General features: G+C 65.5%; 52 protein-coding genes, 1 pseudogene and 2 riboswitches (1 of these 55 running past the window's edge). Of the genes and pseudogenes, 26 read left to right on the top strand and 27 right to left on the bottom strand.

Annotated elements, in window-relative coordinates; genetic code table 11:
• A protein-coding gene (locus ACFTOW_RS10520) for a Rossmann-fold NAD(P)-binding domain-containing protein (protein ID WP_379915404.1) crosses the window boundary here: on the top strand, positions 1–235 show its 3' portion. 671 nt of this gene lie to the left of the window's left edge; only the last 235 of its 906 coding nucleotides appear in the window; the start codon falls outside the window, past its left edge; it ends in the stop codon at positions 233–235.
• Here ACFTOW_RS10520 and ACFTOW_RS10515 read toward each other — a convergent pair.
• The 4 genes from ACFTOW_RS10515 to leuC form a co-directional block, all read right to left on the bottom strand.
• The gene (locus ACFTOW_RS10515) at positions 190–1,083 is read right to left on the bottom strand and encodes an endonuclease/exonuclease/phosphatase family protein (RefSeq protein WP_379915402.1); all 894 of its coding nucleotides are present in this window, start codon (positions 1,081–1,083) and stop codon (positions 190–192) included. The two genes, ACFTOW_RS10520 and ACFTOW_RS10515, sit on opposite strands and share 46 nt — an antisense overlap.
• A gap of 143 nt (positions 1,084–1,226) precedes the next feature.
• Positions 1,227–2,105, bottom strand: coding sequence for a hypothetical protein (locus ACFTOW_RS10510; RefSeq protein ID WP_379915400.1), 879 nt, complete (start codon positions 2,103–2,105; stop codon positions 1,227–1,229).
• A 317-nt stretch (positions 2,106–2,422) separates the two neighbouring features.
• On the bottom strand, positions 2,423–3,028 hold the full coding sequence (gene leuD / locus ACFTOW_RS10505; RefSeq protein ID WP_379915398.1) for a 3-isopropylmalate dehydratase small subunit: 606 nt from the start codon (positions 3,026–3,028) through the stop codon (positions 2,423–2,425).
• Between the two features lie 137 nt (positions 3,029–3,165).
• The gene (gene leuC / locus ACFTOW_RS10500; protein WP_379915396.1) at positions 3,166–4,599 is read right to left on the bottom strand and encodes a 3-isopropylmalate dehydratase large subunit; all 1,434 of its coding nucleotides are present in this window, start codon (positions 4,597–4,599) and stop codon (positions 3,166–3,168) included.
• 277 nt (positions 4,600–4,876) lie between these two features.
• Between leuC and ACFTOW_RS10495 the strand changes: the two genes are divergently transcribed.
• The 3 genes from ACFTOW_RS10495 (at position 4,877) to rlmH (ending at position 7,208) form a co-directional block, all read left to right on the top strand.
• Positions 4,877–6,214 (top strand): mechanosensitive ion channel family protein, encoded by a 1,338-nt coding sequence (locus tag ACFTOW_RS10495; RefSeq protein ID WP_379915394.1) that lies wholly within the window; start codon positions 4,877–4,879, stop codon positions 6,212–6,214.
• Between the two features lie 127 nt (positions 6,215–6,341).
• Positions 6,342–6,737, top strand: a complete 396-nt coding sequence (gene rsfS, locus ACFTOW_RS10490) for a ribosome silencing factor (protein WP_379915392.1) — start codon at positions 6,342–6,344, stop codon at positions 6,735–6,737.
• Entirely contained in the window at positions 6,738–7,208 is a 471-nt protein-coding gene (gene rlmH, locus ACFTOW_RS10485) for a 23S rRNA (pseudouridine(1915)-N(3))-methyltransferase RlmH (protein WP_379915390.1), read from the top strand.
• An 82-nt stretch (positions 7,209–7,290) separates the two neighbouring features.
• On the opposite strand, the gene ACFTOW_RS10480 is transcribed toward rlmH, so the two are convergent.
• The 6 genes from ACFTOW_RS10480 to ACFTOW_RS10455 form a co-directional block, all read right to left on the bottom strand.
• Positions 7,291–10,680: an efflux RND transporter permease subunit gene (locus ACFTOW_RS10480; RefSeq protein ID WP_379915388.1), complete on the bottom strand. Its 3,390-nt coding sequence runs from the start codon at positions 10,678–10,680 to the stop codon at positions 7,291–7,293.
• A 2-nt stretch (positions 10,681–10,682) separates the two neighbouring features.
• Positions 10,683–12,149, bottom strand: coding sequence for an efflux RND transporter periplasmic adaptor subunit (locus ACFTOW_RS10475; RefSeq protein ID WP_379915386.1), 1,467 nt, complete (start codon positions 12,147–12,149; stop codon positions 10,683–10,685).
• Positions 12,150–12,246: 97 nt separating this feature from the next.
• Positions 12,247–12,789 (bottom strand): molybdenum cofactor biosynthesis protein B, encoded by a 543-nt coding sequence (gene moaB / locus ACFTOW_RS10470; protein WP_379915384.1) that lies wholly within the window; start codon positions 12,787–12,789, stop codon positions 12,247–12,249.
• Between the two features lie 8 nt (positions 12,790–12,797).
• A complete protein-coding gene (locus tag ACFTOW_RS10465; protein ID WP_379915382.1) occupies positions 12,798–13,391 on the bottom strand; it encodes a metallophosphoesterase family protein in 594 nt (197 codons plus the stop codon).
• Positions 13,391–14,179 (bottom strand): uracil-DNA glycosylase, encoded by a 789-nt coding sequence (locus tag ACFTOW_RS10460; protein ID WP_379915380.1) that lies wholly within the window; start codon positions 14,177–14,179, stop codon positions 13,391–13,393. The genes ACFTOW_RS10465 and ACFTOW_RS10460 overlap by 1 nt, the downstream gene beginning before the upstream one ends.
• A 38-nt stretch (positions 14,180–14,217) precedes the next feature.
• Entirely contained in the window at positions 14,218–15,165 is a 948-nt protein-coding gene (locus tag ACFTOW_RS10455; protein ID WP_379915378.1) for an L-threonylcarbamoyladenylate synthase, read from the bottom strand.
• Between the two features lie 115 nt (positions 15,166–15,280).
• On the opposite strand from ACFTOW_RS10455, the gene ACFTOW_RS10450 reads away from it, so the two are divergent.
• The 5 genes from ACFTOW_RS10450 to ACFTOW_RS10430 all read left to right on the top strand — a co-directional run bounded on the left by ACFTOW_RS10450 (position 15,281) and on the right by ACFTOW_RS10430 (position 19,382).
• Positions 15,281–16,975 carry an acyl-CoA dehydrogenase gene (locus ACFTOW_RS10450; protein WP_379915376.1) on the top strand — a complete coding sequence of 565 codons (1,695 nt, stop codon included), beginning with the start codon at positions 15,281–15,283 and terminating at the stop codon, positions 16,973–16,975.
• On the top strand, positions 16,972–18,027 hold the full coding sequence (locus ACFTOW_RS10445; protein ID WP_379915374.1) for an MBL fold metallo-hydrolase: 1,056 nt from the start codon (positions 16,972–16,974) through the stop codon (positions 18,025–18,027). Before ACFTOW_RS10450 ends, ACFTOW_RS10445 begins: the two co-directional genes overlap by 4 nt.
• Complete coding sequence (locus ACFTOW_RS10440; RefSeq protein ID WP_379915372.1) at positions 18,024–18,479, top strand: DUF6173 family protein; 456 nt, start codon at positions 18,024–18,026, stop codon at positions 18,477–18,479. The genes ACFTOW_RS10445 and ACFTOW_RS10440 overlap by 4 nt, the downstream gene beginning before the upstream one ends.
• An 89-nt stretch (positions 18,480–18,568) precedes the next feature.
• Complete coding sequence (locus tag ACFTOW_RS10435) at positions 18,569–18,703, top strand: aa3-type cytochrome c oxidase subunit IV (protein ID WP_379915370.1); 135 nt, start codon at positions 18,569–18,571, stop codon at positions 18,701–18,703.
• Between the two features lie 46 nt (positions 18,704–18,749).
• Positions 18,750–19,382, top strand: a complete 633-nt coding sequence (locus ACFTOW_RS10430; protein ID WP_379915368.1) for a hypothetical protein — start codon at positions 18,750–18,752, stop codon at positions 19,380–19,382.
• On the opposite strand, the gene ACFTOW_RS10425 is transcribed toward ACFTOW_RS10430, so the two are convergent.
• Together ACFTOW_RS10425 and ACFTOW_RS10420 are read right to left on the bottom strand one after the other, a co-directional pair.
• Positions 19,365–19,691 carry an AzlD domain-containing protein gene (locus ACFTOW_RS10425; protein WP_379915366.1) on the bottom strand — a complete coding sequence of 109 codons (327 nt, stop codon included), beginning with the start codon at positions 19,689–19,691 and terminating at the stop codon, positions 19,365–19,367. The two genes, ACFTOW_RS10430 and ACFTOW_RS10425, sit on opposite strands and share 18 nt — an antisense overlap.
• Positions 19,688–20,407 (bottom strand): AzlC family ABC transporter permease, encoded by a 720-nt coding sequence (locus ACFTOW_RS10420; protein WP_379915364.1) that lies wholly within the window; start codon positions 20,405–20,407, stop codon positions 19,688–19,690. The genes ACFTOW_RS10425 and ACFTOW_RS10420 overlap by 4 nt, the downstream gene beginning before the upstream one ends.
• A 55-nt stretch (positions 20,408–20,462) precedes the next feature.
• Between ACFTOW_RS10420 and ACFTOW_RS10415 the strand changes: the two genes are divergently transcribed.
• Positions 20,463–21,086, top strand: coding sequence for a GNAT family N-acetyltransferase (locus ACFTOW_RS10415; RefSeq protein WP_379915362.1), 624 nt, complete (start codon positions 20,463–20,465; stop codon positions 21,084–21,086).
• Here the strand turns inward: ACFTOW_RS10415 and ACFTOW_RS10410 are convergent.
• Entirely contained in the window at positions 21,049–22,065 is a 1,017-nt protein-coding gene (locus tag ACFTOW_RS10410) for a hypothetical protein (RefSeq protein ID WP_379915360.1), read from the bottom strand. The two genes, ACFTOW_RS10415 and ACFTOW_RS10410, sit on opposite strands and share 38 nt — an antisense overlap.
• Positions 22,066–22,093: 28 nt before the next feature.
• On the bottom strand, positions 22,094–22,564 hold the full coding sequence (gene greA / locus ACFTOW_RS10405) for a transcription elongation factor GreA (protein WP_379915358.1): 471 nt from the start codon (positions 22,562–22,564) through the stop codon (positions 22,094–22,096).
• A gap of 230 nt (positions 22,565–22,794) precedes the next feature.
• Between greA and ACFTOW_RS10400 the strand changes: the two genes are divergently transcribed.
• The 3 genes from ACFTOW_RS10400 to ACFTOW_RS10390 all read left to right on the top strand — a co-directional run bounded on the left by ACFTOW_RS10400 (position 22,795) and on the right by ACFTOW_RS10390 (position 27,137).
• Positions 22,795–24,441: an electron transfer flavoprotein-ubiquinone oxidoreductase gene (locus ACFTOW_RS10400; RefSeq protein WP_379915356.1), complete on the top strand. Its 1,647-nt coding sequence runs from the start codon at positions 22,795–22,797 to the stop codon at positions 24,439–24,441.
• 202 nt (positions 24,442–24,643) lie between these two features.
• The gene (locus tag ACFTOW_RS10395; protein WP_379915414.1) at positions 24,644–26,317 is read left to right on the top strand and encodes a tetratricopeptide repeat protein; all 1,674 of its coding nucleotides are present in this window, start codon (positions 24,644–24,646) and stop codon (positions 26,315–26,317) included.
• Positions 26,307–27,137 carry a 4-(cytidine 5'-diphospho)-2-C-methyl-D-erythritol kinase gene (locus ACFTOW_RS10390; RefSeq protein ID WP_379915354.1) on the top strand — a complete coding sequence of 277 codons (831 nt, stop codon included), beginning with the start codon at positions 26,307–26,309 and terminating at the stop codon, positions 27,135–27,137. The genes ACFTOW_RS10395 and ACFTOW_RS10390 overlap by 11 nt, the downstream gene beginning before the upstream one ends.
• On the opposite strand, the gene ACFTOW_RS10385 is transcribed toward ACFTOW_RS10390, so the two are convergent.
• On the bottom strand, positions 27,113–28,114 hold the full coding sequence (locus ACFTOW_RS10385; RefSeq protein WP_379915352.1) for a polyprenyl synthetase family protein: 1,002 nt from the start codon (positions 28,112–28,114) through the stop codon (positions 27,113–27,115). The two genes, ACFTOW_RS10390 and ACFTOW_RS10385, sit on opposite strands and share 25 nt — an antisense overlap.
• Before the next feature lie 57 nt (positions 28,115–28,171).
• Between ACFTOW_RS10385 and ACFTOW_RS10380 the strand changes: the two genes are divergently transcribed.
• The 3 genes and pseudogenes from ACFTOW_RS10380 to ACFTOW_RS10370 form a co-directional block, all read left to right on the top strand.
• On the top strand, positions 28,172–28,390 hold the full coding sequence (locus tag ACFTOW_RS10380) for a putative signal transducing protein (protein ID WP_379915350.1): 219 nt from the start codon (positions 28,172–28,174) through the stop codon (positions 28,388–28,390).
• Positions 28,383–29,126: a tRNA1(Val) (adenine(37)-N6)-methyltransferase gene (locus ACFTOW_RS10375; RefSeq protein ID WP_379915348.1), complete on the top strand. Its 744-nt coding sequence runs from the start codon at positions 28,383–28,385 to the stop codon at positions 29,124–29,126. Before ACFTOW_RS10380 ends, ACFTOW_RS10375 begins: the two co-directional genes overlap by 8 nt.
• Positions 29,127–29,233: 107 nt before the next feature.
• Positions 29,234–29,362: pseudogene (locus tag ACFTOW_RS10370) on the top strand (YdcH family protein); the annotation flags it as partial.
• Positions 29,363–29,414: 52 nt separating this feature from the next.
• On the opposite strand, the gene ACFTOW_RS10365 reads toward ACFTOW_RS10370, so the two are convergent.
• The 4 genes from ACFTOW_RS10365 to ACFTOW_RS10350 all read right to left on the bottom strand — a co-directional run bounded on the left by ACFTOW_RS10365 (position 29,415) and on the right by ACFTOW_RS10350 (position 33,505).
• Entirely contained in the window at positions 29,415–30,347 is a 933-nt protein-coding gene (locus ACFTOW_RS10365; RefSeq protein WP_379915346.1) for a VOC family protein, read from the bottom strand.
• Between the two features lie 144 nt (positions 30,348–30,491).
• Entirely contained in the window at positions 30,492–31,214 is a 723-nt protein-coding gene (gene phbB / locus ACFTOW_RS10360) for an acetoacetyl-CoA reductase (protein WP_379915344.1), read from the bottom strand.
• Positions 31,215–31,375: 161 nt separating this feature from the next.
• Complete coding sequence (locus ACFTOW_RS10355) at positions 31,376–32,551, bottom strand: acetyl-CoA C-acetyltransferase (protein WP_379915342.1); 1,176 nt, start codon at positions 32,549–32,551, stop codon at positions 31,376–31,378.
• A 117-nt stretch (positions 32,552–32,668) separates the two neighbouring features.
• Positions 32,669–33,505 (bottom strand): EAL domain-containing protein, encoded by an 837-nt coding sequence (locus ACFTOW_RS10350; protein WP_379915340.1) that lies wholly within the window; start codon positions 33,503–33,505, stop codon positions 32,669–32,671.
• Between the two features lie 122 nt (positions 33,506–33,627).
• Here ACFTOW_RS10350 and ACFTOW_RS10345 point away from each other — a divergent pair, with 122 nt between their 5' ends.
• Positions 33,628–34,191: a DNA-3-methyladenine glycosylase I gene (locus tag ACFTOW_RS10345; RefSeq protein WP_379915338.1), complete on the top strand. Its 564-nt coding sequence runs from the start codon at positions 33,628–33,630 to the stop codon at positions 34,189–34,191.
• A gap of 48 nt (positions 34,192–34,239) precedes the next feature.
• Here ACFTOW_RS10345 and ACFTOW_RS10340 read toward each other — a convergent pair whose 3' ends face one another.
• The gene (locus ACFTOW_RS10340; RefSeq protein WP_379915336.1) at positions 34,240–35,172 is read right to left on the bottom strand and encodes an MBL fold metallo-hydrolase; all 933 of its coding nucleotides are present in this window, start codon (positions 35,170–35,172) and stop codon (positions 34,240–34,242) included.
• A gap of 177 nt (positions 35,173–35,349) precedes the next feature.
• On the opposite strand from ACFTOW_RS10340, the gene gltX reads away from it, so the two are divergent.
• Positions 35,350–36,675, top strand: a complete 1,326-nt coding sequence (gene gltX, locus ACFTOW_RS10335) for a glutamate--tRNA ligase (RefSeq protein WP_379915334.1) — start codon at positions 35,350–35,352, stop codon at positions 36,673–36,675.
• A gap of 20 nt (positions 36,676–36,695) precedes the next feature.
• Here gltX and ACFTOW_RS10330 read toward each other — a convergent pair whose 3' ends face one another.
• Together ACFTOW_RS10330 and ACFTOW_RS10325 are read right to left on the bottom strand one after the other, a co-directional pair.
• Positions 36,696–37,955 (bottom strand): DUF2254 domain-containing protein, encoded by a 1,260-nt coding sequence (locus ACFTOW_RS10330; RefSeq protein WP_379915332.1) that lies wholly within the window; start codon positions 37,953–37,955, stop codon positions 36,696–36,698.
• Positions 37,948–38,547, bottom strand: a complete 600-nt coding sequence (locus ACFTOW_RS10325; protein ID WP_379915330.1) for a gamma-glutamylcyclotransferase family protein — start codon at positions 38,545–38,547, stop codon at positions 37,948–37,950. Before ACFTOW_RS10325 ends, ACFTOW_RS10330 begins: the two co-directional genes overlap by 8 nt.
• Positions 38,548–38,640: 93 nt before the next feature.
• Between ACFTOW_RS10325 and ACFTOW_RS10320 the strand changes: the two genes are divergently transcribed.
• The 4 genes from ACFTOW_RS10320 (at position 38,641) to gcvP (ending at position 43,867) form a co-directional block, all read left to right on the top strand.
• Positions 38,641–39,099 carry an RrF2 family transcriptional regulator gene (locus ACFTOW_RS10320; RefSeq protein WP_379915328.1) on the top strand — a complete coding sequence of 153 codons (459 nt, stop codon included), beginning with the start codon at positions 38,641–38,643 and terminating at the stop codon, positions 39,097–39,099.
• Positions 39,100–39,149: 50 nt separating this feature from the next.
• Positions 39,150–39,236, top strand: a riboswitch (glycine riboswitch).
• A riboswitch (glycine riboswitch) is annotated at positions 39,237–39,313 on the top strand. It begins immediately after the preceding riboswitch.
• Positions 39,314–39,392: 79 nt separating this feature from the next.
• The gene (gcvT, locus tag ACFTOW_RS10315; RefSeq protein WP_379915326.1) at positions 39,393–40,520 is read left to right on the top strand and encodes a glycine cleavage system aminomethyltransferase GcvT; all 1,128 of its coding nucleotides are present in this window, start codon (positions 39,393–39,395) and stop codon (positions 40,518–40,520) included.
• 21 nt (positions 40,521–40,541) lie between these two features.
• Positions 40,542–40,901, top strand: coding sequence for a glycine cleavage system protein GcvH (gcvH, locus tag ACFTOW_RS10310; RefSeq protein ID WP_379915324.1), 360 nt, complete (start codon positions 40,542–40,544; stop codon positions 40,899–40,901).
• Between the two features lie 113 nt (positions 40,902–41,014).
• Entirely contained in the window at positions 41,015–43,867 is a 2,853-nt protein-coding gene (gcvP, locus tag ACFTOW_RS10305) for an aminomethyl-transferring glycine dehydrogenase (RefSeq protein WP_379915322.1), read from the top strand.
• Between the two features lie 131 nt (positions 43,868–43,998).
• On the opposite strand, the gene ACFTOW_RS10300 is transcribed toward gcvP, so the two are convergent.
• A complete protein-coding gene (locus ACFTOW_RS10300) occupies positions 43,999–44,874 on the bottom strand; it encodes an inositol monophosphatase family protein (RefSeq protein WP_379915320.1) in 876 nt (291 codons plus the stop codon).
• A gap of 124 nt (positions 44,875–44,998) precedes the next feature.
• Here ACFTOW_RS10300 and ACFTOW_RS10295 point away from each other — a divergent pair, with 124 nt between their 5' ends.
• Complete coding sequence (locus ACFTOW_RS10295) at positions 44,999–47,968, top strand: error-prone DNA polymerase (RefSeq protein ID WP_379915318.1); 2,970 nt, start codon at positions 44,999–45,001, stop codon at positions 47,966–47,968.
• A gap of 6 nt (positions 47,969–47,974) precedes the next feature.
• Here ACFTOW_RS10295 and ACFTOW_RS10290 read toward each other — a convergent pair whose 3' ends face one another.
• Entirely contained in the window at positions 47,975–48,565 is a 591-nt protein-coding gene (locus ACFTOW_RS10290; RefSeq protein WP_379915316.1) for a transglycosylase SLT domain-containing protein, read from the bottom strand.
• Positions 48,566–48,754: 189 nt separating this feature from the next.
• Here ACFTOW_RS10290 and hspQ point away from each other — a divergent pair, with 189 nt between their 5' ends.
• Complete coding sequence (hspQ, locus tag ACFTOW_RS10285; RefSeq protein ID WP_379915412.1) at positions 48,755–49,081, top strand: heat shock protein HspQ; 327 nt, start codon at positions 48,755–48,757, stop codon at positions 49,079–49,081.
• A gap of 103 nt (positions 49,082–49,184) precedes the next feature.
• Here hspQ and lepA read toward each other — a convergent pair whose 3' ends face one another.
• From lepA to rimO, 3 genes are all read right to left on the bottom strand, one after another.
• The gene (gene lepA / locus ACFTOW_RS10280; protein ID WP_379915314.1) at positions 49,185–50,987 is read right to left on the bottom strand and encodes a translation elongation factor 4; all 1,803 of its coding nucleotides are present in this window, start codon (positions 50,985–50,987) and stop codon (positions 49,185–49,187) included.
• An 82-nt stretch (positions 50,988–51,069) separates the two neighbouring features.
• Positions 51,070–51,432, bottom strand: a complete 363-nt coding sequence (locus ACFTOW_RS10275) for a thiol-disulfide oxidoreductase DCC family protein (protein ID WP_379915312.1) — start codon at positions 51,430–51,432, stop codon at positions 51,070–51,072.
• An 86-nt stretch (positions 51,433–51,518) separates the two neighbouring features.
• Positions 51,519–52,901, bottom strand: a complete 1,383-nt coding sequence (gene rimO / locus ACFTOW_RS10270; protein WP_379915310.1) for a 30S ribosomal protein S12 methylthiotransferase RimO — start codon at positions 52,899–52,901, stop codon at positions 51,519–51,521.
• A 194-nt stretch (positions 52,902–53,095) separates the two neighbouring features.
• Here rimO and ACFTOW_RS10265 point away from each other — a divergent pair, with 194 nt between their 5' ends.
• Positions 53,096–53,554 (top strand): NUDIX hydrolase, encoded by a 459-nt coding sequence (locus ACFTOW_RS10265; RefSeq protein ID WP_379915308.1) that lies wholly within the window; start codon positions 53,096–53,098, stop codon positions 53,552–53,554.
• A 148-nt stretch (positions 53,555–53,702) separates the two neighbouring features.
• Positions 53,703–55,673 (top strand): AsmA family protein (locus ACFTOW_RS10260; RefSeq protein ID WP_379915306.1); only part of this gene is annotated, 1,971 nt, incomplete at its 3' end.

The following is a 55,673-nucleotide window of genomic DNA, read 5'->3' as shown; positions in this document are numbered from 1 at the left end:
GCGGCCGCTGCCGTGGTGGCAACTGCGGCTGGCGCAGGTGGTCATGCCGTCGATCAAGGGCAACTTTGAAATGCGCTATCTGTGGTCGCTGCCGCAGCGTCTGGATGGAACGCTGTTGGACACGCTGTTGCCGGGGTTTCAGCACACGCCGCTGGACGATGCGCTGGCGCAGGCGATCGCGCCGCTGCATCAATCCGGGGTGGCCACGCGGATGTCGGCCCAGACGGCGCGGTGACGGCTGGCACTGGCGACGGTGTCGGCCAACGGATCATCGTCGTCGGGCCAGAACACGCCGCTGTCCGTCACGGTCAGATCGGGCGAGGGCAACAGGTAGCTGACCCGCATCGCGCCGAGCCCGATGCCGGACCAGTCCACCGTAGCCGCGCCCCATGCGCCCTGCGGGGTCAGCGGGGTCAGGCGCGGATCGGCCAGCAGGGCGCGGATCGCGGCGCGTCGGCCGCTGCTGCGATCCGGGTCAAGATTGGCATCGCCCAGCACCACAAAGCCCGCACCGGGGGCAGGGCCAAGCGCGCCGTCAAGATAGACCTGCCAGAACCGGATCTCGTCGGCGTTGCGCAAACCGTTGCGATCCTCGGGGCCGTCGAACACCGGGGGGGTGGCGTGAAAGCTCAGCAGCCACAGCCGCCCGCCCGACGTGTCCACGGGCACGGCCCAATGGGCGGTGGTGGACAGGCGCTGCACCTCTTGCGCGGCTTGCGACGGAAAGGGCTGGCCCTCTAGCACCGGCAACCGTGCGCCCGGCAGATCGCGCCACAAAAGGGCAGAATGATCCTGCGCGGCGTCATCGTCAAAAGCAAAGCGCGACAGGATCAGCATGCCGCCCTGACCGCGAAACAGGCCATAGCCCTGCGCATCGCGTGCGCGCCCGGTGCGCCCGTCGCCATCCATGTCCAGCCCGGTCGGCACACCGGTATTGGGGGGGCGGGCAAAGGCGTGATCCAGAACCAGCCCGGCATCGGCCAGCGCCGACTGCAGCGCGCGGGCGGTGGTCAGCCCGGCGTCGTGATCGACCCCTTGCAGAACAAGGATATCGGGGCGCAGCGCGGCCATGACAGCGATCACCGCCCCGACCTGCGGGTCACTGCCCTTTAAGATATCGCGCAGCAGCAGTCCGGGGCCCTTGCGGTGGAGTTCGGAGTTGAAGGTGGCGACGCGGATCGTTTCGGCCTGTGCCGACGCAGCGGCCAGCCACGCGATCAGAGCGATCAGATGAACTGCCAGTCTTCCGCGCGACGCGCGGTTTCGGTGTGGGCATCGCCCTCTTCCGCCTCGGCGGCGGCATAGGCGCGCTGCCGCTTTTGCAGGATCAACTGCGCGATGCGGTTCATCGCCATTCCGCGGATCATCAGGCTGGCCGGAAAAATGGCCCATAGGCACACCACCCAGATCAAGGTTTGCGGGTCGCTCAGCACCAGCGGGTCGAAAAAGCCCGACACCAGTTTGCTGACCGCCGGGATGCAGAATGGCAGCAGGAACCCTAATACAAGGTTAACCAGACCGTGCCGCTGCAACCGGGTGACCACATCGCGCCCCGCCGTGGGGTCAAACAGGGGCAGGTTCACCCAGACATTGAAGGCGCCGGTGCGCGCGGGCCAGCCGGTGACGCGCACCAGCAGGAAGAACACGCCTATGATGATCATCCCCATGAGATAGGCAAAGCCGGCGGCGTCGCGCAGGGTCGCCACCAGATCGGGCGGCGCGTCGGGCGGCAGCATCATCACCATCAGGCGCACGGGCGAGAACGGCACATCCAGCACATCCGCGCTGAGCCCGGCAAAAGAGGCGGCAATCTCGGCCAGCGTGCCGGTGGCGGCGGTATCGGCGCAGACAGCACAGAGCACGGCGATTGTCAGAAACGCCGCTCCAAAGCGCAGGCGGTTGATCGGCGGGGCATACCGGAACTCGACAAAGCTGGGATAGGCGCTGTTGTATTCCAGAAACACCAGCAGGGCGATTACGAGGGCGATCAACACGACGATCTGCGTGCCATCCTGACTTGCGCTGGGCAGCGCAAGTGCGGGCAATGCCACAAGCACAGCCGCAAGAATGGCGCGCACAAGCGCGTTGATCAGTTGAGCAATCACTGCCCGTTCCCCTCAATCTGGCCGGGCGCGATGCATTGCCGCCCCCTGTGTCCAACTTGATGCCGCCGGTTGTGGCGGTCTGCCTCAATAATGCCCAATTTCTGCCTACTTTCGCCCAAATCCTCAAGACGCCCTTGATAATGGCACGATCATTGGGGCGGTTTCATGGAGAAACTGGTGCGGGAATGCATCATTTATGCGCGGCAATTATGTAAAACCGCGTGAAATCCCAATATCTTGTGGGGCAGAGTTAAACGCACACAAGCGCCACAGAGGTTAACGCGTCCGGGGATTTGTGCCCGGACACGCAACAATGCTCAGACCCAGGGGCGGGCCTGGGTGGCTGCGGCCTCGAAGGTGTCGATGGCGGCGGCCTTTTCCATGGTCAGGCCGATGTCGTCCAGACCGTTCACAAGGCAGTGTTTCTTGAAACTGTCCACCTCGAAGCTGAACACCTCGCCGTCCGAGCTGGTGACGGTCTGGGCTTCGAGGTCGATGGTCATCCGCGCGTTCGAGCCTTTTTCGGCGTCCTTCATCAGCACATCCACCGCCTCTTGCGGCAGGATGATGGGCAGGATGCCGTTCTTGAAGCAGTTGTTGTAGAAGATGTCGGCAAAAGACGTTGAGATCACTGTCTTTATTCCGAAATCCTTGAGCGCCCAGGGCGCGTGTTCGCGCGAACTGCCGCAGCCGAAATTGTCGCCGGCCACCAGGATTTCGGCCTCACGGTACTGCGGCTTGTTCAGCACAAAGTCAGCGTTTTCATTGCCTTGGCGATCATATCGCATCTCGTCGAACAGGTTCACGCCAAGGCCCGAACGCTTGATCGTTTTCAGGAACTGCTTGGGGATGATCATGTCGGTGTCGATATTGACCAGCGGCAGGGGTGCCGCGATCCCGGTGAGTTTTTCGAATTTTTCCATGTTACCCTCCTTGGGGCAGATCGGACCGAAACCGCGATGCACGGGCCATGCACAATCGATGCACATGCCATGCAGACGCGACCCGGCCCGCAAACTGTGGGCTGACCCCCGCGCAGGACGCGCGGGGGCGGGGCAGATCACGCCGGTTGCGGCGCAGGCGCGGGGTGCATCAGGTCGCGCACATCGGTCAGGCGGCCGGTGATGGCCGCCGCCGCCGCCATGCCGGGCGACACCAGATGGGTGCGGCCCTTGTAGCCCTGACGCCCTTCGAAGTTGCGGTTGGAGGTCGAGGCACAACGCTCGCCCTCGGCCAACTGATCGGGGTTCATCGCCAGACACATGGAACAGCCCGCCAGACGCCATTCGAACCCGGCGTCGCGGAAGATGTCGGCCAAGCCTTCCTCTTCGGCCTGGGCGCGCACGAGGCCCGAGCCGGGGACGATCATGGCGCGCATGCCGTCCTTGACCTTCTTGCCCTTGAGGATGGCCGCAGCAGCGCGCAGGTCCTCGATCCGGCCATTGGTGCACGAGCCGATGAACACCGTGTCGATCTCGATGTCGGTCAGTTTCTGGCCCGGAGTCAGCCCCATGTACTCCAGCGCGCGGCGCACGCCTTCGACCTTGCCGCCGGCGAAGTCCTCGGGCGCGGGCACGCTGGCGGTGATCGGCAGCACGTCCTCGGGGCTGGTGCCCCAGGTGACAACCGGCGCGATATCATCGCCCTTGATCGTCACGACCTTGTCCCAATGGGCGTCGTCATCGGAATAGAGTGTTTTCCACCACGCCAGTGCGGCCTCCCATTGCGCGGCCTTGGGGGCGTGGGGGCGGCCCATGACATACTCATAGGTCTTTTCGTCGGGCGCGATCAGGCCAGCGCGTGCGCCGCCCTCGATCGCCATGTTGCAGACGGTCATGCGGCCTTCCATCGACAGGTCGCGGATCGCCTCGCCGCAGTATTCGATCACATAGCCGGTGCCGCCGGCGGTGCCGGTCAGGCCGATCACCGACAGGGTGATGTCCTTGGCGGTCACGCCAGGGCTCAGCTTGCCGGTGATTTCCACCTTCATGTTCTTGGATTTCTTCTGGATCAGCGTCTGGGTGGCCAGCACGTGCTCGACCTCCGATGTCCCGATGCCATGGGCCAGCGCGCCGAACGCGCCATGAGTGGCGGTGTGGCTGTCGCCGCACACAACGGTCATCCCCGGCAGGGTCCAGCCCTGTTCGGGGCCGACGATATGCACGATGCCCTGACGCACATCGGAGACCGGGTAGTAATGGATGCCGAATTCCTTGGCGTTGGTGTCCAGTGCGGCGACCTGGATGCGGCTGTCCTCGGGCATCTGGTCGGGGTTGTTGCGGCCCGGGGTGGTGGGCACGTTGTGATCGGGCACGGCAATCGTCTTGTCGGGCGCGCGCACGGTGCGGCCGGTCATCCGCAGCCCTTCAAAGGCCTGCGGGCTTGTCACCTCGTGTACGAGGTGGCGGTCGATATACAAAAGGCAGGTGCCATCGGCGTCTTCGTGGACGACATGGGCGTCCCAGATCTTGTCATACAGCGTTTTGGGGGACATCGGACCTCTCCGGTTTGTCGTGTGGGGTCATGGCGGTGAACACGGTGAAATCGGGCGCACGGGAACATGCGGCCGGGGATTGGGGCGCGCAGGCGCACCCGGGCCGCGTCATCGACGGGCCAGCACCGAAAGCGATGCGCCGAAAAACCGCCATGGCAGCCGGGCGCGATCATCCATGTCAAATATCCGTGTCATGCAAGCGCAGATATACCTCTGCCGGTGGACTCGCAAGCCTTTGTGCCTTGCCGATGGCCTCTGGCACCGCCAAACTGTGCCCATGAACCCTGACGAGACGCCAGCCGCCCCAGTCGCAGCCTCGGACCTGCTGGAAATCGGTGAAAGCCTGCTGATCCGGGGCGAGGCGTTTCTGAACACCTTTGCGCGGCCCTGGAACGGATACCAGTTGCTGATCGCACTGGCGGTGTTGCTGGTGGCGCATCTGCTGGCCAAACCGCTGGCGGCGCGCTGGGACGCCTGGCTGCGCAGCCGCGAGAACTGGCCGATGTGGCGCAGGCGGTTCGGGCTGATGGTGCGCAACCGGATGCGGCTGATCGTGTACGTGATCCTGATCTGGGTCGTGATCTGGACCATGCGCGAGATGACATGGCCCTCGCGCAGCTATCTGCTGGGGATCATCGGGCAGCTGGCCTTTGCCTGGTTGCTGATCACGGTGGTGTCGCGGCTGATCATCAACTCGTTCCTGCGCAGCGTGGTGCGCTATGCCGGCTGGGCCTGGGTCACCCTGTCGATCGTGGGGCTGACCGATGATGCGCGCGCCGTGCTGGACAGCATCGCGGTCACGCTGGGCGAGACGCGGCTGTCGCTGTGGATGGTGCTGCAGGCGGTGGCGATCATCGCGGTGCTGTTCGTGGTGGCGCGGTTCGTGTCCGTCACCTCGGCCAGCCGGATCCGGCGCAACGAGGATATCAGCCCCTCGATGCAGGTACTGGCGGTCAAGTTCCTGCAACTGATGCTGTATGGCGCGGCGTTCTTTACCGGGCTGCGCATGGTGGGCGTGGACCTGACAGGGTTGGCGGTGCTGTCGGGGGCGATCGGTGTCGGGCTGGGTTTCGGCCTGCAAAAGGTGGTGTCGAACCTGGTGTCGGGGGTGATCATCCTGCTGGACAAGTCGATCAAGCCGGGGGACGTGATCTCGTTGGGCGAGACCTTTGGCTGGATCAACACGCTGGGCGCGCGCTATACCTCGGTCGTCACGCGGGACGGGCGCGAATACCTGATCCCGAACGAGGATCTGATCACCGGGCAGGTGGTCAACTGGTCGCATTCCAACGATTTTGTGCGGCTGGATATCCATTTCGGCACCGCTTATGGCGACGATCCGCACAAGGTGCGCAAGGTCGCGATCGAGGCCGCGATGAGCGTGGACCGCGTGCTGGTGTCGAAACCGGCGGTCTGCCACATCGTGGGCTTTGGCGACAGCAGCGTGGACTACATCCTGCGGTTCTGGATCACCGACCCCACCGGGGGGCTGACCAACATCCGCGGCAACGTCTATCTGGCGCTGTGGGATGCGTTTCAGGCGCATGGCATCTCGATCCCGTTCCCGCAGCGCGAGGTGCGGGTGCTTGAGGAGGGCAGGGAGTTGCCGCAATGACACGCGCGGCGCATTGACATTGTTTTTTCGCGGCGCCGTTGCTATTTTAGCCCCAAGCTCAGCACCGGGGCACTGACGGTGCGCAGTATAGGAGGACGATGTCCTGTCACTTATCGCAGATGCGGCCATGTCCGCGCCAAGCGGGGCACCGATGACCGGCGCCCGGAAAATTGCCACCAGCGACCTGCTGCTGGACCGTATCCTGACATCACTGGATGAAGACAAGGCCGAGGATGTTGTGCAGATCGATCTGCGCGGCAAGACCTCCATCGGCGATCACATGGTGATCTGCTCGGGGCGGTCGTCGCGGCAGGTGTCGTCGATCGCCGAGAAACTGGTGGAACGGCTGAAGTCCGAGTTCGGCATCGCGGTGCGGACCGAGGGCAAGGAAACCGGCGATTGGGTGCTGATCGACACCGGCGACGTAGTGGTGCATGTGTTCCGCCCCGAAGTGCGCGAGTTCTATCAGCTTGAGAAGATGTGGCTGCCGACGGGGCAATCGGCCGGACCCGCCCCGGTCTGAATGCGCGTCTGTATCTGCGCGGTGGGCCGCCTGCGGGCGGGCCCCGAACGCGCGCTGATCGACGATTATCTGAAACGGTTCGACCGCACGGGGCGGGGCCTTGGCCTTGGCCCTGCGCAGGTCATCGAGGTCGAGGATCGCAAGGGCGGCGGCATGTCGGCCGAGGCGGCGCTGCTGGCCCGCGCGGTGCCGGGCGGTGCCACGATCTGCGCGCTGGATGAACGCGGCGCGGTGATGACCTCGCCCGTCTTCGCGCAGATGCTGGCGGGCTGGCGCGATCAGGGGCGGGGCGACGTGGCCTTTGTCATCGGCGGGGCCGATGGGATCGCGCCCGACCTGCGCGCCCGCGCCGATGCCGCGCTGAGCTTTGGGCAGATGGTCTGGCCGCACATGCTGGCGCGGGTGATGCTGGCCGAGCAACTGTACCGCGCCGCGTCGATCCTGGCGGGCAGCCCGTATCACCGGGCCTGACGATCACCTGACCGGAGCGGACACCGGAAAATCAAGGATTCTCCGGCCCGGTTTCTTTTGAAGAAATCGGCGGGCGCAAGTGTCACACCGCTCGGCGGCGCAGCCGGTGGCGCAGGCCAAGCCCGGCAAACAGCAGCGCCGCCAGCACCAGGGCGCCCAGCAGGAACAGCGCCAGCGCGGCGATCATGGCAGGCAGCGCCGCCAGCCCGGGCAAGGCCCCGGCCAGCACCGGGTGCAGCGCGCCGGTCACGGCCACCCAGCCCATCGTCAGCCCCAGCCAGCCCAGCACCAGCGCCAGCGCGGGCAGCAGCGCGCCGCGCAGCGCAGGCGCGCGCAGGGCGCGGCGCAGGGCGGTGACCTGTCGGCCGACATCGGCCTGCATCGCCATCAGCGCGGGCACCACGATCAGCACAAGCACCATGCCGAAGCCCAGGCCATAGACCAGCGTGATCACCGTGGGTTTGAGGAACTGCGCCTGTTGCGAGCCTTCGTAGAGCAGCGGTGACAGGCCCAGAACCGTGGTCAGCGTGGTCAGCATCACCGGGCGCAGCCGGTCCGCCGCCCCGTCGATGATCGACGGGATCAGCCCGCGATCCTCGGCATACTGGTCGATGGTGGTGACCAGCACGATGGAATCGTTGATGATGATCCCGGTCATCCCCAGCAGGCCCACCACGGTGAACATCGACATCGGCACATCCCAGACGTAATGCCCCCAGATCGTGCCCACCAGGCCGAAGGGGATGATTGCCATCACCACGATGGGCCGGGTCCAGCTGGAAAATACCCAGGCCAGCACGATGTAGATTCCGGTCAGGCACAGGATCAGGCCGGTTCTGGCGTCGGAGAGAAAGTCATCCTCCTGTTCCGACAGGCCAGACATGCGCCATTCGACCTGCAGGCTGGCGGCGATGTCGGGCAGGATATCGGTCTCCAGCGCCTGCATCACCTCGGCGGCGCGGGCGGGGTCATCCTCGGAGATGTCGCCGGTCACGGAAATCAGCCGGATGCCGTTTTCGCGCCGTACGGTGGAAAAGCCGGTGCGGCGGTCGACGCTGACGATCTCGGCCAGCGGCACGTAGATGCCCGAGGGCGTTCGCATCTGCATCCGGTCGAGGAAATCGGCGGTCAGCTCGTCCTCGGGCAGCTGCACGCGGATCTCGGCGCTGCGCGGGCCGTCGGGAAAGGTGGCGGCCTCGCGCCCGTTCAGCCGGTCGCGCAGAACCCGGCCCACCGCGTCGATGGTAAAGCCCAGCGACTGGCCCTGCGGGGTCAGGTCAAGGATCAGCTCCTCCTTGTCATAGGCCAGGTTGTCCTCGACCGCCGAGACCTCGGGAAAGCGGCCAAGCGCCTCTTTCAACGCTTCGCTGGCGTTCTTGAGCACATCGGCGCTGGCCCCATAGAACTGCACGTCCAGCGCGTCGCCACCGGGGCCCGAGCGTCCGCCGCGAAAGCTGACGACCTCGGCCATCGGGGTCTGGCGCACCGCGTCCTGCAATTCGCCCACGAACTGAAAGCTGGAATAGGGGCGCAGATCGGCGTCGATCAGCTCGATCGAGATGCCGCCCAGCAGGTCGGCATCCTTGGTGTCTGTGCCGGGCAGGCCGCGCCCGGCGTTGCCGCCGATCTCGGCCAGCACGAAATCCAGCGGATTGCGGCCATAGCGGTCTTCGTAGTCGCGGCCCAGATCCTCGGCGGCGCGCTGCATCTCGCGCATCATCTCGAGCGTGTCGGCGCGGGTGGCCCCGGGCAGCATGGCGAAATTGCCGGTCACGCTGCCCTGTTCGGGGGCGTTGAAAAAGCGCCACTGCACATCGCCGCGCGCGAACATGGCGATCTGGCTGGCCAGGATCAGGATCGTTGCGGCCATCACCGGATAGCGTGCCCAGATCACGACCCTCATCAGCGGGCGGAACAGGCGGTCGCGCACCCATTCAAAGCCCCGGTTCACGGTGCGCGATGGCACGTCGTACCAGTGCTCGCGGACCGAGTGTTTCAGCGCGCCCGCCATGTGATGCGGCAGGATCAGGAAGCATTCGATCAGCGACGCGGCCAGCACCACGATCACGGTGAACGGGATGTCCGAGATCAGGTTGCCGAACCGCCCGCCGATGGCGACAAGCGCGAAAAAGGCGATCACCGTGGTCAGCGTGGCGGAAAACACCGGCATTGCCATGCGGCGCGCGGCATTCTCGGCGGCGACGACGGGGGATTCGCCCAGTTGCCGGTGGCGCGCATCGGCATGTTCGCCCACCACGATGGCATCGTCCACAACGATGCCCAGCGTGATGATCAGCGCAAACAGCGAGATCATGTTGATGGTCAGCCCGGCGGCATACATCAGCGCGATGGCGGTCAGCATGGCCACCGGGATGCCCGCCGCCACCCAGAAGGCGGTGCGCGCGTTCAGGAACAGAAACAGCAGCGCCAGCACAAGGCCCAGCCCCATCAGCGCGTTGTCGATCAGGATGTCCAGACGGCCGCTGATCTGTTCGGCGCGGGTGCGGATCAGGTCGATGCTGACGCCTTGCGGGACGGTTCCGGCCATGTCGCGGGCCACGTCCTCGACCTGTCGCTGGATCGCGATGGCGTCGCCATTGGCCGAGCGGTCGACACGGACCGTCATGGCCGGGTTGGGGCCGACGAAATAGCTGCGCAGGCGGGTCGTGCCCTCGACCCGGATGTCGGCCACGTCGCCCACGGTCAGGGTCGATCCGTCGGGGTTCGACCGCAGCACGATGCCTGCGATCTGGTCGGGGTTGCGTTTTTCGATGCCGGTGCGCACGCGGGCGTTGGCCCCGGCCACGTCGCCTGCGGGGTTGGCATCGACCTCGGCGGCGATGGCGGCGGCGATCTGCTGGATCGTCACGTCATGGGCCATCAGGTTGACCGACGGCACCTCGATCATGGTGCGCGGGGCGGCGATGCCACGGATGCTGGTGCGGGTGACGCCCGCGGCGAACAGCCGGTTCACCAGCTCGTCGGTGAACAGGGCCAGCTGTTCGGTGCCGACCGGGCCGGTGATGACGATGTCGGTGACCTGATCGAACCAGACGCCGCGCCGGATCTCGGGGTCTTCGGCCTCGGCGGGCAGGGTGGTGACGCTGTCGATGGCCTGTTGCACATCGTCGCTGGCGCGGCCCATGTCATAGCCGGGTTCGAACTCCAGCCGGATCGAGGCGCGGCCTTCGAAGGACGAGCTGGAACTGCTTTCGACGCCCTCGACGGTCAGCAGCGCGGGTTCGAGCAGTTGCACGATGGCGCGGTCCACGTCCTCGGCCCCGGCGCCCTGCCAGATCACGGAAATCGAGATGTCATCGACCACCACATCGGGAAAGAACTGCGCACGCATCCGCGGCACGGCGGCGATGCCGATGACCAGCAGCACGACCAGCAGCAGGTTGGCGGCGGTGCGGTGGCGGGTGAAATACGACAGGATGCCGCCCGCGCTATCGGGGATCTGGCGGGCCACGATCAGCCCCCCATCCGGGATTCAAGCCGCTCGACCATCTGCGCGGGCACCTGCGGTTCCTGCAGGCGGGCGAGGATCGAGGATTTGATCTCGGCGGGCATGGCGGAATTGGCCTCGACATAGGCCATCAGGCGGGCGCGGCGGTCTTCGGTGAGTTCCAGCATCGTCTGGGAGTCGGGCGGGGCCTGCGCGCCGCGATCGTCGCTGCGCAGGGGGCGGACCTTGATACCTTCGCCCAGCAGGGGCGAGCGTTCGCGCACCACCTCGGACCCGGCCAGACCGTCGCCGCGCAGCAGCACGTCGTCGCCCTGACGGCGCACCAGCGCGACGGGCAGGGGGGTCAGCCGGTCATCTTCGACCAGCACCAGCACGGTGCCATCGGCGGCAAGCGACGTGGCGGGCAGGCGGACGACATCCCCGATCTCGGGCTCGGTCACGCGGACGGTGACGAAATCGCCGGGCTTGAAGCCGCGGGCCTGATCCAGCCGGGCAAAGATCAGCCGCCCGGTCTGGCCCTCGCCCACGGCGGCGCTGTCGCGGGTCAGAACACCGGTCGCGTCCAGCCCGATGCCCATGACGTTCAGGGTGACGGTGACCGGCAGGGGCGCCAGCCGGCCGTCATCATCCAGCAGCCGGGCGTATTGCGGGGTCGAGATGCGCAAGGCGACCTCGAGCGCCGTGTCATCCACCAGTTGCGCCAGTTTCTCGTTGGTCGAGACCAGACCACCCTGCACCGCCGTCACATCGGCAAGGCTGCCGTCGAATTGCGCGCGCATCTCGGTGTCGTTCAGGCGGCGCTGCGCCTCGGCCATGGCGATGCGGGCGCGGTCCAGTCGGGTTGCCGCCTGATCCACCCGCGCCTGCGCGGTGCTGAGCGCCTGACGACGGGTCAGCACGGCCTGCCGCGCAGAGGATGCCGCCAGTTCGGCGGTTTCCACCGCCGCCGCGGTGCCGACGCCGCGCTGCTCCAGATCGACCTGACGCTGGAACGCACGTTCGCGCAGATCGGCCTGTTCGCGGGCGGCGGCCAGTTCATCCTCGGCCAGTCCCAGCGCGCGGGTGGCTTCGCGCCCGTCGGCCTCGGCGTCCTGCACGTCGGATTGGGCGCGATCAAACGCCGATTGGGCGTCCGCCGGGTCGATCCGCAGCAGCAGGTCACCCGCCTGCACCTGCGCGCCTTCCTCGAAATCCGGGGAGAGTTCGATCACCGTGCCGCTGGCCGCGGCCCGGATGTCGAGTGTGCGGCGGCTTTGAATCTGCCCGAAGGCGGTCAGCACCGGGGCCACGGTTTCGGCCCGCGCCAGATCGACGTTGACGGCAAAGACCCGCTCGCGCTGCGGCGGCATGCGCGGTTCGGCGTTCATGCGGTCCTGCACGGCGTCGCGCACCAGCGAGCCGGCAAAGACCAGCAGGGCCAGAGTGACGGAAACCAGAAACAGCCCGGTCAGGCTTTGCCGCAGAAAACGCATGTTGTGTCAGACCCTTGCAAGGCGGGAAACCCACGATGAGACAGTTTAGCCGTTGGCGTGGTAAAGCCAAGGCACAAGGGTGTTACGCATGGTCGCGCTATTTCCGTCGCTTGTGTTCGTCCAGCCGGGGCATGATTTCCACGAAATTGCAGGGACGGTGGCGGTAATCCAGTTGATAGTGCAGGATTTCGTCCCACGCATCCTTGCAGGCCCCGGTGCTGCCGGGCAGGGCGAACAGGTAGGTGCCGCCCGCCACGCCGCCCGTGGCGCGTGACTGCACCGCAGATGTGCCGATCTTCTGCATCGACACGAGGGTGAACACGGTGCCGAAAGCGTCAATTTCCTTTTCATAGACGTCGCGATGCGCCTCGACCGTGACATCGCGCCCGGTCAGGCCGGTGCCGCCGGTGGAAATCACCACGTCCACATCCGGGCTGTCGATCCATGCGCGCAGTTGGGCGGCGATGGCATCGCGTTCATCGCGCACGATCCTGCGGTCGGCCAGGAAGTGACCGGCGCTTTCCAGCCGCTGCACCAGCGTGTCGCCGGATCGGTCATCCGCGATCCCGCGCGTGTCGCTGACGGTCAGGATGGCGATGCGGACGGGGATGAATTCCCGAGACTCGTCGATGCGCGACATGGGATTCCTTACAGTTCGAACCAGTTGGGCGTCGGGCCAAGGTTGTGGGCATGGGTGTCGCCGATGCGCCCCGACTGGCCCCAGCTGTCGTGGATGTGACCGAACAGGGCCAGATCGGGCTGCACGCGTTCGATGGCGGCGCGGATCGCGGTGGACCCCACCGATTGCCCGCCCGAGGTGACATCGCCCACGCCCTTGGGCGGGGAATGGGTGATCAGCAGGCGGCAGCCGTCGGCGGGCTTGAGCATCTCTGCCGCCTCGTCCTCGGACAGGTCGCAGGACCAGTCGCCAAAGGGTGTCGTGGGCACGCCATAGCCAAGGCCAAAGATGCGCAGCCCGTTCACCTCGGTCGCCTCGCCATGCAGCACGGTCATGTTGAGGTCGGCCGCCTTGCGCAGCTCTTCGATGCTCTCGGCGTTGCCGGGCACGATGACCATCGGGGCCATGATGCCGTGCAGCATCTCCATCGCGTCCTCCAGCCCCTCGCGCATGGTGCAGAAATCGCCCGCCCCGATGACCAGATCGGCCTCGGTGCTGGATTCGACCAGCGTTGCGGCGTGGCGGGCGGAAAGGTGCAGATCGGAAAAGGCAAGGATGTGCATTACGACGCGTCCAATCGGGATTTGAGGGAAAGCAGGTCCGCCCATGCCTCGCGCTTGGCCAATGGCGTGCGCAGCAGGTAGGCGGGGTGGGTCATCGGCAGGGCGGGGCGGTCAAAGGCGCTGTCCCATTGCCCGCGCAGGCGCAGGATGCCGCGTTTGCCAAGGGCGGCCTGACAACTGATGTTGCCCATCAGGATCACGAAATCTGGCGCGGCCAGCGCGACATGGCGCTGCACGAAGGGCAGCATCATCGCGATTTCCTCGGGCTTGGGGTCGCGGTTCTGCGGCGGACGCCAGGGCAGGACGTTGGTGATATAGGCGGCGCGGGCGGGGTCGTCGCTGTGCCGGTCCAGCCCGATGGCGGCCAGCATCCGGTCCAGCAACTGCCCGGCGCGGCCCACGAATGGCTTGCCCTCGCGGTCCTCGTCGCGACCCGGGGCCTCGCCCAGGATCAGCACGCGGGCACCGGGGGTGCCATCGGCAAACACGAGGTTGCGCGCGCCGCGTTTCAGATCGCAATGGTCATAGGCGGCAAGGGCGGCGCGCAGGGCGGGCAGGTCGGGGGCGGCCTGCGCCAGATGCTGCGCCTCGGCCACGGGATCGGACGGTTGGGCGATGTGCGGGGCGGCCGTTTCGACGGGCGGGGCGGCGGTTTTCGGCCGGGCCGGGGCCTCGGACGGCAGGTCATAGCGGTTGACGGGGGCATCACAGATGGCATCGACCGCGCCAAGCTCGATCTGCCAGTGCAGGGCGGCCAGCGCCGCGCGGGTGTCTGTTGCCGATTCCATGCCGTCAATCTAGGCGGCGGCGGGCATGGCGGAAAGGGCTAGCCGTCATCGCGTGGTGCTGCGGCCCGGCGCAGCCGGTCGTTGATCGCCGCGCCCAGCCCGGTGTCGGGGATCGGGGCCACGGCGATGCCGGTGATGCCGGGGCGGTCCAGCGCATGCAGATGGGCAAAGAGGTTGGCGGCCGCCTGCACCAGATCGCCGCTTTCCGACAGGTTCAGGTCGCAGGCCATGGGGCCGAAGCCCAGCATCACCTCGCCCGCACGGGTCTGCGTGGCGTTCAGCCGCACCCGGGCACCCGGCGCGTAATGCGAGGTCATCTGGCCGGGCGCGGTGATCTGGCCATCGGTCGCGTCGGCCAGCGGGCAGCCTGTTGCGATTTCCAACGCCTCGCGCGGGATGCCGCCGGGGCGCAGCAGGGTGGGCGGGCCTGCCAGCCCCAGAATCGTGCTTTCCAGCCCGACATCGCAGGGCCCGCCGTCGATCACCGCGTCGATCCGCCCCGACAGACCGGCCAGCACATGCGCCGCACTGGTCGGGCTGATCCGGCCCGAAGGGTTGGCCGAGGGCGCGGCCACCGGCCCGCCAAAGGCGCGCAGCACCGCGCGGGCCAGCGGATGGGCCGGTACGCGCAGCGCCACGGTGTCCAGCCCGGCGGTGACCAGCGGCGACAGCCCGTGACCGGCGCGCAGCGGCAGGACCAGCGTCAGCGGACCGGGCCAGAACGCATCGGCCAGCCGCTGTGCGGCGTCGGACCACAGCACATAGGCTTTGGCATCAGCAGTATCGGCCAGATGCACGATCAGCGGGTTGAAGCTGGGCCGCCCCTTGGCCTGATAGATTCGCGCCACCGCGGCGTCGCTGCGCGCGTCGCCAGCCAGACCGTAAACCGTCTCGGTCGGCAGGGCGATAAGCCGCCCCTCGGAAAGCAATTCCGCGGCGCGGACAATGCCCGCCCTATCCCCTTGCAAGACTTCGGTTTCTGCCATGTTCTGACGCCGCGTTTCGATTGATGACTGCCTGCTGCCCCCTACTCTGGGACGCAAACCAACCGCATACAGGCCGCCCGGCCCCTTGCCAAGCGGCCGCCGCAGGAGAGACCCCATGCCCTATCGCGCCCCGGTCACGGATTTTCGTTTTATCTTTGAAAACGTGTCGGATTTCGCCGCCGTGCAGGCGACAGACCGCTTTGCCGATGCCAGTCCCGACATGATCGAGGCCATTCTGGAAGGCGCGGGCCGCATCGCCGAGGACGTGCTGGACCCGCTGCGCCGCGTCGGGGACATGCAGGGCGCGCGGCTGGAGAACGGCGTGGTGCGCACGCCCGATGGCTTCAAGCAGGCGTTTGCCCAACTGGCCGAGGGCGGCTGGATCGCCCTGTCGGCGGGGCAGGAACATGGCGGCATGGGCCTGCCGATCAGCATCACCACGGCGTTCAACGAAATGGCGGCGGCCACGGCGATGTCTCTGGGCCTGTGCCCGCTGTTGACCCAGGGCCAGGTCGAGGCGCTGGAGCATCACGCGAGTGACGAGATCAAGCAGATGTACCTGCCGCGGCTGATCAGCGGCGAATGGACCGGCACGATGAACCTGACCGAACCGCAGGCGGGGTCGGACGTGGGCGCGCTGACCACCAAGGCCGCACCGAACGGCGATGGCACCTATGCGATCACCGGGCAGAAGATCTATATCACCTATGGCGATCACGACATGGCGGAGAACGTCTGCCATCTGGTGCTGGCGCGTTTGCCCGATGCGCCGGGCGGCACCAAGGGCATCAGCCTGTTTCTGGTGCCCAAGCTGATCCCCGACGATCAGGGGCGGCCCGGCGTGGCCAACGCGCTGAAGGTGGTCAGCCTTGAACACAAGATGGGCATTCACGGCAGCCCCACGGCGGTGATGCAGTATGACGGCGCTGTCGGCTGGCTGATCGGCGAGCAGAACAAGGGCATGGCGGCGATGTTCACGATGATGAACAACGCCCGGCTGGCGGTGGGCGCGCAGGGGGTGGGCTGTGCCGAAGGGGCCTATCAGCACGCGCTGGCCTATGCGCAGGACCGCAGCCAGATGGGCCGGATCATCGATCATGCCGATGTGCGCCGGATGCTGCTGACGATGAAGGCCGATACCTTTGCCGCCCGCGCCATCGCGGTCAATTGCGCGGTGGCCATCGACATGGAAACCGCCACCCACCACGAAAGCTGGCGCACGCGGGCGGCGCTGCTGACGCCCATCGCCAAGGCGTTCGGCACCGATGTGGGCTGTGACGTGGCCAGCATCGGCATCCAGATCCACGGCGGTATGGGGTTCATCGAGGAAACCGGCGCGGCGCAGTTCCTGCGCGATGCGCGGATCACCCCGATCTACGAGGGCACCAACGGGATTCAGGCGATGGACCTTGTGGGCCGCAAGATGATGGATGGCGGCGAGGCCGCGTTCCGCCTGCTGGACGAGATCGAGGCCGACGCCGAGCGCGCCCGCGCAGACCTGCCCGATCTGGCCGAGCCGGTCTGGCAGGCGACCGAGTCGCTGCGCGAGGCGGTGGAATGGCTGGTGGCGCAATCGGACATGCGCACGCGGTTTGCCGGGTCGGTGCCGTTCCTGCGCGCCTTTGCCCGGGTGCTGGGCGGGTATTACCACATGCGCGCGGCCATGGCCGAAAAGGGCCAGGGCCCGCGCACCAAGCTGGCGCGGTTCTATGTTGCCCGGCTGCTGCCGGAACATGCCGGGCTGCTGACCCATGCGATGGCAGGGGCCGAGGATCTGTACGCGCTCAGCGTTGACGAGCTGGCGGCATGATGGATGGCGCGGGCCACGGTGTCCGCTATCCTTGGGCCTCGGCGCCGGATGCGGGGCAGACGATCGAGGTGGCCGAGGGCGTGCTGTGGATCCGGCTGCCGCTGCCGATGAAGCTGGATCACGTCAACGTCTATGCGCTGGACGAGGGTGATCGCTGGACCATCGTGGACACCGGCGTGAAAACGCGGATGACCGTCGATCTGTGGGAGGATGTGCTGCGCGGGCCGTTGTGGGGCAAACCGGTGGGCCGCGTGATCCTGACCCATTATCACCCCGATCACGTCGGCATGGTCGGCTGGCTGATGGAGCGGTTCGGGGCCGAGCACTGGACCACGCGCACCGCCTATCTGACCGCGCGGATGCTGATCCTGGATGTCGAGGATGCGCCCAGCCCGCAGGCGGTGCAGTTCTGGCGCGATGCCGGGATGGATGCCGCGATACTGGACAAGCGGCTGTCGGAGCGTCCGTTCAACTTTGCCGATCTGGCGCATCCGCTGCCCACGGGGTTTACCCGCGTGCAACAGGGCGACGTGATCCGCGCGGCGGGGCGCGACTGGGATGTGCATATCGGTGGCGGCCACGCGCCCGACCACCTGACGCTCTGGAGCCGCGACGACTCCCTTGTGATCGCGGGCGATCAGATCCTGCCCTCGATCAGCCCCAACATCGGCGTGCACCCGGCAGAGCCGCTGGCCGATCCGCTGGCCGACTGGCTGGAAAGCTGCGCGCGGCTGGCCCTGCTGGCGCGCGAGGATCATCTGGTGCTGGGCGGGCACAAGCTGCCCTTTACCGGGCTGCCGATGCGGATGCACCAACTGGCCGAGAACCACCACGGCGGGTTGTCGCGCCTGCGCGATCATCTTGCGACGCCGCGCCGCGCCTCCGAATGCTTTCCGCCGCTGTTCAAACGCACGATCGATGCTGGCGTCTACGGCCTGGCCCTGTCGGAAACCGTGGCGCATCTGAACCATCTGCTGCATGCGGGGCAGGCGACGCGCATGCGCGGGACGGATGGCGCGTGGCTGTGGCAGACAACCGAGCAGGGCGCATGAGCGACACCAGCATCAGCACAACAGCCGAAGCCCACGAGGCCGCCGCCATGCCGCGCCGGCACGAGGCGCATACGGATCCCGGCTCTACATCCAGCACGACGCAGCCCGCCGGCGTGACCGACAAGCCGATGGCGCGCAAAAGCCCGGCGGAATGGGCTTATGAACGGTTGATCCTGTACATCCAAACCTTCGAGGAACAGCTGGATTCCGAACACGAAGTCGCCATCGGCCTGACCGGCAGCGACGTCGGCATCCTGCGGATCGAGGGCATGGGCTTCTTTGACCCCGATATCCTGACCTTCTACGGCTCGGATCCACGGGGCGGCAAGGCGCAGCTGATCCAGCATGTCAGCCAGTTGAACGTGACCTTGCGCGCCATGCCGAAACTGGCCAAGAAGGACCCGCCGCGCCGGATCGGGTTCCGGCTGGTGCGGGATCTGGAAAACGGCTGAACGGTCGTGCTTGATGCGTGACAGCGCGGTTTTAATCCGCTAGTCACGGCCCCGACTGCTTACAGGACCTACGATCAAGGACAGGACATATGGCTGACAAGAAGCATGGCGAGATGGACATCACCGACCAGAAGAAGACCTTTGACGGGTTCGTGAACTGGACGAAATGGGCGGTCATCGTGATCATCGCCGTTCTGGTCTTCATGGCGCTGGTCAACAGCTGATATCGCCGCCTTTCGACAGGCAGGTTGTTTTACAAGGAAAGTTCTTATGCGAGGCATCCTGCTGGCGGTCCTTTGCGCCGTGGCACTGTCTGGTTGTGCGGTCAAACCGGAAATAGAACGCAGCGATGATGCGGTGGCGCAGGCCGCCTATCGTCATGCCGGGCCGCCCGAATTGCGGCTGTACACGATGAAGAACAACAGCACCGGGTCGGGGGCGCATTCGGCCCTGATGGTGAATGGCAGCCAGCGGGTGATCTTTGATCCCGCAGGATCGTTCCGCAACGAGGCGATCATCCGCCGGGGCGATGTGATTTTCGGTGTCACGCCGGTGATGCTGGACACCTACACCCGGTTTCACGCGCGCAACGCCTTTCATGTTCAGGTGCAGACGCTGCCGGTATCGGCCGAACTGGCCGAGGCGATCCTGCGCGCTTCGATGACGATGGGCCGTCAGCAGGATGCGCGCTGTGCGGCCAGCATCTCGTCGATGCTGGGGCAGTTCCCCGAGTTCGGCATTTCGCAGACGTGGTTCCCCAACACTCTGGCCGAGCAGTTCGCGCAACTGCCCGGTGTCACGTCGCAGTCGTTGCGCGAGTACGGGTCGGATGAAAACAGCGCGGTGCTGGCGGCGTATGATCCCGCGCGCGTGGCCGCCCAGCGGTCAGCCCAGCCAGAGTAATCCGCCCGCCAGCGTGCCTGCACCAAGCCCTATCGCCAGCAGCACGTTCTTGGTGAAATACCCCACCGCCAGCGTGACGAGCGCGGCAGTGGCGCGCACCGGGTCGGGCTGGCCATCGGTGGCGGCCGGCCAGATCACCAGCGGGGCGACGATCGCGGGCAGAACCGCGACAGCCGTGTAGCGCAGGTGCCGCAGCACCCATTCCGGCATCTCGCGATCGCCGATCAGGCCCAGGAACACAAAGCGCAGGGCAAAGCTGCCCAGACCCAGCCCGATGATGACGATCCACAGTTCCGTCCGGTCGATCATGCGTCCACCCATGTGCCACGGCGGCGCAGCACCAGTTCGACCTGCGCGCCCACGATCATGCCGCCCAGCCCCGCCACGATCAGCCCCAGGTTGAAGGGCAGCCATGCAAACCCAAGTGCCAGAAGGACCGAGGTCAGCGCCGCCGCACGATGCGCGCCGGTGCGCAGCATGGGTGCGATCAGCGCGATGAAGGTGATGGGCACGGCGAAATCCAGCCCGAATTCCGGCGGGATCGCGCTGCCGATCAGGGCGCCGACGATGGTCATGGCGTACCACATCGGGCAGATCGGCGTGACCACACCAAAGAAATAAGCGACCTTTTGCGATACGGTCCAGTCACGCTCGCGCTCGTAGGCGATGACCGAGCAGGCGTAGGACTGATCGACCAGAAAATAGGCGATCAGCGCGCGTTGCCACATCGGCGCGCGGCCCAGATGCGGGGTCAGCGAGGCGGAATACATCGCCATGCGCAGGTTGACCGCAAGAGCCGAGGCCAGCACCACGAAGACCGGCGCGTTATCCACCATCAGTTGCAGCGCGGTGAACTGTGCCGCCCCCGCGATCACCACGACCGAAAAGGACAGCGCCTCGAACACGGACAACCCTGCCTCGGTCGCCACCACGCCGAAAAGCAGCGCAAAGGGCGTCACCACAAGGAAAAAAGGCGATCCTTCACGGAAGCCTTGCCAATAGGCGGAGCGGGTTGTGTCTGGCATGCGCAGGTTCCATAGTTTCGCATTTGAGGGGTATCGCCAAGCTGGCGGGGATGCAATGTCGTTAACAATTGAAACGGGTTTCACCGAGGACGAGCGCGCGCGTGCCGCGACGCTTTACTGGCAGGCCTTCGGGGCCAAGCTGGGCCGGGTGCTGGGGCCGCAGGATCGGGCACTATCCTTTTTGCAACCCATCCTGAACCCCGAGTTTGCCCTGGTGGCACGGGACGATGCAGGTCAAATTCTGGGCATGGCGGGGTTCAAGACCGCCGATGGCGGGCTGGTGGACGGCGGGTTGCGCGATCTGGCGCGGGCCTATGGCCCGCTCGGGGCGCTGTGGCGCGGGGTGCTGCTGCTGGCGCTGGAGCGCAAGGCAGAGCCGGGCGTGTTCCAGATGGACGGGATCTTTGTCGCCGCCGAGGCGCGCGGGCAGGGCGTGGGCGGAAAGTTGCTGGACGCGGTGCTGGCAGCTGCCACGCAGGAAGGGTGCCGGGTGGTCCGGCTGGACGTGATCGACATAAACCCGCGCGCGCAGGCGTTGTATGAACGCAAGGGGTTTGTGGGTGCCGGACGAAGGTATACCGGCCCGCTGCGGCATGTGTTCGGCTTTCGCTCGGCGCTGCGGATGGAGTGCACGGCAAAGGTCAGTCGAACATGCCCGCCACGCGCCCCAGCAACATGAAGGCGCGCGCGGTGCGGGTGCCCGACAGGTCCTGAATGTCGCTGTCGGTGGCGGTGGGCTCGAACGCCACGAACATGCGGTCGAACTTGCGCAGGAAATGATGTGCGGCGTCGCGAAAGATCGGATCCTGCTTCATCCGCCCGGCGGTCAGCGCCAGGGACGAGCGGTCGCGGATGCCGCCAAGGGCGGCCACTGCGCGACCCCGTTCACCGGCGGCAAAGCGCCGCCAGATCTCGGGTCGGGCCAGATCGGGGCGCAGATCGTCCATATAGATGCCATCCTGGCTGAGCAGGGTCAGGATGTCCTGGCTGGCCTGTATCAGTTCCTTGGCCTGCCGGTCGCGCAGGGCCTTGCGCAGGGCGGCAAAGCCTTCCTCGTCATCCGCGGTTTCGGGGAAATTCAGCGCGCGGATGAAATCGGCGCGATCCAGCGGCGGGGCCATGTCCTCGGCCCGTGTGCCAAGCGGCAGGGGGGCCTGATCCTCGGGCTGGATCGTCGGATCGGGCTGCGGTCTGGGGCGCAGGGGGGCGGGCGCGCTGCGGATCGAGGTGAAGGTGGCCAGCGCGGTTTCGGTCTTTTTGGCGGTGGCGGCGATCTCATCCAGCTTGCGCGCAACCGTTGGCTCGGCCCCCATGTCGCGGGTCTGGGACTGGGTGATATAGGCCTGCCGGATCGCATCAATCGCGGCTTGCAGGCGCTGGCTTTCCTCGCGCATGACGCGGCTGGCGCGGGCCGCGGTGGCGGCGACCCAGATCATCGCCACCGGCATGAAGATTGCCAGCATGGTCATCAGGAACCGCAGGCCGCCGCCTTCATCGGGTGCAGAGTCGGGCGCGAGCACAAGAAAAAACACCGCAGACCCCAGAAGCCACAGGGCCGACAGGGCGATGGCGATGATCTCGGTCGCCGTGATGCCGGGGCTGGCCGGGCGGTCATACAGTCCCGGCGGCGTCGGCTTGCTGTCGTTGGCGTTTGCCATACCCATTCCCACCCACAGGTTCGCGGGCTTACTTGTACTCGATTTTCAGCACTTCATAGGCTTTTTCGCCGCCGGGCGTGCGCACTTCGACGCTGTCGCCCTCTTCCTTGCCGATCAGGGCGCGGGCGATGGGCGATCTGATGTTCAAAAGACCCTTTTCGATATTGGCCTCGTGCTCGCCCACGATCTGCCAGGTCTTTTCCTCGTCGGTGTCTTCGTCCACCAGCGTGACGGTGGCACCGAACTTGATGGCGCCCGACAGCTTTTTGGGGTCGATCACCTCGGACAGGCTGATCACGCCTTCCAGTTCCTTGATCCGGCCTTCGATGAACGACTGCTTTTCGCGGGCGGAATGGTATTCGGCATTCTCCGACAGGTCGCCGTGTTCGCGCGCCTCGGCGATCGCCCGGATGATCGCGGGGCGTTCGACGGATTTGAGCTGCTTCAACTCGGTTTCCAGCGCGGAATGGCCCGCGCGCGTCATCGGTATCTTTTCCATAGGCTCTCCGTTGGCGCATCCCTGCGGCCATGGTCTGCGTGAGTGTTCGGCACAACCTGCCTTAACAGGGCAGGGCAAGGCAATAGATCAAGCAAGCGTGTGGCGCAATTCCACGCACCCCCCTTGTCGAGCTTTTCCATTGGTTTAACGTTGTGTCGCAATTGACTGTCAATGCTGCAGCGCGGTATCCACGGTGAAATTTTATTGCGCGCTAACCTGAGGAGGCCAGCATGTCCGATATCGAACGCGAAGCCATGGAATATGACGTGGTTATCGTCGGCGCGGGTCCGGCCGGCCTGTCGGCGGCGATCCGTCTGAAACAGCTTGATGCCGATCTGAACGTGGTCGTGCTGGAAAAAGGGTCCGAGGTCGGGGCGCATATCCTGTCGGGCGCGGTGCTGGACCCCGTGGGTCTGAACGCGCTGATTCCCGACTGGAAGGAAAAGGGCGCTCCGGTAAGCGTGCCAGTGCGCGAGGACAATTTCTACATGCTGGGCGAGGCCGGGCAGGTTCGTGTGCCCAACTTTCCGATGCCGCCGCTGATGAACAACCATGGCAATTACATCGTGTCGATGGGCAATGTCTGCCGCTGGATGGCCGAGCAGGCCGAGGAACTGGGGGTCGAGATCTTCCCCGGCATGTCGTGTTCCGAACTGGTCTACGGCGACAACGGCGAGGTCAAGGGTGTGGTCGCGGGCGTGTTCGGGCTGCAGCCCGATGGCACAGTCGGTCCCGATACCGAGGTCGGGATGGAACTGCACGGCAAGTACGTGTTCCTGAGCGAGGGCGTGCGCGGGTCGCTGTCGAAAGAGGTGATCGCCAAGTACGACCTGCAAAAGGGTCATGAGCCGCAGAAATACGGTCTTGGCATGAAGGAGATCTGGGAGATCGACCCCGCCAAGCACAAGGAGGGCAGCGTCACCCACACCATGGGCTGGCCGCTGGAATCGAATGCGGGCGGCGGGTCGTTCATCTATCACGCAGAGAACAATCAGGTCTACTTGGGTTTCGTGGTGCATCTGAACTACAAGAACCCGCACCTGTTCCCCTACATGGAATTCCAGCGGTTCAAGCATCACCCGATGGTGGCCGAGCTGCTGAAGGGCGGCAAGCGCGTGGCCTATGGCGCGCGGGCGATTTCCGAGGGCGGGTATCAGTCGATGCCCAAGATGGTGGCCCCCGGCGTGGCGCTGCTGGGCTGCTCGGTGGGCATGGTCAACGTGCCGCGCATCAAGGGCAACCACAACGCCATGCTGTCGGGCAAGGCCGCCGCCGAGGCCGCGTTCGACGCGATCAAGGCCGACCGCGCGGGCGACGAGCTGACCGCGTATGAAAAGACCGTGCGCGACGGCGCGATCGGCAAGGACCTGAAAAAGGTCCGCAACGTCAAGCCGATCTGGTCGAAATACGGCCTCACGGCGTCGCTGGTGCTGGGCGGGATGGACATGTGGACCAACACGCTGGGCTTTTCGCTGTTCGGCACCATGGGCCACGGCAAATCCGACGCCGAGGCGACCGAGCCCGCGTCGAAGCACCGCGAGATCACCTATCCCAAGCCCGATGGAAAGCTGTCGTTCGACCGGCTGACCAACCTGAGCTTTTCGATGACCAACCACGAGGAAAGCCAGCCCTGCCACCTGCGCCTGAAGGATGACAAGGTGCCCGTCGAGGTCAACCTGGCGAAATACGCCGGGCCATCGGCGCGCTATTGCCCGGCAGGGGTGTACGAGTTCGTGGAAAAGGACGGCAAGCCCGAGTTCGTGATCAACTTTCAGAACTGCGTGCATTGCAAGACCTGCGACATCAAGGACCCCAGCAAGAACATCACCTGGGTCACGCCGCAGGGCGGGGATGGCCCGAATTACCCCAACATGTGATCTGCATGATATTGCGGCAGCGGGCGGTCCTGAGGGCTGCCCGTTTTTTCATTTCCTTGCGCATCGGGGCACCCCACGGGGCTGTGCATTGCGTTTCGCCCATGGGTCGCTAGGGTATGGGCAAGGATCAGGCAAAGGATGACGCGGCGTGACACAGGCACGGATACGGGCACGATTTCTGGGAGTGACAACGGCCTTGGTGATGGGGGCCACCCCCGCACTGGCGCAGGATGATGACGGGCTGGCCGGGTCGTATCTGGCGGCGCGTCAAGCGGCGATGGATGCCGATTTCGGTGCCGCGGCGCAGTATTTCACCCGTGCCCTGACACGTGACCCGTCGAATCCGACCCTGCTGGAGGATGCGACCCTGTCGCAGCTTGCCCTTGGCAATCTGGCCCGCGCCGTGCCGACCGCCCGCCAGATGGAGGCCGAGGGCCTGAGCAGTCAGATCGCGCGCATGGTGCTGGTTGCCGACGAGGTCGAGAACGCCGAGTTCGACGCGCTGCTGACCCGCGTGAACGAGGAACGCGCGGTTGGCCCGCTGGTTGACGGGCTGCTGCGCGGCTGGGCGCATCTGGGTGCTGGATCGGCCAGCGAGGCGCTGGCCGCCTTTGACGCGCTGGCGCAGGAACGCGGGCTGGGCAGTTTTGCCCTGTATCACAAGGCGCTGGCGCTGGCGCTGGTGGGGGATTTCGAAAGCGCCGAGGCGATCTATGACGGCGAGGGGTTCGGCCCGTTGCAGATGACCCGCCGCGCCACGATCGCCCGGATTCAGATCCTCAGCCAGCTTGACCGCAACGAGCAGGCGCTGGAGCTGCTCGATTCCCTGTTCGGCCCCGATCTGGACCCTGCGCTGCGGGACATGCAGACGCAGTTGGCCGCGGGCGAAACCTTGCGGTTCGATTTCATCGCCAGCCCCCGCGACGGCGTGGCCGAAGTGTTCTTTACCGTCGCCGCCGCACTGTCGAACGAGGCCAATGACGACTACACGCTGGTCTATGCCCGTGTGGCCGAATACCTGCGCCCCGATCATGGCGATGCGGTGATCCTGGCGGCGCAGATGCTGGAAAACCTGGACAGGTTCGAACTGGCGGTCGAGACCTACAAGAAGCTGCCGCGCGATCACCCGTCGTATCACGCCGCCGAACTGGGCCGGGCGCAGGCGCTGAGCCGCGCCGACAAGGTGGATGCGGCGGTCGAGGTGCTGGAACAGCTGGCGGCAAGCCATGGCGATCTGCCGATCGTGCACATGTCCCTGGGCGACATGATGCGCCAGATCAAGAATTTCGAGGCGGCGTCCGATGCCTATACCCGGGCGCTGGACCTGTTCGGCGACCCGGGGCCGGAACAGTGGTTCATCTTTTACGCCCGCGCCATCAGCTACGAGCGTCAGGACATGTGGCCCGAGGCCGAGGCCGATTTCCGCAAGGCGCTGGAGTTGAGCCCCGAGCAGCCGCAGGTTCTGAACTACCTTGGCTATTCGCTGGTCGAGCAGCAGCGCAAGCTGGACGAGGCGCTGGACATGATCGAACGCGCCGTCGCCGCGCGGCCCGACAGTGGCTATATCGTCGACAGCCTGGGCTGGGTTCTGTACCGGCTGGGCCGCTATGAAGAGGCGGTGGGCCAGATGGAACGCGCGGCCGAACTGATGCCGACCGATTCGGTGGTCAACGACCATCTGGGCGATGTCTACTGGGCCGTGGGCCGCACGCTCGAGGCGCGGTTCCAGTGGCGGCGCGCGCTGTCGTTCTATGGCACCGCCGATACAAGTGACGATGTCGACCCCGAGCGTATCCGCCGCAAGCTGGAGGTCGGTCTGGATCAGGTGCTGGCCGAGGAAGGTGCCGAGCCCCTGAAGGTGGCCGATGGCGACTGAGGTCTTTGCCCCGGCCAAGATCAACCTGACCCTGCATGTGACCGCGCAACGCCCTGACGGCTATCACATGCTGGATTCGCTGGTGGTGTTCGCCGATGTCGGCGACCGCCTGTGGTTTGATCCCGCCCCGCAGATGGCGATCAGCGTGACCGGCCCCTTTGCCGATGGCGTGCCTGCTGATGCGCGCAATCTGGTCTGGCAGGCGGCGCAGGCGGCGGGGTGGAAGGGCCATATCGCATTGGAGAAAAACCTGCCGCACGGGGCGGGGATCGGCGGTGGATCGGCGGATGCGGCCGCAGTGCTGCGCCATCTGGGCTGTGACGATCTGGACGTGGCCGAGGCCCTGGGCGCGGATGTGCCGATGTGCCAGAGCGCCGTGGCCAAGCGCGTGCAGGGCATCGGCGAGATCATGACGCCGCTGCCCGATACGCCCGCGCTGGACATGGTGCTGGTCAATCCCGGAGCGCATATGCCCACGCCGTCGGTCTTTGCCGCGCTGGTGCAGAAATTCAACGATCCTATGGCTGGGTGCGGCCCGTGGCCTGACCGCGCGGCCCTGCTGGAGTGGCTGCGTGCGCAGCGCAACGACCTGACCGCCCCCGCGCTGTCGCTTGCCCCGCAGGTGCGCAGGGCGCTGGAGGCGTTGGCGGATGCGCAGGTCGCGCGCATGTCGGGGTCTGGTGCCACCTGTTACGGGGTCTATCCCGATGCGGCACAGGCGCAGGAGGCAGCGGCACGCGTCAGGGCGGATCAGCCGGGCTGGTGGGTGATGCCGACCCGCAGCATCGGCGCAGATCAGGTGATCCGCGCCACCACGTAATCGGCAAGATCGATCAGCATCCGCCGCACGTCGCTGGACGGGAGGGTGGCCATGGCGGTTTTCGCCTTGTCGGCCCATGCCAGCGCGTCCGCGCGGGTGGCGGTAAGCGTATCATGCTTGTGCAACAGGGCGATGGCGTGCTCCAGATCGCCATCCTCTTGCCGGCCCTTTTCGATGGTGCGTTGCCAGAAGGCGCGCTCGTCCGCATCGGCGCGGGCCACCGCCTTGATCACCGGCAGGGTCAGCTTGCGCTCGCGGAAATCGTCGCCCACGTTCTTGCCGGTGGCCTTGGTGTCGCCCTGATAATCCAGCAGGTCATCAACGATCTGGAACGCGATCCCCAGCGCATCGCCGTAGTCGAACAGCGCCTGCACCTGTGCGTCATCCGCCCCGGCGATCACGCCGCCCGCCTCGGTCGCGGCGGAAAACAGGGCGGCGGTCTTGCCGCGCACGACCTTGAGGTAGACGGCTTCATCCGTGCGCAGATCCTGCGCGGCGGTCATCTGCAGAACCTCGCCCTCGGCAATCGTGGCGGCGGCGTTGGACAGGATCGACAGCACCCGCAGGTTGCCGGGTTCGACCATCAGCTGGAACGCGCGGGCGAACAGGTAGTCGCCCACCAGCACGCTGGACTTGTTGTCCCACAGCAGGTTGGCGGTGGGCCGCCCGCGCCGCTGCGCGCTTTCGTCCACCACGTCGTCATGCAGCAGGGTTGCAGTGTGGATGAACTCGACCGTCGCGGCCAGATGCACATCGTAGGGGCCGGGGTAACCGCAGATGCGCGCGGCGGCCAGCACCAGCATCGGGCGGAGGCGTTTGCCGCCCGCCTCGACCAGATGGGCGGTGACCTCGGGGATGCGGGGGGCATGTTCGCTGGCCATGCGTTCGCGGATCAGCGCGTTGACAGCATCCATGCCATCGGCCAGCGTGCTTGCCAGTTGTTCGTGCGGTTTGGTCGCAGCGTTGTCCAGGCTCATGTTTTTCCCCGTCGCATGGCCTCGACATTGCGGGGGCCATGGTCTTATCAAAGTGACATGAAACAGCTTTTGCGCACCAACGACCCGACCGTCATGGCCTTTGCCAAGGCACTGCTTCAGGGCGAGGATATAGACTGCTTCGAACTCGACGTAAACATGAGCGCGCTCGAAGGGTCGATCGGCATATTGCCGCGCCGCCTGATGGTGCGCGAGGATGATCTGGACCTCGCCCGCCGCGCGATGCGCGATAATGGCATCGCGGTGGTGGATGAATGACCTGACGTACGACAGGTTCCTAGGCGGGCGTCTGGCGTTGTGGCAGCCGCGCAAGGGGTACCGCGCGGGCGTCGATCCGGTGCTGCTGGCCGCGACCGTGCCGGATGGCGTGACTTCGGTGCTCGATCTGGGCTGCGGCGTGGGGGCGGCGGGGCTGTGCGTGGCCGCGCGTCTGGGCGTGGCCGTGACCGGGTTGGAGATGCAGGAGGGCTATGCCGATCTGGCCCGCCGCAACGCGGTTGAAACCGCCCTGCCGTTCGAGGTGGTCGAAGGCGATCTGACCCGGATGCCCGCCAGCCTGCGCGCGCGACAGTTCGATCATGTCATCGCCAACCCGCCCTATTTCCGGCGCGATGCCAGCGTTGCCGCAGACGACCCCGCGCGCGAGGCCGCGATGGGCGAGGGGGCACCGTTGGAGGCCTGGGTGACCGCCGCCGCGCGCCGCGTGCGCGACCGGGGCAGCGTGACCTTTATCCAGCGCGCGGAACGTCTGCCGGAATTGCTGGGGCTGTTTGATCGGTTCCTGGGATCGGTGCAGGTTCTGCCGCTGGTGCCGCGCGCGGGGCGTGACAGTCAACTGGTGCTGATCCGGGGGCGCAAGGGCGGGCGCGCGGCGTTTCGCCTGCATGCGGGCGTGCAGATTCACCAGCGCGCGGCCCATGCCGATGACAGCCCCGACTATACGACCACCATACATGCTGTGCTGCATGATGCGGCGGCACTGCCTTTTCCCTGAGCCGGTTTAAGCATTTCTTTGCCTTATGCTGCGGCTGCGGCGTGACAGAACCTGTTTCATGTGTTCGACTGATCTCGAGGGGCAAAACCAACGAGAGGAGACCGCCTATGAGCTTGAGTTCGCATATCGAGGAACTGAAGAGAAAACATCAAACCCTCTCGGACCGGGTGGAAAAGGCGCTGAAAGCGCCGGGTACATCCGATACCGAAATCGCCGAACTTAAAAAGCAGAANCTGATCAACAGATGCAGGATCGCCCCGGCAAGGCCGGTGTGGGCCGATGATCCGGTCAATCGTGGATCGGCTCCAGATAGTTGCTTTCAAGAACACTCCGCAGATGTGTGTGCTGGCTGGGCAGTCGCAGGGCCTGACCAAGCGTCGAGACATCCTCGTCCCGGTCAAACCCGGGTTCATCCGTGGCCACTTCGAACAACACGCCGCCCGGCGTGCGAAAGTAGATCGCCCAGAAATAATCGCGGTCGATGACCGGCGTTACCTGATGCCCGGTGTCCAGCAATGCCTTGCGCACGTCGTCCTGCGCGGCCCGGTCGGTGACCGAGAACGCCACGTGATGCACCGATCCTGCGCCCTCGACGGCCTTGGGCGCGTTGGGCAGGGTTTCAATGTCGATCACATTGGCCCCGTTGCCCGAAGCCAGCGCAAAGCGCGTGATGTCACCTTGCGTGTCCTGCTGCTGATAGCCCATGAAGCGCAAAAGCTCGGATGTGGCGCCAGAGTCGGCCAGCCGCATCTGGGTGGAGTGAAAGCCACGGATGGCATGATCGGCATCGATGCCATTGCCGGTCCAGGGCGTGCGGTCATCCTCGGTCTCGACCAGGGCGAAACCGTCGCCATCGGGCCCGTCAAAGCGCAGCCGCGCCTGACCCAGCGTTTCCTGCTTGTCGATGCCCTGGACGCCGTGGGTGACCAGGTGATCGGCCCACCAGTCACGGCTGCCCTTGGGGATGGCAAAGGCGGTCACCGCCACCTCGCCCGCGCCGGGGCGTCCGCGACGCGCACCGGGAAAGGGGAAGTAGGTCATCACCGTGCCGGGTGCGCCCGTCTCGTTCCCGTAATAAAGGTGATAGACCTCGGGCGCGTCGAAGTTGACGGTTTTCTTGACCCGGCGCAGGCCCAGAACCTTGGTGAAAAAGTTGTTGTTTTCCTGCGCCCCGCTGGCCAGCGAGGTGACGTGGTGAAGTCCGTTGATTTGCGTCAGCATGGTGTATCCTCCGTTTGAGGAGAATATGACCCAAGTTCTCATGTGTGAAAACGCAGATACTCGCGCGGGATTTGTGCGCAGCCGCACATAAATACGCCCCGGGCGAAAGCCCGGGGCGTCTTGAACAGCACCATGTCCAACCAGTCAGACGAAGAACTGCGCCCCGTTGGCCGAAATGGTCGAGCCGTTGATGAAGCTGGCGTCATCCGAGGCCAGGAACACCACGCAGCGCGCGATCTCTTCGGGTTCGCCCAGACGGCCGGTGGGAATCTGCGCGATGATCGATTCGCGCACCTTTTCGGGCACGGCCATCACCATTTCCGTGGCGATGTAGCCCGGGCAGATCGCGTTGGCGGTGATGCCGGCGCGTGCGCCTTCCTGAGCCAGAGACTTGACGATGCCCAGATCGCCCGCCTTGGTCGCGGCATAGTTGACCTGCGCGAACTGCCCCTTTTGCCCGTTGATCGACGAGATCACGATGATGCGGCCGAACTTGCGCTCGCGCATGCCGGGCCAGACCGGGTGGACGGTGTTGAACACGCCGGTCAGGTTGGTGTCGATCACCTGATGCCACATCTCGGGGGTCATCTTGTGGAAGGGCGCGTCGCGGGTGATGCCGGCATTGGCCACGACCACGTCGATCGGGCCCAGATCGGATTCGACCTTTTCCAGCCCGGCCTTTGATTCGTCGTAATCGGCCACGTTCCACTTGTAGGTCTTGATGCCGGTTTCTTCGGTGAACGCGGCGGCAGCCTCGTCATTGCCGGCATAGGTGGCGGCGACGTTGTAGCCTTCGGCCTTCAGCGCCTTTGAAATCGCGGCGCCGATCCCGCGCGATCCGCCGGTGACGAGTGCAACTCTTGCCATGGTATCCTCCCTTGGGTTTCAAATCTATTGGCAACCTTGTTACTTTTGCAAAAAGGTATGCGCAATAATGTTTCGCGATGATTTTCGCCGTTGCGTCAAGTTTCTGATGCGTCGCAGAAAAAAGGGCACCGCAGTGGGTGCCCTTTGTTGGTTGCGGTGACTTACGGACGTTCAAGGCACATGGCCACGCCCATGCCCCCGCCGATGCACAGGGTCGCAAGGCCCCGCTTGGCATCGCGGCGCTGCATTTCGAACAGCAGCGTGTTCAGGATGCGCGCGCCTGATGCGCCGATGGGGTGGCCGATGGCGATGGCCCCGCCGTTGACGTTCACGATGGACGGATCCCAGCCCATGTCCTTGTTCACGGCGCAGGCCTGCGCGGCAAAGGCCTCGTTCGCTTCGACCAGGTCCAGGTCATCGACGCTCCAGCCGGCCTTTTCCAGTGCCTTGCGCGAGGCGTGGATGGGGCCGACGCCCATGATCGACGGGTCCAGACCGGCGGTGGCGTAGCTGGCGATGCGCGCCAGCGGGCTGATGCCCCGGCGTTCGGCCTCATCCGCGCTCATCAGCAGGACGGCGGCGGCGCCGTCGTTGATGCCGCTGGCGTTTGCTGCCGTCACGCTGCCATCCTTGGCAAAGGCCGGGCGCAGCTTGGACATCACGTCCATCGTGGCCCCGTGGCGGATGTATTCGTCCTGATCCACGACCGTCTCGCCCTTGCGGGTCTTGACGGTGAAAGGCACGATTTCGTCCGCGAACTTGCCTGCCTTTTGCGCGGCTTCGGCCTTGTTCTGGCTGGCCACGGCAAATTCGTCCTGCTGATCACGGCTGATCTGCCACTTTTCGGCGACGTTCTCGGCGGTCTGGCCCATGTGATAGCCGTTGAACGCATCCCAAAGCCCGTCGCGGATCATGGTGTCGATGTATTGCACATCACCAATCTTGTGGCCCGAACGCAGATGCGCGGCGTGGGGCGACAGGCTCATGTTTTCCTGCCCGCCGGCGGCGACGATGGCGGCATCGCCCAACTGGATATGCTGGGCCGCCAGTGCGACGGCGCGCAGACCCGAACCGCAGACCTGATTGATGCTCCAGGCGGCGCTTTCGATGGGCAGGCCCGCGTTGACATGCGCCTGACGGGCCGGGTTCTGACCCTGTGCGGCGGTCAGAACCTGCCCCAGAATCGTTTCCGAGACATCGGCCTTGTCGATGCCTGCACGCTCGACGATCGCCTGAAGCACCGCAGAGCCCAGATCATGGGCGGGCGTGCCGGCAAACGCACCGGAAAATGACCCGACAGCGGTGCGTGCTGCGGATGCGATAACGACGTTGGTCATGGTTTCCTCCACCATTTTCAGGGGGTCGGACCGTCCGACGGGCGGCCCATCGCCCAAAACTTCCCCAGCGTCATAGAACAATAGCTGCAACGCGGCAACCGCGTCGCATACTGCCGCCTATCCCGCCGCGCGTTTTGCCTGATCCTCCCAATGGGGGTGCACGGTGGGTGCGCCATGAAAATAGCCCTGCTGGCAATCCACGCCCGATTGCGACAGCCACAGCGCATCTCGTTGATTTTCGACGTTTTCGGCCACGGTGAACATGTCGAACTGCCGTGCGATGGACAGCAGTGCCTTGACCAGAACCTGATTGTCGGCGTCGTGGTGGATGCCTTGGGTGAATTGCCCGTCGATCTTCAGCATATCGAAGTAGAAGTCGCGCAGATATCGGAACGAGGTATAGCCCGCCCCGAAATCATCCAGCGCAAAGGTGCTGCCCTTGCGTTGCAGATCGGACATGAAGGACACGACCAGTTCTGGCACGGTCATGGCCGAGCGTTCGGTGATTTCCAGAATCAGGCGCTCGGCCACGGTCGGGTCGTGCTGCAGCCCGCGTTTCAGCGTCCTGGTCCAGCGCGGATACCCGATCGAGCGTGCCGACATGTTGATCGATAACCGCAGGCCCGGCTCTCGCGCCAGCGTGCGCAGCCCCAGTTCCAGCGCCACGCAATCCAGCACACGGCCGGTTTCCGTTTCCTCGACCGCGCCGATGAAATCCCTGGCGGGAATCACACGGCCCGTGGCGTCCAGCACGCGGATCAGACCTTCGTAAAAAGCCACCCGCTGCGGGTTGTTCGAGGCGACGATCGGCTGGAATGCCAACAGAACCTCGCGGTGGCGCAGCGCGTCGGCGACCATCTTGATCGTTTCGCGGTCACGCGCCTGCACGGCCATCTCCAGCGGGTTGGTCGCCCCCGGCATGTCGGCCCATCGTTTGTCCACCCCACGCGGCATCTGTCCCTCCTGCGGTTCACTCCGATTGGCACGATGCCGCCCGAAATGTTGACAGGCGGTAAAGATTCACATTTTGTTCGCATTTGAACGGGTGAGGCCATGGGTTGTGACGGGGGCGTGACATGGGCGAGATTTGCGGCTGGGTGACGGATGATCCCGAATACATCGCCTATCATGACACGGAATGGGGCGTGCCGCAGCGCGACGGCCAGGCGCTGTTTGAAATGCTGTGTCTCGAAGGGTTTCAGGCCGGTCTGAACTGGCTGACCATCCTGAAAAAGCGCAACGGGTTTCGCAAGGCGTTTCAGGGGTTTGACCCCCATGCGCTGGCCGGTTGGGGCGAGGATGACATCACCCGCCTGCTGGGTGATCCGGGCATCATCCGCCATCGTGGCAAGATCGCGGCGACCATCGGCAATGCCCGCGCCTGGATCGCGCTGGAAGAGGGGCCGGGCTTTGCCGGCTATCTGTGGAATTTCACCGATGGTGTGCCCTTGCAACCGCGCCGCGCCGCGCTGGCGGATGTGCCCGCCCAGACGGAATTATCGCAAAAACTGTCGAAGGATTTGAAGCACCGCGGCTTTCGCTTTGTCGGGCCGACGACTGCCTATGCCTTCATGCAGGCGGCGGGGATGATCAATGATCACGTCGTGACCTGCCCGCGGCACGGCGATCTGTGCCACTGAAAGGGGCCGCCCGGAACCGGACGACCCTGATGTCACGCACAGACGGGATCAGTCCATCACGAACTGATAGCTGGCCGGCACGTATTCGAACCCGTTGTCCCGTGTGGTGACGAAACCCACGGCCGGGAAGGGCATGTGATAGCCGACAAAGGGCAGCTTGTCGGCGGCCATCATGTCGAGCATGCGGCGACGGGTGGCGGCGGCGGCGGCCTTGTCCATGTCGAACCGCACCTCCCAGTCGGGATAGCCCAGCGACCAGACGTAGTGATTGGCGAAATCCGCCGCCAGAACCAGCTGCTGGCCCTCGCTCTCCAGCATGTAGGCCATGTGCCCCGGCGTGTGGCCGAATGCGGCCATCGCGGTGATGCCCGAGGCGACGCTGCCGCCATCCTCGATCATGGTCATCTGCTCGGCCAGCGGGCGGACCTTGGCCTCGAACCCTTCGTTGTCCATCCCGGCCCAGGCGTCATACTCGGTGCTGCCCGTGACGTAGGACGCATTGCCGAAGGTCACGCCACCGTCGCCTGACAACCCGCCGATGTGGTCGCCGTGCATATGGGTGATCACCACCGTGTCGACCTGATCGGCGCTGTAGCCTGCCGCCTGCATCGCGGCCACGGTGGCGCCTCCGTCCAGCCCGGTGTCGAACAGGATCAGCTCGGACCCGGTGTTGACCAGCGTCGGCGTAAAGAAGAATTGCGCCTTGTCGGTCGGGATCATGTTGGCCTCGGACGCGGCGGCGAAATCCTCTTCGCTGGCGTTCATGCCAAAGATGGTCTGCGGGTCGGGCACGGTGCGCGTGCCGCCCAGCAGGGTCGTCACTTCGAACCCGCCGATCCTGATGCGGTTGAAGCGGGGCAGGGTGGCCCCCATCATGTCGGCCGCGGCCATGGCCGGGCGGGTCGAAGCGACGGTGGCGGCCAGCGGCATCGCGGCGGCACCGGCCAGCATGGTGCGGCGGGAAAACGTGGATGTGGTCATGTCAGACTCCTCCGTGTTGGATGACGCTAGGGTAGCGTAGAATTGCCGCAGGGCGAGAGGTTTGACGCACAAGGCCTGTGCCGAGACGCGCATGCATCCTGCGCCAGCGCGCGAAACCGCCATTTCTGGACAAAACCCCGCGACTGTGCCAATCCGCGCGTCAACAGGAGACATCCCATGACAACCACCCGTTTCGCCCCATCGCCCACCGGCTACATCCATGTGGGCAACCTGCGCACCGCGCTGATGAACTACCTGATCGCCCGCAAGGCAGGGGGCACGTTCATCCTGCGCATCGACGACACCGATCAGGAACGGTCGAAGCAGGAATACATCGACCAGATCCAGCGCGACCTGGAATGGCTGGGCCTGACCTGGGACAAGATCGAGTATCAGTCCAAGCGGCTGGATCGCTATGCCGAGGCGGCGGACAGGCTGCGCGACATGCGCCGGTTCTATGAGGCGTTCGAGACGCCCACCGAGCTGGACCTCAAGCGCAAGAAGCAGCTCAACATGGGCAAGCCCCCGGTCTATGACCGCGCCGCCCTGGCGCTGTCGGAGGAGGACAGGACACGCCTGCGCACCGAGCGCGGGCCGGGCGTGTGGCGGTTCCGGCTGGATCACGAGCGGATCGAGTGGGAAGATGGCATCCTTGGCCCGATTTCCATCGACGCGGCCAGCGTCAGCGACCCGGTGCTGATCCGCGCCGACGGGCAGGTGTTGTACACCATCGCCTCGGTCGTGGATGACACCGAGATGGGTGTGACGGATGTGGTGCGCGGGTCGGACCACGTGACCAACACCGCCACGCAGATCCAGATCATCCGCGCGCTGGACGGCCATGTGCCGCGGTTCGCGCATCATTCGCTGCTGACCGGCCCGCAGGGCGAGGCGCTGTCGAAACGGCTGGGCGCGCTGTCGATCAGGGACCTGCGCGCACAGGGGGTCGAGCCGATGGCGTTGCTCAGCCTGATGGCGCGGCTGGGGTCCAGCGACCCGGTGGAATTGCGCACCGATCTCGAAGAGCTGGCCGAGGGCTTCGACATCGGCCGTTTCGGGTCGGCCCCGACCAAGTTCGACGAGCGTGATCTGTTCCCGCTGACCGCGCATTTCCTGCAACTGCAACCGTTTGCGGCGGTGGCGGACGAGATCGCCGCCCTTGGCGTGCCCGACGATCTGGCGCAGCGGTTCTGGACTGTGACGCGCGACAACATCACCACCCGCGCCGATCTGGCCGGTTGGTGGGCGCTGTGCCGCGATGGGGCCGAGCCCGTGGTGGCCGAGGAGGACCGCGAATTCGTGGCGCAGGCGCTGACCTTGCTGCCCGCGCCGCCGTTCGACGACGCCACATGGTCCACATGGACTGCCGAAGTGAAAGAGGCGACAGGCCGCAAGGGCAAGGGGCTGTTCATGCCGCTGCGTCTGGCGCTGACCGGGCAGGCCAAGGGGCCGGACATGGGCGATCTGATGCCGCTGCTGCAAAAGGTGCCGCAGGTCGGCTGAGACCTGCAAGCCGTGAGCGGTCAGAGCTGGGTAGCGCGCAGCCTGTCCTTTTCCACCGGCAAGGGCAGGGCGGCATCGGCATAGGACAGGGCGCGGTCGGCCATGGCCTGCGCGGCAGACTGGATGTCCATGCGCGGGGCGTTGGCCAGTTCCAGCAGCGCCTGACGCAGTTGCACCGCCACCTCGATCACCCCGGCACCGTCACGCGCGGTGGCGGCAAACCCTGCATCGATCAGACGCTCGGCCGATGGCACGGGGCTGAAGACGTTGGGATACTGCTGGGGCGGGGTCTTGTGATCTGCAATCGCGTATTCCCACAGCAGGGTTTCAAGCCGGGTTACCACCTCGATCGACGTGCCCGGATCGTTGATGCCGGGCGACAGCGCCTTTGACGAGATTTCGGACAGCACCAGCAGGCCGAATTCGGCATCCTGTTCGTGGCTGCGCAGATCGCCGGTGACAAAGCAGTGGGCGATGCGCCGGATCTGATCCGGGGTGACATCGCCCGAAACATGGGCCAGCGGCTGCCCTGTCAGCACATGCCGCCCCGGTGGGCGGTCGATATAGATCAGCCGGCCTGCGCCGGCTTCGCCCTCGGTGCAGGCCTGCAGGGCGGCCACATCGACAAGCTGCACAAAGCCCGACTCCGGCGCGGGCACCGGTGTCAGCCTGTTGGGCAGGACCGTGTCATCGGTCAGCGGGTTGGCGCCGAAGGCGGGGTTCTTCGCCAGGTTGATGAGGCTCTTGCGGGCCAGTTCATAGGCGGTGCGGATGCTGTCATCCATGCTGCCAAGGGTGGACAGGTGGTTGATCCAGCGCAGCATCGCCACGATCACCAGCACGACCACCGCCACCGTCACGGCCATGATCACGATGGCCGCCTGTTCGGGATAGATGTCGGCGCGAAACAGGATGATCGAGGTCAGCGAATACACGAACGCCCCGATGAAGGTGGCCAGCACCGATTGCGTGGTCGTATCCTCAAGCAGGATGCGATGGATGCGCGGGGTGGCGTTGCCTGCCGCCGCACGGTGCGACGAGACCATGATCGACAGCGAAAATGTCGACACCGCCAGCATCGACGAGGCAAGGATCGACAGCACCGGCATCACCGCATCCGGGCCGATCCGTTCACTCAGCCTGTCCGGCACGAACTGGGTGATCCAGGTGGCCGCGACCGATACGACGACGGCCAGCAGCGCAAACAGCGCGACCCGCACCCACAGCCGGCGCGCAAACCGGCGCAGGAACATCAGGGGCATTTTCGCATACTTAAGCATCGGACCCACCGTTCAGGAAATCCGCCGCAAAGGCGATGCGCTGCGCGCCCGCCTGTTCAAGCGCGTCATCGACCATGCGGCGGGCCTGCGGCTGCAACGCCTGATGGCGCGGATAGACCGGGTTGGCGCGGTCATCCATCACCGGCGCGTGCCAGCCATCGGTGGTGGCGATGAAATCGGCCAGACCTTCGGCGCCGAACTCGTTGAAATAGCCCAGCATCACCACATCGACATAGCTGAGCAGGATCGGGTGCGCCTTGCTGGGCGCATGATGGGCACCATCGGGAATGGCGTAGATCGCGATATCGGGCCGGTGGGGCAGGGGGTGAGCGACTAGGTCGGACACGGCCACGCGGTCATAGGCCTGCTCGCGCAGGTCCAGATCGGCCCAGCTGTCGCCGGGCACCGCCGCGATCAGCCCGTCGATCTGCGCGCCCGGATCGGGCACCGCCGTCAGGAACGCCACCGCACGCGAGGGCGTGCCGCGCCAGGCGCGCCGCCATCCCGTGATCCGCGCCCTGTGCGCATTGTCAAAGCGATGGGTGGCGCGGTTCACAAGCGACCCGTAGCCGAAGAAAAAAGCATCATTCATGCAACAAATCCATGCTTCCTTGACACAGGTCAATCCCTGCCGATGCTGTCCTGATACAGGATGGCGACATGATCAGGAACCGGGGACGACCCATTGCGCATCACCAAACGCACCAATCTGGCCATCCGTGTCCTCATGTTCTGCGGGGCGAATGCCGGTCGTCTTGTGACCAAAAGCGAGATCGCACAACGCTGCAACACATCGGAAAACCATCTGGCGCAGGTGATCAACCAGTTGGGCCAGCTTGGCTATCTGCACACCCAGCGCGGGCGCAACGGCGGTTTGATGCTGGCGCGACCGATGGATCAGATCGTGATCGGCGACGTGTTCCGCCAGCTTGAGGCGGGCGTGCCGCTGGCCGAGTGCTTTGCCGATGTGGACAACACCTGCCCGCTGATCAGCGCCTGCCGCCTGCGTCTGGCCATCGCCGATGCGGCCGAGGCGTTCTACGCCCATCTGGACGCGGTCCGGCTGGATTCGCTGGTCTGCGGCAACGGCCTGCTGTTGCAGATGTTGCAGCCCACCCCATGCGAAGGCGCGCTGACGACATGAGGCGTGGAAAACGACCTCTTGTCGCGTCGCGGCGACTCGGTTAGCTTTCAGACGTCAGCACGGGAGAACCGATAGCATCGGTGCCGAAGGAGCAACCGCCCCGGAAACTCTCAGGCCCAAGGGACCGCGCTGATCCGAATACTCTGGAGAGAGGCGCCAACTGGCGTCCGCCGAAGGGATAGCGATCTCAGGCGCAAGGGACAGAGGGGGCATCAAAGGCACCGCAGCGTCGGTGCGCAAAGATGCCCGGTGAGTCTTTCGAAAGCACCGCGCATGGACCGAAAGGGTGGTCGATGACCGAGTTGAAACGGCTTGCGCTGCACGATCTGCACCTGTCGCTGGGCGCGCGCATGGTGGGGTTTGCAGGGTATGACATGCCGGTGCAGTATCCTGCCGGGGTGATGGCCGAGCACACGCACACGCGGCAACAGGCTGGGCTGTTCGATGTCAGCCATATGGGCCAGGTGCTGATCCGGGGCGAGAGTTATGAACATGTCGCACTGGCGCTCGAGGCGCTGATCCCTGTCAATATCGCGGGGCTGGCCGAGGGGCGGCAACGCTATGGGCTGCTGACCAATGACGCAGGTGGCATTCTGGATGACCTGATGCTGGCCAACCGGGGCGATCATGTGTTCGTGGTGGTCAATGCGGGCTGCAAGGCGCAGGACATTGCACATCTGCGCGCCGCACTGGAACCGCAGGGCATCGTGGTTCAGGAAATCACCGACCGTGCGTTGCTGGCCCTGCAGGGGCCGCAGGCACAGGCGGTTCTGACCGCCCACGCGCCGCAGGTGGCGGAGATGCGGTTCATGGACGTGGCCGTTCTGGACCTGTCGGGGGCCGAGGCGTGGGTCTCGCGCTCAGGCTATACCGGCGAGGACGGGTTCGAGATTTCCGTGCCCAACGACAAGGCCGAGGCATTTGCCCGCGCGCTGCTGGAGGACGACCGCGTTCTGCCCATCGGGCTGGGCGCGCGCGACAGCCTGCGGCTGGAGGCGGGGCTGTGCCTGTATGGCCATGACATCGACGAGACGACAACGCCGGTCGAGGCAGGTCTGACCTGGGCGATCCAGAAGATCCGCCGCCCCGGTGGCGCGCGGGCAGGCGGCTATCCCGGCGCGGACCGGATCCAAGGCGATCTGGCCGATGGGACGACGCGCAAGCGTGTGGGCCTGCGCCCCGATGGCCGTGCCCCGATGCGCGAAGGCGTGGCGCTGTATGATGCGCAGACCGGCGGCACGCAGATCGGCACCATCACCTCGGGCGGGTTCGGCCCCACCGTGGGCGGCCCGGTTGCCATGGGCTATGTCGACACGCCGCTGGCAGTAACCGGCACCCAGATCTGGGGCGAGCTGCGTGGCAAGCGCCAGCCCGTCACCGTGACCGATCTGCCTTTTGTCCCCGCAAACTTCAAACGCTGACCCAAACACAGGATGGACCCCATGAAATTCACGGAAGACCACGAATGGCTGCGCGTCGAAGGCGATCTGGTCGTCGTCGGCATCACGGAACACGCCAGCACCCAGTTGGGCGATGTCGTGTTCGTCGAACTGCCCGAGGTGGGCACGGTCGTCGCCGCGGGCGACGAGATCGTGGTGATCGAAAGCGTCAAGGCGGCCAGCGACATCACCGCCCCGCTGGATGGCGAGATCGTCGAGGTGAACGGCGCGATCGTCGAGACCCCCGGCATGGTCAACGATGATCCGCTGGGCGAGGCCTGGTTCTTCAAGATGAAGGTCGAGGACATGGGCGAGATCGACAAGTTCATGGACGAGGACGCCTATCAGGAATTCATCGGCTGACGAGACAGCCGAGATTTTTCGTCCGAAAAATCTCGGGCCTGCCGCGCCCGACCTGAACGCGAGAATTTTCGTCCGAAAATTCTCGTCCGCCCGCCCGCCAGACGGAGACACAGATGCCTTTCGAGCCAACAGACTACCTGCCCTATGATTTCGCCAACCGCCGCCACATCGGCCCATCGCCCGAGGAAATGGACCAGATGCTGACGGTGGTGGACGCGCCCAGCCTTGAGGCGCTGATCGACGACACGGTGCCGCGCAGCATCCGGCAGGAAAAGCCGCTGGATTTCGGCAAGCCGAAATCCGAGCGCGAGTTGCTGTGGCACATGCGGCAGGTGGCGAAGAAGAATACCGTTCTGACCTCGCTGATCGGGCAGGGTTATCACGGCACGGTCACGCCCCCGGCGATCCAGCGCAACATCCTGGAAAACCCGGCCTGGTACACGGCCTATACGCCGTACCAGCCGGAAATCAGCCAGGGGCGGCTTGAGGCGCTGTTGAACTACCAGACCATGATCACCGACCTGACCGGGCTCGAGATCGCCAATGCCAGCCTGTTGGACGAATCGACGGCGGCGGCCGAGGCGATGACCATGGCGCAGCGCGTCGCGAAATCTAAGCTTAAGGCGTTCTTCATTGACGAAAACTGCCATCCGCAGAACATCGCCGTGATGAATACCCGTGCCGCCCCTCTTGGGATCGAGGTGATCGTGGGCGCGCCCGAGGCGCTGGAGGCCGACAAGGTGTTCGGTGCCGTGTTCCAGTATCCCGGCACGCACGGGCACGTGCGCGATTTCACCCCGCAGATGCAGGCGCTGCATGATGCCAAGGCGATCGGTATCGTCATCGCCGACCCGATGGCGCTATGCCTGCTCAAGGAACCCGGCGCGATGGGGGCCGATATTGCCGTCGGCAGCACGCAGCGCTTTGGCGTGCCCATGGGGTATGGCGGGCCGCACGCGGCCTATATGGCCTGCCGCGACGCCTACAAGCGCGCGATGCCGGGCCGTCTGGTGGGCGTTTCCGTCGACAGCCACGGCAACCGCGCCTACCGGCTGTCCCTGCAGACGCGCGAGCAGCATATCCGCCGCGAAAAGGCCACCAGCAACGTCTGCACCGCGCAGGCGCTGCTGGCGGTCATGGCGTCGATGTATGCGGTGTTTCACGGGCCAAAGGGGCTGAAGGCGATCGCGCAACGCATCCATCGCAAGACCGTGCGGCTGGCACGCGGGCTGGAAGCCGCCGGATTCGAAATCGAGCCGCAGGACGGTTTCTTTGACACCATCACGGTCGAGGTCGGGCTGTTCCAGCGCGGGGTGATCCAGGCGGCGGTCAAGGAAGGCGTGAACCTGCGCCGCGTCGGCAAAACCAAGGTCGGCATCACCTTTGACGAGGCGACCCGCCCGGCGGTGATCGAAGCGGTCTGGCGCGCCTTTGGCATCCAGCGCAAGGATGCCGATCTGGATGCGGACTACTGCCTGCCCGAGGCGCTGATCCGCTCCTCGGAGTACATGACCCACGGCGTGTTTCACATGAACCGGGCCGAGACGGAAATGATGCGCTACATGCGCCGTCTGGCCGACCGCGATCTGGCGCTGGACCGCGCGATGATCCCGCTGGGGTCGTGCACGATGAAGCTGAACGCCGCCGCCGAGATGATGCCGATCAGCTGGCCCGAGTTTTCCGACATGCATCCCTTTGCCCCCCTCGATCAGGCGCAGGGCTATACCCAGATGGTGCAGGACCTGTCGGAGAAACTGTGCGAGATCACCGGGTATGACGCCATGTCGATGCAGCCCAATTCGGGCGCGCAGGGTGAATATGCCGGGCTGCTGACCATCGCCGCATGGCATCGCGCGCAAGGGCAGGGTCATCGCAACATCTGCCTTATCCCGATGAACGCGCATGGTACCAACCCGGCCAGCGCACAGATGGTGGGCTGGACCGTGGTGCCGATCAAATCCTCGGCCAATGGCGATATTGATCTGGAGGATTTCCGTGCCAAGGCAGAGCAGCATTCCGACAACCTGGCGGGCTGCATGATCACCTATCCCAGCACCCATGGCGTGTTCGAGGAATCGGTCAAGGATGTCTGCCAGATCGTTCATGATCACGGCGGTCAGGTCTATATCGACGGGGCCAACCTGAATGCCATGGTGGGCCTGTCGCGCCCCGGCGATCTGGGGGGCGATGTCAGCCACCTGAACCTGCACAAGACCTTTGCCATCCCGCATGGCGGGGGTGGCCCGGGCATGGGCCCCATCGGCGTCAAGGCGCATCTGGCCGTGCATCTGCCGGGCCATCCCGAAACCGGCGGCGAGGCGGGGCCGGTCTCGGCGGCGCCCTTCGGCTCGGCCTCGATCTTGGCGATCTCGTGGGCCTATGTGCTGCTGATGGGGGGCGAGGGGATGACGCAGGCGACGCGTGTGGCGATCCTGAACGCCAACTACATCGCGCGGCGGCTGGAGGGGGCGTATGACGTGCTCTACAAGGGGCCGACGGGGCGCGTGGCGCATGAATGCATCCTCGACACCCGGCCCTTTGCCGACAGCGCGGGCATCACGGTGGATGACATCGCCAAGCGGCTGATCGATTGCGGATTCCATGCACCGACGATGAGCTGGCCTGTGGCCGGCACGCTGATGGTCGAACCCACCGAGTCCGAGACCAAGGCCGAGCTGGACCGGTTCTGTGACGCCATGCTGGCGATCCGCGCGGAAATCCGCGCCATCGAGGAGGGCCGGATGGATGCGGCGAACAACCCGCTGAAGCACGCGCCGCACACGATGGAGGATCTGGTGCGCGACTGGGATCGTCCCTACAGCCGCGAACAGGGCTGTTTTCCGCCGGGGGCCTTTCGCGTCGACAAGTACTGGCCGCCGGTCAACCGGGTGGACAATGCCTATGGCGACCGGCACCTGATCTGCACCTGCCCGCCGATGAGCGAGTATGCCGAGGCCGCGGAGTAAAAAAGTGGCGCGCCGCCAGACCGGGGCGCGCCACTTTTTGCGTGGTTCGGGTTTGCCCCGGCGGATGCCTCCGGCGGGAGTTTATCGGGCAAGATGAATGAAGGACCCGAGACCCCCGCAACGCCCGTGGTCTATGCCGCGGCGGTGTCCTGCAGCGGGTCCAGCACCTCGGCCACGGCGTCCCATGTGGCGGCGTCGGCGGCGGTCAGCAGGTAGCCTTGATTTTGCGCGATGGTGTAGTCGCTGCCATCCAGCATCTTCGCCGCGCCACCCGCGCGCTGGCAGATCAGCACGCCTGCCGCATGGTCCCAGGGGTTCAGCGTGCCCGACAGGATGAAATCGGCGTGGCCAAGGGCGGCCATGCGGTATTCATGGGCCGAGCAGCGCAGCGCATCGGTGCGGTTGAACGCGGTCAGCAGCGGGGCCAGGGTTTTCTGCACGCCCTTGGGCATCAGCGACATATGGGTAAAGCCGGACAGCCGTGCGATGGGGCCGCCCGAAGACATGGTCAGCACGGTCTTGCGCCCCGTGGCGCTGATGTGATGGGCGGGGCTGGTGTGATCGGCGATGACATAGTCATCGGCCAGCGGGTCATAAATCAGCCCGAACACCGGCCTGCCATAGCGGGTGGCGGCCAGGATCACGCCGAACACGCCCAGCCCGTGGGCGAAATTCCACGTCCCGTCTACCGGGTCGATGATGAAGGCCAGCTCCGCCTCTGCCGCCTTGTCGCGTAGCGACGGGTCATCCATCGCGGCCTCTTCACCGACGATCACGGCACCGGGAAACATGGCTGCCAGCCCGCGTGCGATCATCGCCTCGGCGGCGGTGTCGGCCTCGGTCACCAGATCGTCGGGGCGTGATTTGGTGGCGATCTGGCTGGTTGTCAGGCGGCGAAAGCGCGGCAGGATCTCGGTGCGGGCCGCGCGGCGGATGATGTTGATCAGGCTGGTCTGCTGGGCCGCACTCAGCGGGCCGGTGACGACGGCGGGCAGGTCTGGGGACATGGGGATTCGCCTCGGGTTTTCTGGGTCAGCCTTTGATTGCCAGCAGGCGGTCGGCATTGCAACGCGGGCAGTCGCGTCAAATCGGGACTCGAAAAAGAACAAAAGGGGAATATACTGGTGCATCATGTTTGCAGAGCTGTCCGCCACGTCGAATTTCACCTTTCTCACCGGGGCATCGCACCCCGAGGAGATGATGATGCGTGCCATGACGATGGGTCTGCCGGCGCTGGCGGTGGCCGATGAAAACAGCGTGGCGGGCATCGTGCGCGCCCATGCCCGCGCCCGTGATCTGGCGCGCGATCTGGAGGCGCGGCGCAGGGACGAGGCCGCCAATGGCGTGATCGGTCCGGGCCAGCCGGGGCGGCCCGCCCAAACCCCCGATCTGCGCGCGCCGCGGCTGATCCCGGCGGCCTGTCTGGTGCTGGAGTGCGGGCTGCGCCTGACCGCCCTGCCGCGGGACCGGCAGGGCTGGGCCAACCTGTGCCGTCTGCTGACAACGGGCCGTCTGCGCGCGCCCAAGGGGCAGTGCCTGCTGCGGCTGGACGATCTGTGGGAGCGCGCGCCGGGGCTGGAGCTGCTGCTGCACCCGCCGCGCACGCTGCTGTCGCCGCGCGGCGCGGACGGGTGGCTGCCGCAGGCGCAGCGGCTGACGCGCCGCCTTGGGCCGCAGATGCACCTGCTGATGCATCCCTGCTATGACGGGCAGGATGGCGCGCGGCTGGACGCGCAGGCGGCGCTGGCGGCGCGGCTGGGCCTGCGCACCGTGGCCTCGGCCCGGCCCATCATGCATCACGGCGCGCGGCGGCAACTGGCCGATGTGCTGGCCGCGATCCGGCAGGGCCGGCGCGTCGATCAGCTGGGCCGCGCCGCGCTGGCCAATGGCGAGCAGCGTCTGAGATCCGATGCCGAGATGCGGCGCATCTTCGCCGCGCATCCCGGCGCGGTGGATGCGGCGGGGGCGCTGGCGGCGCGGCTGACATTCTCGCTGGACGCGCTGCGCTATGACTACCCGTCCGAGGTGGCACCGGGTGAGACCCCCACCGGCCGTTTGCGCCGTCTGGCCGAGGCGGGGTTGCGCTGGCGCTATCCCCATGGCGCGCCCGACCGGGTGCGCGGCCTGCTGGACCATGAGCTGACCCTGATCGCCAAGCTGCGGTACGAGCCGTATTTTCTGACCGTGCATGACGTGGTGGCCTTTGCCCGGTCGCGCGGCATCCTGTGTCAGGGGCGCGGGTCGGCGGCCAATTCTGTGGTCTGCTACTGCCTTGGCGTCACCTCGGTTTCCCCCGAGATCGGCACGATGGTGTTCGAACGCTTCGTGTCCGAGGCGCGGGACGAGCCGCCGGATATCGACGTGGATTTCGAACACGAACGCCGCGAAGAGGTGATCCAGTGGATCTATGACCGCTATGGCCGCCACCGCGCGGGGCTGTGTGCCACGGTGATCCATTATCGCGGCAAGCGGGCGATCCGCGAGGTGGGCCGCGCGATGGGGCTGGCGCAGGACACGATTGCCACGCTGTCCTCGCAGCTGTGGGGGTTTTACGCCACCACGGGCACCGAGCCCCAGCGGCTGCGCGAAATCGGGCTGGACCCGAGCGACCCGCATCTGGCCCGCACCCTGCGGCTGATCGGGCAGATCATCGGCTTTCCCCGGCATCTGAGCCAGCATGTCGGCGGCTTCATCATGACCGAGGGGCGGCTGGACGAGCTGGTGCCGATCGAGAACGCCAGCATGGAGGATCGCACCGTCATCTGCTGGGACAAGGACGATATCGACACGCTGGGCATCCTCAAGGTCGATGTCCTGAGCCTTGGGATGCTGACCTGCATCCGCAAGGCGTTCGACCTTATGGCGGGGCATCACGGGCTGGATTACACGCTGGCCACCCTGCCGCCCGAGGATGCCCGCACCTATGACATGCTGTGCCGGGCCGACAGCGTGGGCGTGTTCCAGGTCGAATCCCGCGCGCAGATGAATTTCCTGCCGCGCATGCGCCCGCGCTGTTTCTACGATCTGGTGATCGAGGTGGCGATCATCCGGCCCGGCCCCATTCAGGGCGACATGGTGCACCCCTATATCCGCCGCCGCAACGGCGAAGAGCAGGTATCGTTCCCGTCGGATGCGCTGGGGGCGGTGCTGGGCAAGACGCTGGGCGTGCCGCTGTTTCAGGAGCAGGCGATGCAGATCGCCATCGTCGGCGCGGGGTTCACCCCGGACGAGGCGGACCGCCTGCGCCGTTCGCTGGCGACCTTCAAGAAACACGGCAACGTCAGCGAGTTTCGCGCGCGGTTCATGCGCGGGATGCGCGCGAATGGCTATGACGAGGATTTTGCAGACCGCTGTTTCAGCCAGATCGAGGGCTTCGGGTCTTACGGGTTTCCCGAAAGCCACGCCGCCAGCTTTGCGCTGCTGGTCTATGCCAGCGCCTGGATCAAGTGCCATCATCCCGGCATCTTTGCCTGCGCGCTGCTGAATAGCCAGCCGATGGGGTTCTATGCGCCCGCCCAGATCGTGCGGGATGCGCGTGAACACGGGGTCACGGTGCGCCCGGTCTGCATCAACGCCAGCTTCTGGGACAACGTGATGGAACCTGACGGGCAGGGCGGGCTGGCCCTGCGGCTGGGGTTTCGCCAGATAAAGGGGCTGGGCGAGGATGAGGCCGGGTGGATCGCGGCGGCGCGCGGCAATGGCTATCTGTCGGTCACGGATGTCTGGCGGCGGGCGGGGCTGGCCCCCGCGATGCTGGCGCGGCTGGCCGAGGCGGATGTGTTCGCCGGGCTTGGCCTGACCCGGCGCGAGGCGCTGTGGCAGGCCAGCGCGATCCGGTCGGCCAAACCGCTGCCGCTGTTCGAGGGCGACATGGACGGCGAGGCGATCGACGAGCCGCAGGCAAACCTGCCCGCGATGACCCTGGGCGAAGAGGTGGTCGAGGATTACGTCTCCACCCGGCTGAGCCTGCGCGCGCATCCGCTGGCGCTGCTGCGCGGTCTGCTGACCCCGCCCGAAGGTGCGGCGGTGGCCGCGGGGCCGGGCACGCGTCGTGCGCCCGACCTGTCAAGGATCAGCTATACAAAAGGCAACCCGGATTAGGCGGCGTCAGCGCAGGCGTCTTGGGCAGGTGGCCAGTTGCGCGTCGTAGATCACCGCGCGCTGTCCGACCTCGTCCGCGACGCGCATCAGCCAGCTTTTCACGGTGTAGCTGCGGCGCGAAAATCCGGTGTGCCCCTCGTGATAGGCCAAGTATTGATTACGCGCATCCGACAGGGAAATCCCGTTCCGCTCGCGCGATTTGGTCATGTACCAGCCCATGAAATCGGTGGCGTCGTCGATCCGGTCGCGCCGGGCGCTGCGGCGGCCGGTCTCGGTGCGGTATTCATCCCACGTGCCGTCCAGCGCCTGACTGTAGCCATAGGCCGAGCTTTGGCGGCCCATCGGGATCACCCCCAGGCTATAGCGGAACGGCGTGCGCGCGTTGCCGATGAATTTGCTTTCCTGATAGATCGTGGCCATCTGCACCGCCACGGGCACGCCCCACTTGCGCTGGGTCGCGGCAAAGGCACGGCCGTATTTCGGGCGCTCCGACAGGATCGCACAGGCGTTGTCAAGGTTGCGCGGTGCCGAAAAGTCCCCTCCTCCACAAGAGGCCAGGACCATCAACAATACCATTGCGCGAAGAAGTCTGCTCATCTGCCTCTCGCTTTTTTGTCTTTTTTTGCAGTCTATCGAAAAACCCTGTCGGGGGAAATCACGATTTGCGAACGGCAGGGGCTTTCCGCGTCGTCAGGCCCGGCACACAGAGTGTTTCCTTGATTCTCGGGCCGAAAAAGGGCATCTGTAAGCGTTGGACGAGAGGGGTCTTTCGGTATGGACGACATGGTGTTGAAAACACGGGCAAAATACAATCTGGGACAGGTGGTGCGCCACAAGAAGCATCCGTTTCGGGGCGTGGTTTTCGATGTCGATCCGCGGTTCAACAACACCGAGGAATGGTATCAGTCCATCCCCGAAGAGCTGCGCCCGTCCAAGGATCAGCCCTATTATCACCTGCTGGCCGAGAACGAGACCAGCTATTACATCGCCTATGTGTCCGAGCAGAACCTGCTGCCCGACACCTCGGGCGAGCCGGTGGACCACCCCGACATTCCCGACCTGTTCGGCCCCTACGAGGACGGGCAGTATCCGCTGCATTTCCAGTTGAACTGAACGCTGCGTGGGCAATCCGTAGGGTGGGTGCAAACCCACCCCGGGTGGCGATAGGTTGGCCGGGACGGTGGGTTTGCACCCGCCCTACGGGCCGGTTCCGGCCTCAGCTGTCCATCTTCAGCGCCGAGATGAACGCTTCCTGCGGGATGTCCACCTTGCCGAACTGACGCATCTTCTTCTTGCCGGCCTTTTGCTTGTCCAGCAGCTTGCGCTTGCGCGTGGCGTCGCCGCCGTAACATTTTGCGGTCACGTCCTTGCGCAGCGCGGCGATGGTTTCGCGGGCGATCACCTTGCCGCCGATGGCGGCCTGCACGGGAATCTTGAACATGTGACGTGGGATCAGGTCTTTCAGCTTTTCGCACATCGACCGGCCCCGCATTTCCGCGCGGTCACGGTGGACCATCATCGACAGCGCATCCACCGGCTCGTCATTCACCAGGATCGACATTTTCACCAGGTTGTCCTGCCGGTAGCCCATCAACTGGTAGTCAAAGCTGGCATAGCCCTTGGTGACCGATTTCAGCCGGTCGTAAAAATCGAACACCACTTCGTTCAGCGGCAGGTCATAGACCGCCATCGCGCGACCGCCCACATAGGTCAGGTCCTCTTGCAACCCGCGCCGGTCCTGGCACAGTTTCAGCACGTCGCCCAGAAACTCGTCGGGGACCAGGATGGTGGCCTTGATGCGCGGTTCCTCGACGAAATCGACGTTCGAGGGGTCGGGCATGTCGGCGGGATTGTGCAGGTCGATCTTGGTGCCGTCCTTCATGTGGACGTGATAGATCACCGAGGGCGCGGTGGTGATCAGCTCGATATCGTATTCGCGTTCGATCCTGTCGCGGATCACCTCGAGGTGCAAGAGCCCCAGGAAACCGCAGCGAAAGCCGAATCCCAGCGCGGCCGAGGTTTCCATCTCGTAGCTGAAAGAGGCGTCGTTCAACGCCAGTTTCTCGATCGCGTCGCGCAGGTCTTCGAATTGTGCGCTGTCCACCGGGAACAGGCCGCAGAAAACCACGGGCACCGAGGGTTTGAAGCCCGGCAGGGCGGTGTCGGTGCCCTTTTTTTCGTGCGTGATTGTGTCGCCCACCTTGGTGTCGCGCACCTGCTTGATCGAGGCAGTGATGAATCCGATCTCGCCGGGGCCAAGGCTGTCGACATTCTCCATCGCGGGGCGGAACACGCCGATCCGGTCGACGCCATAGCGCGCGCCGGTCTGCATCATGCGGATCTGGTCGCCCTTTTTCATGCGCCCGTCCATGATGCGCACCAGCACGACCACGCCCAGATAGCTGTCATACCAGCTGTCCACCAGCATCGCCTTGAGCGGTGCATCCTCGACCCCCCTGGGGGCGGGCAGGCGGTGCACGATGGCCTCCAGCGTTTCCTTGATGCCGACGCCGGTCTTTGCGCTGACCCGGATCGCATCCGAGGCGTCGATGCCGATGACATCCTCGATCTGTTCGGCCACGCGGTCGCAATCGGACGCGGGCAGGTCGATCTTGTTCAGGACTGGCACGATCTCGTGATTGGCGTCGATGGCCTGATAGACATTGGCCAGCGTCTGCGCCTCGACCCCCTGGGTGCTGTCGACGACCAGCAGCGATCCTTCGACCGCGCGCATCGAGCGGCTGACCTCGTAGGCGAAATCGACGTGACCGGGCGTGTCGATCAGGTTCAGCACGTATTGCTCGCCGTTCTCGGCGGTGTAATCCAGCCGCACGGTGTTGGCCTTGATGGTAATCCCGCGTTCGCGTTCGATGTCCATCGCGTCGAGCATCTGCTCTTTCATGTCGCGGCGCACGACAAGATCGGTGGACTGGATCAGCCGGTCGGCCAAGGTGGATTTACCATGGTCGATATGGGCCACGATCGAGAAGTTGCGGATGTGCGAAAGCGGTGTGTTCATGGCAACGCATATGCTGTGGAAACAGGGTGTGGTCAAGGTGGCGTGTGCATTGCCGATGGCCAGATTGCGCGTCGCCGCCGGATCACGCAGCGCGGCGTTGTCGGCGCCGGTGCAGCGCGTAAAGTGCGGGTGCCGCCAGATGGCGATAGCCCAGATCGGCCAGCCAATGCACCCCCGGCAGGCCGGTGACCCACGCCAGCCAGCGCCAGCCCGGCAGCCGCTCCCACAGCGCGCGAAACGCGTCCAGCCCTTCGAGGCGTGCGCCGTTCAATTCGACCCGGAAGCTTTGCGCGGCGGTGTCGCGGTCAAGGCCCCAGTCGGGCGCGGCCTCCAACCCGTCGATCTGCAAGGGCAGCCCGGTGCGATCCGCGATGCGGGCATATGAGGCCACTTCGCGCGAACAGATCGGGCAGGTGTCATTGTGCAGGATGCGGAGTTTTTCCATACGCCGAAGATAGGACGCGGGTGGCCGGGTCAAGGGCGGCACACTCTTCTCGGACCGATGTCAGGTCCGGTGTTGCGGGCTGACCCCTAGGTCCGCCGACCCCACAGGTCATACTCGCCGGCCTCGTCCACCTCGACCTTGACGATATCGCCCACGGCCAACCCCCCGGTGTCTTCGTCGATGAACAGGTTGCCGTCGATTTCGGGCGCGTCGGCCTTGGTGCGGCAGGTGGCGATGCCGTCCTCGTCGATGTCATCCACGATCACATCCATGTGCAGGCCGACCTTGGCGGCCAGCTTGGCCTCGGAGATCGCCTGCGCCTTTTGCATGAAGCGGTCCCAACGGTCCTGCTTTACCGCAGGGTCCACATGGTCGGGCAGGGCGTTGCTGCGTGCGCCTGCCACGTTCTCGTACTGAAAACAGCCCACGCGATCCAGTTGCGCCTCGTCCAGCCAGTCCAGCAGGGTCTGGAACTCTGCCTCGGTCTCGCCCGGGTAGCCCACGATGAAGGTGCTGCGCAGGGTGATGTCGGGGCAGATCGCGCGCCATTCGGCGATCCGGTCCAGCGTGCGTTCGGCATGGGCGGGGCGCGCCATGCGGCGCAGCGTGTCGGGATGGGCGTGCTGGAACGGCACATCCAGATAGGGCAGCACCAGCCCCCCCGAGTCTGAATGGGCCGTCATCAGCGGGATCAGGTCGCGCACATGCGGATAAGGATAGATGTAATGCAGCCGCACCCACGCGCCCAGCGACCCCAGATCGCGGGCCAGGTCGGTTATGTGGGCACGATGCCCCCGCTCGGTCGCGTGCTTGATGTCGGTGCCATAGGCCGAGGTGTCCTGGCTGATCACCAGCAGTTCCTTGACGCCGCTTTCCACCAGCTTTTCCGCCTCGCGCAGCACGGCATGGGCCGGACGGCTGGCAAGCCTGCCGCGCATGTCGGGGATGATGCAGAACTTGCACTTGTGGTTACAGCCCTCGGCGATCTTGAGGTAACTGTAGTGGCGCGGCGTCAGGCTGACGCCGCTGGCAGGCAGCAGGTCGATGAACGGATCGGGGCTGGGCGGCACGGCGGCATGGACCGCGTCCAGCACCTGTTCATACTGATGCGGGCCGGTCACGGCCAGAACGCGCGGGTGTGCGCCGGTGATGTAATCGGGCTCGGCCCCCAGGCATCCGGTGACGATCACGCGGCCATTCTCGGCCAGCGCCTCGCCGATGGCCTCCAGGCTTTCGGCCTTGGCGCTGTCCAGAAAACCGCAGGTGTTCACGATCACCGCATCGGCCCCGGCATAATCGGCGCTGATGCCATAGCCCTCGGCGCGCAGCCGGGTCAGGATGCGTTCGCTGTCGACCAGCGCCTTGGGACAGCCAAGGCTGACCATGCCGATGGTCGGCTGGCCATCGCGTTTCGTTTCCGAGACACGGGCGCGGGCAAGATCGGGGCGAAGGTCGGGTGGGTTCTGCATGGGCGGCGTGATACATCGGCGCGGCGGCAGGGGGAAGGGGATTGGACGCACCTGCATGCGGTCAATGTGCAACGAATAGGCGCGAGCAGTCTTTTTTGCCCTGCATTGCAGAAATTTCCTGCCCTATGTTAAAAAATCGGTTACACATTCACATATACAACTAGAGTAATAAATCTCCGGGCAGGTGAGTTCAAGTGACCAAACCCTTCAAGAAAGGCTGGGCCGAGCCGGTTCAGCTTCCACGCGGCACGACATGGCACCGTCAGGTGGCTGCCTTGTGCTGCAAGAAGGGCAAGGCCGGTCTGAAGGTGTTGTTGATCACCTCGCGCGATACCGGCCGGTGGATTTTGCCCAAGGGCTGGCCGATGGACGACCGCAGCGATCCGCAGGCCGCCCTGCAGGAGGCCTGGGAAGAGGCCGGGGTGAAAAAGGCCCGGATCAAGCACAAGCCGGTCGGGCATTTCGATTACTACAAGATCCTTTCGGGTGGCGTGCCCTTGCCGGTGCGCGCGCAGGTCTATCGCGTGAACGTCATTGCGATGGCCGACAAATACCCCGAGGTGGATGAACGCACCCGCAACTGGGTCACCCCGAAAGAGGCGGCAGAGTTGGTGGACGAGACCGATCTGAAGGCGCTGCTGCGCAAGCTGTAGGCCTTTGATCCGGTGGCTCCGGGTCGCGCTTGCGACCTGTGGCTTTCCTTTGTGACTCCGGGCTGGAATCTGCCGTGCGAATGGCGTGGACCATTGTCGCGCCCGGCCTGTTGGCGGTAAGGTTTGCGCAAATCGCAAGGGGGTTCGCATGCGCTGGCTTTTTCGCCTGATCGGGTTCGTCTTCGTGCTGGTGCTGGTCGCGGTGGTGTCGCTGTTTTTCCTGCCCGGCGACAGGATCGCCCGCATCGCCGCCCAGCAGATCGAGGCGCAGACGGGCCGCAGCGTGACCCTGTCGGGGGACACGCAGGTCAGCTTCTGGCCGGTCCTCGGCGTGGCCACCGGGCAGATGGCGATTGCCAATGCCGATTGGGCCGGTGACGCGCCGATGATGCAGGCCGACAGCCTGAAGCTGGGGGTGGACATGGCGGCCCTGATCGGCGGCAGTATCCGCATCACCGGCTTTGAGACCGTGAATCCTGTGATCCGGCTGCAGACCGCCGCCGACGGGCGCGCCAACTGGGAGGTGGGCGTCGAGGGCGTCAGCCCCTCGGGCGTGTCCGACGCCGCCCCCAACCCGCTGGCCCTGACGCTGGACCGGGCGGTGATCCGCAATGCCAGCGTGATCTACACCGACGGGGCAACCGGCACGACCAGCACCTATGAAGGCGTGGACTTCGACATGCGCTGGCCCGATGCGGCGGGGGCCGCCGATTTCGTGCTGGGCCTGCAACCGGGCAACACGCCGGTCGAGATCACCGCGACGGTGCAGAATTTCGGCGGGCTGTTCGATGGCACGCCGCAACCCATGAAGGCCAGCGCGCGGCTGGCGGGCGGCGAGGTCACGTTTGATGGCAAGGGCGGGCCGGGGCTGTTTGCCCAAGGTGCCCTGCGCGCCGATCTGCCCGACACCGGGGCTGCGCTGGCCGCGCTTGGCGTGCCAGGGGTCAGCGTGCCGCGCGGGCTGGGGCGGACGATGGATGTCTCGGCCAATCTGGACTTCAACGGCACAAGGGCGGTGCTGGACGACCTGCGCCTTGGGCTGGACAGCAATCGGCTGACCGGGGCGATCACCGTCGCGTTTAGCGATGTGCCGCGTGTGACCGGGCAATTGTCTGCCGGGGCGCTGGACCTGACGGCGCTTGCGGCATCGGATGGCGATGGGGCTGCTGGCGCGTCTGCCCCGGAGGTGGGTGCGGGGTGGTCGAAGACGCGGATCGATGCCAGCGGGCTGTCGGCGTTCGATGCCGATGTGTCCTTGTCGGCGCAATCGGTCGATCTGGGCCAGTTCGATCTGGGCGAAACCCGGGTGCGCGTGACCAATGACACCGCCCGCGCGGTGGTCGATATCGCGCGCATCGATGCCTATGGCGGGCGGATTGCGGGTGATTTCGTGATGAACAACCGCTCGGGCCTGTCGGTGGGCGGGCGGCTGCGCGCCGATGGCGTGGACATGCAGGCGTTGCTGACCGCCGCTGCCGGGATCGACCGCTTTCGTGCCACCGGCGAGGCGCGGGTGGAGTTTCTGGGCGTGGGTCAGACGCTGGACGCGATCATGCGCTCGCTGCGTGGTGATGGCGGGTTTTCCACCGGCAGGGGCGTGATCGAAGGGATCGACCTGGACCGGCTGATGCGCGGAGACATGGCCAGCGGCGGCACCACGGTGTTCGATACGACAAGTGCAAGTTTCACCATGGCGGGCGGCGTGCTGCGCAATGACGATCTGACCATGGCGTTGCCCTTTGCCCGTGCGACCGGTGCCGGGACGGTCGATCTGGGCGGTCAGGCCATCGACTATACCGTGACGCCCGTTTCGCTGACCGCGCGCGACGGGCGCGGGGTGTCGGTGCCGGTGCGGATTCGCGGGCCCTGGGCCGATCCGAAGATCACCATCGATCTTGAGAGTGCCGTGAAACAGAACTTTCAGGCCGAGATCGACGCCAGGGAGCAGCAGGTGCGCCAGCGGGTCGAGGATCGCGTGACCGAAGAGCTGGGCGTGCAGCGCCAAGACGGCCAGAGCGTCGAGGACGTGGTCAAGGACAAGGTCGAGGAAGAGCTGAAACGCGGGCTGCTGCCGCGCGACAAACAGGCTGAGAATCCAGCGTCAATCAGGATGAGAACG

This window comes from Lacimonas salitolerans, assembly GCF_042677865.1.
Taxonomy (GTDB): Bacteria; Pseudomonadota; Alphaproteobacteria; order Rhodobacterales; family Rhodobacteraceae; genus Lutimaribacter; species Lutimaribacter salitolerans.
Note: the sequence above shows the minus strand (reverse complement) of the source record. Positions and strands in the feature narration are given on the sequence as shown.

What these genes read in the sequence shown, in the direction of transcription:
- lepA (WP_379915314.1), bottom strand. Translation starts at nt 50,987, where the DNA reads ATGAACACACCGCTTTCGCACATCCGCAACTTCTCGATCGTGGCCCAT.
- ACFTOW_RS10435 (WP_379915370.1), top strand. Translation starts at nt 18,569, where the DNA reads ATGGCTGACAAGAAGCATGGCGAGATGGACATCACCGACCAGAAGAAG.
- ACFTOW_RS10400 (WP_379915356.1), top strand. Translation starts at nt 22,795, where the DNA reads ATGTCCGATATCGAACGCGAAGCCATGGAATATGACGTGGTTATCGTC.
- greA (WP_379915358.1), bottom strand. Translation starts at nt 22,564, where the DNA reads ATGGAAAAGATACCGATGACGCGCGCGGGCCATTCCGCGCTGGAAACC.
- rsfS (WP_379915392.1), top strand. Translation starts at nt 6,342, where the DNA reads ATGTCCGCGCCAAGCGGGGCACCGATGACCGGCGCCCGGAAAATTGCC.
- ACFTOW_RS10345 (WP_379915338.1), top strand. Translation starts at nt 33,628, where the DNA reads ATGGGCGAGATTTGCGGCTGGGTGACGGATGATCCCGAATACATCGCC.
- rimO (WP_379915310.1), bottom strand. Translation starts at nt 52,901, where the DNA reads ATGCAGAACCCACCCGACCTTCGCCCCGATCTTGCCCGCGCCCGTGTC.
- ACFTOW_RS10445 (WP_379915374.1), top strand. Translation starts at nt 16,972, where the DNA reads ATGATGGATGGCGCGGGCCACGGTGTCCGCTATCCTTGGGCCTCGGCG.
- ACFTOW_RS10495 (WP_379915394.1), top strand. Translation starts at nt 4,877, where the DNA reads ATGAACCCTGACGAGACGCCAGCCGCCCCAGTCGCAGCCTCGGACCTG.
- ACFTOW_RS10380 (WP_379915350.1), top strand. Translation starts at nt 28,172, where the DNA reads ATGAAACAGCTTTTGCGCACCAACGACCCGACCGTCATGGCCTTTGCC.
- ACFTOW_RS10455 (WP_379915378.1), bottom strand. Translation starts at nt 15,165, where the DNA reads ATGGCAGAAACCGAAGTCTTGCAAGGGGATAGGGCGGGCATTGTCCGC.
- ACFTOW_RS10465 (WP_379915382.1), bottom strand. Translation starts at nt 13,391, where the DNA reads ATGCACATCCTTGCCTTTTCCGATCTGCACCTTTCCGCCCGCCACGCC.
- ACFTOW_RS10440 (WP_379915372.1), top strand. Translation starts at nt 18,024, where the DNA reads ATGAGCGACACCAGCATCAGCACAACAGCCGAAGCCCACGAGGCCGCC.
- ACFTOW_RS10420 (WP_379915364.1), bottom strand. Translation starts at nt 20,407, where the DNA reads ATGCCAGACACAACCCGCTCCGCCTATTGGCAAGGCTTCCGTGAAGGA.
- ACFTOW_RS10430 (WP_379915368.1), top strand. Translation starts at nt 18,750, where the DNA reads ATGCGAGGCATCCTGCTGGCGGTCCTTTGCGCCGTGGCACTGTCTGGT.
- ACFTOW_RS10425 (WP_379915366.1), bottom strand. Translation starts at nt 19,691, where the DNA reads ATGATCGACCGGACGGAACTGTGGATCGTCATCATCGGGCTGGGTCTG.
- ACFTOW_RS10375 (WP_379915348.1), top strand. Translation starts at nt 28,383, where the DNA reads ATGAATGACCTGACGTACGACAGGTTCCTAGGCGGGCGTCTGGCGTTG.
- ACFTOW_RS10350 (WP_379915340.1), bottom strand. Translation starts at nt 33,505, where the DNA reads ATGCCGCGTGGGGTGGACAAACGATGGGCCGACATGCCGGGGGCGACC.
- ACFTOW_RS10365 (WP_379915346.1), bottom strand. Translation starts at nt 30,347, where the DNA reads ATGCTGACGCAAATCAACGGACTTCACCACGTCACCTCGCTGGCCAGC.
- ACFTOW_RS10450 (WP_379915376.1), top strand. Translation starts at nt 15,281, where the DNA reads ATGCCCTATCGCGCCCCGGTCACGGATTTTCGTTTTATCTTTGAAAAC.
- ACFTOW_RS10415 (WP_379915362.1), top strand. Translation starts at nt 20,463, where the DNA reads ATGTCGTTAACAATTGAAACGGGTTTCACCGAGGACGAGCGCGCGCGT.
- gcvP (WP_379915322.1), top strand. Translation starts at nt 41,015, where the DNA reads ATGCCTTTCGAGCCAACAGACTACCTGCCCTATGATTTCGCCAACCGC.
- ACFTOW_RS10295 (WP_379915318.1), top strand. Translation starts at nt 44,999, where the DNA reads ATGTTTGCAGAGCTGTCCGCCACGTCGAATTTCACCTTTCTCACCGGG.
- ACFTOW_RS10475 (WP_379915386.1), bottom strand. Translation starts at nt 12,149, where the DNA reads ATGCGTTTTCTGCGGCAAAGCCTGACCGGGCTGTTTCTGGTTTCCGTC.
- ACFTOW_RS10290 (WP_379915316.1), bottom strand. Translation starts at nt 48,565, where the DNA reads ATGAGCAGACTTCTTCGCGCAATGGTATTGTTGATGGTCCTGGCCTCT.
- leuC (WP_379915396.1), bottom strand. Translation starts at nt 4,599, where the DNA reads ATGTCCCCCAAAACGCTGTATGACAAGATCTGGGACGCCCATGTCGTC.
- ACFTOW_RS10340 (WP_379915336.1), bottom strand. Translation starts at nt 35,172, where the DNA reads ATGACCACATCCACGTTTTCCCGCCGCACCATGCTGGCCGGTGCCGCC.
- ACFTOW_RS10300 (WP_379915320.1), bottom strand. Translation starts at nt 44,874, where the DNA reads ATGTCCCCAGACCTGCCCGCCGTCGTCACCGGCCCGCTGAGTGCGGCC.
- ACFTOW_RS10385 (WP_379915352.1), bottom strand. Translation starts at nt 28,114, where the DNA reads ATGAGCCTGGACAACGCTGCGACCAAACCGCACGAACAACTGGCAAGC.
- moaB (WP_379915384.1), bottom strand. Translation starts at nt 12,789, where the DNA reads ATGTCGCGCATCGACGAGTCTCGGGAATTCATCCCCGTCCGCATCGCC.
- leuD (WP_379915398.1), bottom strand. Translation starts at nt 3,028, where the DNA reads ATGGAAAAATTCGAAAAACTCACCGGGATCGCGGCACCCCTGCCGCTG.
- phbB (WP_379915344.1), bottom strand. Translation starts at nt 31,214, where the DNA reads ATGGCAAGAGTTGCACTCGTCACCGGCGGATCGCGCGGGATCGGCGCC.
- ACFTOW_RS10460 (WP_379915380.1), bottom strand. Translation starts at nt 14,179, where the DNA reads ATGGAATCGGCAACAGACACCCGCGCGGCGCTGGCCGCCCTGCACTGG.
- ACFTOW_RS10395 (WP_379915414.1), top strand. Translation starts at nt 24,644, where the DNA reads ATGGGGGCCACCCCCGCACTGGCGCAGGATGATGACGGGCTGGCCGGG.
- ACFTOW_RS10325 (WP_379915330.1), bottom strand. Translation starts at nt 38,547, where the DNA reads ATGAATGATGCTTTTTTCTTCGGCTACGGGTCGCTTGTGAACCGCGCC.
- gcvT (WP_379915326.1), top strand. Translation starts at nt 39,393, where the DNA reads ATGACCGAGTTGAAACGGCTTGCGCTGCACGATCTGCACCTGTCGCTG.
- ACFTOW_RS10330 (WP_379915332.1), bottom strand. Translation starts at nt 37,955, where the DNA reads ATGCTTAAGTATGCGAAAATGCCCCTGATGTTCCTGCGCCGGTTTGCG.
- gltX (WP_379915334.1), top strand. Translation starts at nt 35,350, where the DNA reads ATGACAACCACCCGTTTCGCCCCATCGCCCACCGGCTACATCCATGTG.
- ACFTOW_RS10355 (WP_379915342.1), bottom strand. Translation starts at nt 32,551, where the DNA reads ATGACCAACGTCGTTATCGCATCCGCAGCACGCACCGCTGTCGGGTCA.
- rlmH (WP_379915390.1), top strand. Translation starts at nt 6,738, where the DNA reads ATGCGCGTCTGTATCTGCGCGGTGGGCCGCCTGCGGGCGGGCCCCGAA.
- ACFTOW_RS10390 (WP_379915354.1), top strand. Translation starts at nt 26,307, where the DNA reads ATGGCGACTGAGGTCTTTGCCCCGGCCAAGATCAACCTGACCCTGCAT.
- ACFTOW_RS10410 (WP_379915360.1), bottom strand. Translation starts at nt 22,065, where the DNA reads ATGGCAAACGCCAACGACAGCAAGCCGACGCCGCCGGGACTGTATGAC.
- gcvH (WP_379915324.1), top strand. Translation starts at nt 40,542, where the DNA reads ATGAAATTCACGGAAGACCACGAATGGCTGCGCGTCGAAGGCGATCTG.
- ACFTOW_RS10275 (WP_379915312.1), bottom strand. Translation starts at nt 51,432, where the DNA reads ATGGAAAAACTCCGCATCCTGCACAATGACACCTGCCCGATCTGTTCG.